This is a genomic window from Brevundimonas vesicularis (assembly GCF_014204545.1).
In the GTDB taxonomy this organism is placed as follows: Bacteria; Pseudomonadota; Alphaproteobacteria; order Caulobacterales; family Caulobacteraceae; genus Brevundimonas; species Brevundimonas vesicularis_B.
On record NZ_JACHLJ010000005.1, the window covers coordinates 1 to 51021 of the forward strand.

50 protein-coding genes, 2 tRNA genes and 1 pseudogene are annotated in these 51021 nt (G+C 66.0%); 26 read left to right on the plus strand and 27 right to left on the minus strand.

The annotated features are described in order from the left end of the window. Positions 1-84: 84 nt before the first annotated feature. The 3 genes and pseudogenes from HNP47_RS15195 to HNP47_RS15205 form a co-directional block, all read left to right on the plus strand. Positions 85-1068 (plus strand): annotated as a pseudogene (locus HNP47_RS15195) (ATP-binding protein); the annotation flags it as partial. A 70-nt stretch (positions 1069-1138) separates the two neighbouring features. After that, a complete protein-coding gene (locus tag HNP47_RS15200; protein ID WP_184280221.1) occupies positions 1139-2677 on the plus strand; it encodes a response regulator in 1539 nt (512 codons plus the stop codon). Between the two features lie 43 nt (positions 2678-2720). Continuing rightward, positions 2721-4487, plus strand: a complete 1767-nt coding sequence (locus tag HNP47_RS15205; RefSeq protein ID WP_184280222.1) for an AmpG family muropeptide MFS transporter — start codon at positions 2721-2723, stop codon at positions 4485-4487. 4 nt (positions 4488-4491) lie between these two features. On the opposite strand, the gene HNP47_RS15210 is transcribed toward HNP47_RS15205, so the two are convergent. Both HNP47_RS15210 and HNP47_RS15215 read right to left on the minus strand, forming a co-directional pair. After that, on the minus strand, positions 4492-4923 hold the full coding sequence (locus HNP47_RS15210) for a YidB family protein (RefSeq protein ID WP_260394918.1): 432 nt from the start codon (positions 4921-4923) through the stop codon (positions 4492-4494). 67 nt (positions 4924-4990) lie between these two features. Beyond that, entirely contained in the window at positions 4991-5128 is a 138-nt protein-coding gene (locus tag HNP47_RS15215; RefSeq protein WP_017505021.1) for an entericidin A/B family lipoprotein, read from the minus strand. Positions 5129-5318: 190 nt separating this feature from the next. On the opposite strand from HNP47_RS15215, the gene HNP47_RS15220 reads away from it, so the two are divergent. The 3 genes from HNP47_RS15220 to rplS are packed head-to-tail and all read left to right on the plus strand — an operon-like array spanning position 5319 to position 8348. Then, positions 5319-7154 (plus strand): DUF885 family protein, encoded by a 1836-nt coding sequence (locus HNP47_RS15220; RefSeq protein WP_184280223.1) that lies wholly within the window; start codon positions 5319-5321, stop codon positions 7152-7154. A 44-nt stretch (positions 7155-7198) separates the two neighbouring features. Further along, positions 7199-7924 (plus strand): tRNA (guanosine(37)-N1)-methyltransferase TrmD, encoded by a 726-nt coding sequence (trmD, locus tag HNP47_RS15225; protein WP_045811825.1) that lies wholly within the window; start codon positions 7199-7201, stop codon positions 7922-7924. A gap of 1 nt (position 7925) precedes the next feature. Further along, positions 7926-8348 (plus strand): 50S ribosomal protein L19, encoded by a 423-nt coding sequence (gene rplS / locus HNP47_RS15230; protein ID WP_017505017.1) that lies wholly within the window; start codon positions 7926-7928, stop codon positions 8346-8348. Positions 8349-8424: 76 nt separating this feature from the next. Here the strand turns inward: rplS and HNP47_RS15235 are convergent, their stop codons facing one another. The 12 genes from HNP47_RS15235 to trmB form a co-directional block, all read right to left on the minus strand. Further along, positions 8425-8910: a PA2169 family four-helix-bundle protein gene (locus tag HNP47_RS15235; protein WP_184280224.1), complete on the minus strand. Its 486-nt coding sequence runs from the start codon at positions 8908-8910 to the stop codon at positions 8425-8427. A gap of 73 nt (positions 8911-8983) precedes the next feature. Then, positions 8984-9781, minus strand: a complete 798-nt coding sequence (locus HNP47_RS15240) for a tryptophan 2,3-dioxygenase (protein ID WP_184280225.1) — start codon at positions 9779-9781, stop codon at positions 8984-8986. A gap of 36 nt (positions 9782-9817) precedes the next feature. Continuing rightward, positions 9818-10348 carry a CHAP domain-containing protein gene (locus HNP47_RS15245; protein WP_055809437.1) on the minus strand — a complete coding sequence of 177 codons (531 nt, stop codon included), beginning with the start codon at positions 10346-10348 and terminating at the stop codon, positions 9818-9820. Between the two features lie 36 nt (positions 10349-10384). Next, positions 10385-11539 (minus strand): acyltransferase, encoded by a 1155-nt coding sequence (locus HNP47_RS15250; protein WP_184280226.1) that lies wholly within the window; start codon positions 11537-11539, stop codon positions 10385-10387. A gap of 66 nt (positions 11540-11605) precedes the next feature. Beyond that, positions 11606-13084: a carotenoid oxygenase family protein gene (locus HNP47_RS15255; protein ID WP_184280227.1), complete on the minus strand. Its 1479-nt coding sequence runs from the start codon at positions 13082-13084 to the stop codon at positions 11606-11608. 23 nt (positions 13085-13107) lie between these two features. Beyond that, on the minus strand, positions 13108-13533 hold the full coding sequence (locus HNP47_RS15260) for a DUF2141 domain-containing protein (protein ID WP_184280228.1): 426 nt from the start codon (positions 13531-13533) through the stop codon (positions 13108-13110). Positions 13534-13775: 242 nt separating this feature from the next. Then, entirely contained in the window at positions 13776-16808 is a 3033-nt protein-coding gene (infB, locus tag HNP47_RS15265; RefSeq protein ID WP_184280229.1) for a translation initiation factor IF-2, read from the minus strand. Between the two features lie 108 nt (positions 16809-16916). Beyond that, positions 16917-17576: an RNA-binding protein gene (locus HNP47_RS15270; RefSeq protein WP_174085392.1), complete on the minus strand. Its 660-nt coding sequence runs from the start codon at positions 17574-17576 to the stop codon at positions 16917-16919. 18 nt (positions 17577-17594) lie between these two features. Beyond that, entirely contained in the window at positions 17595-19328 is a 1734-nt protein-coding gene (gene nusA / locus HNP47_RS15275) for a transcription termination factor NusA (RefSeq protein ID WP_165114583.1), read from the minus strand. Further along, positions 19328-19927 (minus strand): ribosome maturation factor RimP, encoded by a 600-nt coding sequence (rimP, locus tag HNP47_RS15280; RefSeq protein ID WP_066555243.1) that lies wholly within the window; start codon positions 19925-19927, stop codon positions 19328-19330. The genes nusA and rimP overlap by 1 nt, the downstream gene beginning before the upstream one ends. Before the next feature lie 139 nt (positions 19928-20066). Then, positions 20067-20561 carry a DUF1993 family protein gene (locus tag HNP47_RS15285; RefSeq protein ID WP_184280230.1) on the minus strand — a complete coding sequence of 165 codons (495 nt, stop codon included), beginning with the start codon at positions 20559-20561 and terminating at the stop codon, positions 20067-20069. Between the two features lie 36 nt (positions 20562-20597). Next, positions 20598-21314, minus strand: coding sequence for a tRNA (guanosine(46)-N7)-methyltransferase TrmB (gene trmB / locus HNP47_RS15290; RefSeq protein ID WP_184280231.1), 717 nt, complete (start codon positions 21312-21314; stop codon positions 20598-20600). A 136-nt stretch (positions 21315-21450) separates the two neighbouring features. Between trmB and HNP47_RS15295 the strand changes: the two genes are divergently transcribed. The 4 genes from HNP47_RS15295 (at position 21451) to arfB (ending at position 25212) form a co-directional block, all read left to right on the plus strand. After that, the gene (locus HNP47_RS15295; protein WP_184280232.1) at positions 21451-22929 is read left to right on the plus strand and encodes an amidohydrolase; all 1479 of its coding nucleotides are present in this window, start codon (positions 21451-21453) and stop codon (positions 22927-22929) included. Next, positions 22929-24269, plus strand: coding sequence for an amidohydrolase family protein (locus HNP47_RS15300; RefSeq protein WP_184280233.1), 1341 nt, complete (start codon positions 22929-22931; stop codon positions 24267-24269). The genes HNP47_RS15295 and HNP47_RS15300 overlap by 1 nt, the downstream gene beginning before the upstream one ends. Before the next feature lie 83 nt (positions 24270-24352). After that, the gene (locus HNP47_RS15305) at positions 24353-24811 is read left to right on the plus strand and encodes a YaiI/YqxD family protein (RefSeq protein WP_055809473.1); all 459 of its coding nucleotides are present in this window, start codon (positions 24353-24355) and stop codon (positions 24809-24811) included. Continuing rightward, a complete protein-coding gene (gene arfB, locus HNP47_RS15310; protein ID WP_184280234.1) occupies positions 24808-25212 on the plus strand; it encodes an alternative ribosome rescue aminoacyl-tRNA hydrolase ArfB in 405 nt (134 codons plus the stop codon). Before HNP47_RS15305 ends, arfB begins: the two co-directional genes overlap by 4 nt. 3 nt (positions 25213-25215) lie before the next feature. On the opposite strand, the gene HNP47_RS15315 is transcribed toward arfB, so the two are convergent. From HNP47_RS15315 to HNP47_RS15330, 4 genes are read right to left on the minus strand one after another with little or no spacing between them, the layout of a single operon-like run. Then, positions 25216-25689, minus strand: a complete 474-nt coding sequence (locus HNP47_RS15315; RefSeq protein ID WP_184280235.1) for a hypothetical protein — start codon at positions 25687-25689, stop codon at positions 25216-25218. A 14-nt stretch (positions 25690-25703) separates the two neighbouring features. Beyond that, complete coding sequence (ubiB, locus tag HNP47_RS15320; protein WP_184280236.1) at positions 25704-27284, minus strand: 2-polyprenylphenol 6-hydroxylase; 1581 nt, start codon at positions 27282-27284, stop codon at positions 25704-25706. Beyond that, complete coding sequence (locus HNP47_RS15325) at positions 27272-28060, minus strand: class I SAM-dependent methyltransferase (protein WP_184280237.1); 789 nt, start codon at positions 28058-28060, stop codon at positions 27272-27274. Before HNP47_RS15325 ends, ubiB begins: the two co-directional genes overlap by 13 nt. Before the next feature lie 51 nt (positions 28061-28111). After that, entirely contained in the window at positions 28112-28813 is a 702-nt protein-coding gene (locus HNP47_RS15330) for a Crp/Fnr family transcriptional regulator (protein WP_184280238.1), read from the minus strand. 156 nt (positions 28814-28969) lie between these two features. Here HNP47_RS15330 and HNP47_RS15335 point away from each other — a divergent pair, with 156 nt between their 5' ends. The 5 genes from HNP47_RS15335 to HNP47_RS15355 all read left to right on the plus strand — a co-directional run bounded on the left by HNP47_RS15335 (position 28970) and on the right by HNP47_RS15355 (position 33096). Beyond that, complete coding sequence (locus HNP47_RS15335; protein WP_184280239.1) at positions 28970-29275, plus strand: 4a-hydroxytetrahydrobiopterin dehydratase; 306 nt, start codon at positions 28970-28972, stop codon at positions 29273-29275. Then, complete coding sequence (locus HNP47_RS15340; protein WP_184280240.1) at positions 29272-30069, plus strand: SDR family oxidoreductase; 798 nt, start codon at positions 29272-29274, stop codon at positions 30067-30069. The genes HNP47_RS15335 and HNP47_RS15340 overlap by 4 nt, the downstream gene beginning before the upstream one ends. Positions 30070-30236: 167 nt before the next feature. Further along, a tRNA-Arg gene (locus HNP47_RS15345) sits at positions 30237-30313 on the plus strand. Positions 30314-30466: 153 nt separating this feature from the next. Continuing rightward, on the plus strand, positions 30467-32500 hold the full coding sequence (locus tag HNP47_RS15350) for a TonB-dependent receptor (protein WP_221415170.1): 2034 nt from the start codon (positions 30467-30469) through the stop codon (positions 32498-32500). Between the two features lie 395 nt (positions 32501-32895). Continuing rightward, positions 32896-33096: a helix-hairpin-helix domain-containing protein gene (locus HNP47_RS15355; RefSeq protein WP_184280241.1), complete on the plus strand. Its 201-nt coding sequence runs from the start codon at positions 32896-32898 to the stop codon at positions 33094-33096. Positions 33097-33481: 385 nt separating this feature from the next. On the opposite strand, the gene HNP47_RS15360 is transcribed toward HNP47_RS15355, so the two are convergent. Together HNP47_RS15360 and HNP47_RS15365 are read right to left on the minus strand one after the other, a co-directional pair. Further along, entirely contained in the window at positions 33482-34270 is a 789-nt protein-coding gene (locus tag HNP47_RS15360; protein WP_184280242.1) for an SDR family oxidoreductase, read from the minus strand. Further along, on the minus strand, positions 34267-34596 hold the full coding sequence (locus HNP47_RS15365) for a nuclear transport factor 2 family protein (RefSeq protein ID WP_184280243.1): 330 nt from the start codon (positions 34594-34596) through the stop codon (positions 34267-34269). Before HNP47_RS15365 ends, HNP47_RS15360 begins: the two co-directional genes overlap by 4 nt. A 127-nt stretch (positions 34597-34723) precedes the next feature. Between HNP47_RS15365 and HNP47_RS15370 the strand changes: the two genes are divergently transcribed. From HNP47_RS15370 to HNP47_RS15385, 4 genes are all read left to right on the plus strand, one after another. Then, a complete protein-coding gene (locus HNP47_RS15370) occupies positions 34724-35644 on the plus strand; it encodes a LysR family transcriptional regulator (protein WP_184280244.1) in 921 nt (306 codons plus the stop codon). 249 nt (positions 35645-35893) lie between these two features. Beyond that, positions 35894-36904, plus strand: a complete 1011-nt coding sequence (locus HNP47_RS15375; protein ID WP_260394922.1) for an AraC family transcriptional regulator — start codon at positions 35894-35896, stop codon at positions 36902-36904. An 80-nt stretch (positions 36905-36984) separates the two neighbouring features. Continuing rightward, positions 36985-37293: a hypothetical protein gene (locus HNP47_RS15380; RefSeq protein WP_184280245.1), complete on the plus strand. Its 309-nt coding sequence runs from the start codon at positions 36985-36987 to the stop codon at positions 37291-37293. Positions 37294-37363: 70 nt separating this feature from the next. Further along, on the plus strand, positions 37364-38839 hold the full coding sequence (locus HNP47_RS15385) for a S41 family peptidase (protein WP_184280246.1): 1476 nt from the start codon (positions 37364-37366) through the stop codon (positions 38837-38839). A gap of 97 nt (positions 38840-38936) precedes the next feature. On the opposite strand, the gene HNP47_RS15390 is transcribed toward HNP47_RS15385, so the two are convergent. The 4 genes from HNP47_RS15390 to HNP47_RS16615 all read right to left on the minus strand — a co-directional run bounded on the left by HNP47_RS15390 (position 38937) and on the right by HNP47_RS16615 (position 45303). Next, positions 38937-40160: a ComEC/Rec2 family competence protein gene (locus tag HNP47_RS15390; RefSeq protein ID WP_221415172.1), complete on the minus strand. Its 1224-nt coding sequence runs from the start codon at positions 40158-40160 to the stop codon at positions 38937-38939. Between the two features lie 123 nt (positions 40161-40283). Then, positions 40284-43634, minus strand: coding sequence for a TonB-dependent receptor domain-containing protein (locus HNP47_RS15395; protein ID WP_184280247.1), 3351 nt, complete (start codon positions 43632-43634; stop codon positions 40284-40286). Positions 43635-43721: 87 nt separating this feature from the next. Then, positions 43722-44732 (minus strand): FecR domain-containing protein, encoded by a 1011-nt coding sequence (locus HNP47_RS15400; protein WP_184280248.1) that lies wholly within the window; start codon positions 44730-44732, stop codon positions 43722-43724. Then, positions 44701-45303 carry a sigma-70 family RNA polymerase sigma factor gene (locus tag HNP47_RS16615; protein WP_184280249.1) on the minus strand — a complete coding sequence of 201 codons (603 nt, stop codon included), beginning with the start codon at positions 45301-45303 and terminating at the stop codon, positions 44701-44703. The genes HNP47_RS15400 and HNP47_RS16615 overlap by 32 nt, the downstream gene beginning before the upstream one ends. A gap of 321 nt (positions 45304-45624) precedes the next feature. Between HNP47_RS16615 and HNP47_RS15410 the strand changes: the two genes are divergently transcribed. From HNP47_RS15410 to HNP47_RS15420, 3 genes are read left to right on the plus strand one after another with little or no spacing between them, the layout of a single operon-like run. Continuing rightward, positions 45625-45861 (plus strand): hypothetical protein, encoded by a 237-nt coding sequence (locus HNP47_RS15410; RefSeq protein WP_184280250.1) that lies wholly within the window; start codon positions 45625-45627, stop codon positions 45859-45861. 1 nt (position 45862) lies between these two features. Beyond that, positions 45863-46273, plus strand: coding sequence for a hypothetical protein (locus tag HNP47_RS15415; RefSeq protein WP_184280251.1), 411 nt, complete (start codon positions 45863-45865; stop codon positions 46271-46273). 36 nt (positions 46274-46309) lie between these two features. Continuing rightward, a complete protein-coding gene (locus tag HNP47_RS15420) occupies positions 46310-47017 on the plus strand; it encodes an SOS response-associated peptidase (protein ID WP_184280252.1) in 708 nt (235 codons plus the stop codon). Positions 47018-47043: 26 nt separating this feature from the next. Here HNP47_RS15420 and HNP47_RS15425 read toward each other — a convergent pair whose 3' ends face one another. Both HNP47_RS15425 and HNP47_RS15430 read right to left on the minus strand, forming a co-directional pair. Beyond that, on the minus strand, positions 47044-47484 hold the full coding sequence (locus HNP47_RS15425; RefSeq protein WP_184280253.1) for a DUF1810 domain-containing protein: 441 nt from the start codon (positions 47482-47484) through the stop codon (positions 47044-47046). Further along, positions 47481-47708, minus strand: coding sequence for a hypothetical protein (locus tag HNP47_RS15430; RefSeq protein WP_260394924.1), 228 nt, complete (start codon positions 47706-47708; stop codon positions 47481-47483). The genes HNP47_RS15425 and HNP47_RS15430 overlap by 4 nt, the downstream gene beginning before the upstream one ends. Positions 47709-47958: 250 nt before the next feature. On the opposite strand from HNP47_RS15430, the gene HNP47_RS15435 reads away from it, so the two are divergent. The 4 genes from HNP47_RS15435 (at position 47959) to HNP47_RS16625 (ending at position 50665) form a co-directional block, all read left to right on the plus strand. Continuing rightward, positions 47959-48717: an ImuA family protein gene (locus HNP47_RS15435; RefSeq protein WP_184280255.1), complete on the plus strand. Its 759-nt coding sequence runs from the start codon at positions 47959-47961 to the stop codon at positions 48715-48717. A 7-nt stretch (positions 48718-48724) separates the two neighbouring features. Further along, complete coding sequence (locus tag HNP47_RS15440) at positions 48725-49585, plus strand: DNA polymerase Y family protein (RefSeq protein WP_221415173.1); 861 nt, start codon at positions 48725-48727, stop codon at positions 49583-49585. A 279-nt stretch (positions 49586-49864) separates the two neighbouring features. Then, positions 49865-50191 carry a recombinase family protein gene (locus tag HNP47_RS16620; protein WP_409360166.1) on the plus strand — a complete coding sequence of 109 codons (327 nt, stop codon included), beginning with the start codon at positions 49865-49867 and terminating at the stop codon, positions 50189-50191. Positions 50192-50257: 66 nt separating this feature from the next. Continuing rightward, on the plus strand, positions 50258-50665 hold the full coding sequence (locus HNP47_RS16625) for a zinc ribbon domain-containing protein (RefSeq protein WP_184280257.1): 408 nt from the start codon (positions 50258-50260) through the stop codon (positions 50663-50665). Between the two features lie 262 nt (positions 50666-50927). Here HNP47_RS16625 and HNP47_RS15455 read toward each other — a convergent pair. Continuing rightward, positions 50928-51004, minus strand: a tRNA-Met gene (locus tag HNP47_RS15455). Positions 51005-51021 lie beyond the last annotated feature (17 nt).

Genomic DNA, 51021 nt, shown 5'->3' on the forward strand with positions numbered 1-51021 from the left:
AGAAATGGAAGATCGTCAGGAACGGCACGCGCCTGACGTAAGAAACGGTCGTGAATATCCGTTCGCCAGACGGATTCAATCGACTACACCTTGCTGTTCATCGGCCCGCCGGGGTCGGGCAAGTCGATGATGGCGCAGCGCCTGCCCGGCCTCTTGCCGCCCCTGACACCGCAGGAGTTGCTGGAGACCTCGATGGTCTGGTCGGTCGCCGGCCTGATCGAACGCGGCGCCCTGACCCGCGATCGCCCGTTCCGCAGCCCGCACCATTCCGCCTCGATGGCGGCCCTGACCGGCGGCGGCCTTCGCGCCAAGCCGGGCGAGGCCTCGCTGGCACACAACGGCGTGCTGTTCCTGGACGAACTGCCGGAATATTCGGCCCAGGCCCTGGACTCGCTGCGGGCGCCGCTGGAGACCGGCGAGATCGTCGTCGCCCGCGCCAACGCCCACATCCGCTATCCCGCGCGGTTCCAGCTCGTCGCGGCGATGAACCCGTGCCGCTGCGGTATGGGCGGCGCCGGACGCGGGGCGTGTGGCAAGGCTCCGCGTTGCCAGCGCGACTATCAGAACCGCGTCTCGGGTCCGATGTTCGACCGCATCGACCTGACGGTGGAGACGCCGCCGGTCACCGCCGCCGACATGGCCCTGCCCCCGCCCGCCGAAGGCACGGCCGAGGCCCGGGCGCGCGTCGCAACCGCCCGCGCCATGCAGGAGGACCGGGTGCGCGAGGAGGGGCTGGACGCCGCCCAAGGCCTGAACGCCCGCGCCTCCGGCGCCACGTTGGATCGGTTCGCCACGCCGGACGAGGCGGGCCGGATGCTGCTGATGCGGGCGGGCGAGGCCGGCGGCCTGACCGCGCGCGGCTGGACCCGCACCCTGCGCCTGGCGCGCACCATCGCCGACCTCGACGGCAGCACCGGCGTTCTGCGTCGCCACATCGCCGAGGCCCTGATCTACCGCCGCACCACCATCGGGGCCGAGGCCGACTTCGACCGCCGCGTGGCGCAGCGCCATGAAGGCTTCGGTCTGCGCGAGGACGACGACGAGCAGACGCCCTTCCTGCACGCGTGACGCGCCCGCGTTATGGTGGAGACATCCTTAACCGTCGACCTTTAGGCTCCGTCTCGTTGGGGAGACGGCCATGACGCGACGGACGGCGACGAAGCGGATCGAGGAGCGGACGAGCGCGCCTGTTGACCCCGCCCAGCAGTTCCTGCGGCTGATGAGCCACGAGATGCGCACGCCGCTGAACGGCGTCATCGGCATGATCAACCTGTTGCAGCGGACCCGGCTGGACGGCGCCCAGCGCGCCTATGCCGAGAACGCGCGTCAATCGGCCGAACATCTGCTGGGTCTGGTCAACGACCTGCTGGATTACGCGCGGCTGGAGGCCGGCGCGCTGGAGTTCGACCTGGCGCCCGTCGATCTGGAAGGTCTGGTGCGCGGCGTCGCCGAATTGCTGAGCCCGCGCGCCCACGACAAGGGGCTGGAGATCGTCTGGTCGGTCGCCGCCGACGCGCCCGACGTGCTGGCGGACGAAGGCCGGCTGCGTCAGGTGCTGTTCAACCTGGCGGGCAACGCCGTGAAGTTCACCGAAACCGGCGGCGTGCGCATTTCGGTCGAGCGCGTCGGCGGCAGCACGGCGCGTCCGCGCCTGGCCTTCCTGGTCGACGACACCGGCCCCGGCGTCGCGCCCGAGGCGCGCACACGCATCTTCGAGGAATTCGGCCACGCCGACAGTTCCGACGCGGTCCGCCAGGACGGCGCCGGCCTTGGTCTGGCGGTCGTGCGTAAACTGGCCGCCGCCATGGACGGCTCGGTGAAGGTCGAAAGCCGGCCCGACGGCGCCGCAACCGGCGGGGGCGCCCGCTTCCGCTTCGAGGCCGCCTTCGCCGCCGTCGCGGTGGCGCGCGACAAGCCGTTGCGCGGCCAGACGGTCGCGGTGCGCGCCGTCGATCCGTTTGTCCTGTCAGCGGCTCGCGCCCAGATCGAGGCCTCGGGCGGCGTCGTGGCGGATGCGGCCCCGGTGACCCTGGTCGATCACGCCGACGCCCCGGCGGGCGCGCTGGCGGCCCTGCCTTCCAGCGGTCGCGGCATCGTCCTGCTGAAACCTGCCGAACGCGATCTGATCGCCCGCTATCGCGCCGTCGGCTTCCACGGCTACCTGATCAAGCCCTTGCGTCGCGCGTCCTTGGCCGAGCGCGTCCTGGCCGCCATCGGCGCGGAGGCGCCGGACAACTCCAGCGCCCACTGCGCCGCCCCGATCGAAGACGACCGCGTCGCCCCCGTCCAGTTCGCCGGGATCCGCGTCCTGCTAGCCGAGGACAATCCCGTCGGCGCGCTTCTGGCCCGCACCCTGTTGCGCCGCGAGGGCTGCACCGTCGAGACGGCCGCCACCGGCGACGAAGCCGTCGCAGCGCTGAAACGCGCGCGATACGACGTGGTCTTCATGGACATGCGGATGCCCGGCATGGACGGCCCCGCCGCCGCCCGCGCCATCCGAGCGGCGGGCGACACGACGCCGATCCTGGCCCTGACCGCCAACGCCTTCGCCGAGAACCGCCGCGCCTGTCTTGAGGCCGGCATGGACGACCATATCGTCAAGCCGCTGGACGCCGAGGCCCTGCGCGCCGCCCTCGCCCGCTGGACGAAGCGCGACATCCGCGCCAAGGTCAGCTGAGTTACAGGCGCCCGCGTTACCGGCCGCCGCGCCGGAGCCGTGCATGACCGACCAAGCCCACCCCCCCGTCAACGGCAAGCCCGCCGGCCGTTTCGGCGGCCTCGCCGTCTATGGCGAGCGGCGCGTCTTCATCATGCTGCTGCTGGGCTTTTCGGCAGGCCTGCCGAACCTGCTGATCTTCGACACGCTGACCACCTGGTTGCGAGAGAGCGGCCTGACGCTGGAAGTGATCGGCTTCTTCGCCTTGGCCACACTCAGCTACTCGTTGAAATTCGTCTGGGCGCCGCTGATCGACCGAACCGCCGTGCCGCTTCTGACGCCTCTGCTTGGTCATCGACGCGCATGGATGCTGGTCACGCAAGGCGTAATCATCTTCGGTCTATGGTCGATTTCGACCCTGAACCCCTCCAACGCCCTGATCGCCGTGGCCGGATTCGCCGCCCTCGTCGGCTTCTTCGGCGCGACCCAAGACATCGTCATCGACGCCTGGCGGATCGAGGCGGCCGACGACAGCCGCCATGGCGCCATGGCCGCCGCTTATCAGCTGGGCTACCGCGTCGCCATGATCGTGGCTGGGGCTGTGCCGCTGGTGCTGGCCGATCTCTACAGCTGGAACCTCTCATACGCCGTGATGGCTGCACTCATGGGCATCGGCATCGCCGGGGTGCTGTTTGCGCCGCGGGAGAAGGCGCACTCGATCCGAGCCATTCCGGTTGGAGACGTTCCCTCGCGACCAAAGCTGGAAATCTTCGAGTGGATCGCTCGTCTGACGGTCATCGGCGTCGCCGCCATGTTCCTGGGTTCGGGCCTGACGGGACAGTCGGCGCCTTTGAACGCCCTTTTCAGTCTCTTCGGCCTCGGCCCGGACGGCAAGGCGGCGGTCGCAGCAGCGCTGGCGGCGAAGCCGGAGGGCGTCTATCTGCAGTTCGCTCTGGTGCTCATGGGCCTGGCTGTCATGGTCATGGCCTGCTGGCCTCTGCCAGGAACGAAGACGCGGCCGGGCGCCTATCTCGCCGGATCGTTCGGCCAGCCCCTAGCCGATTTCTACAGGCGCTTTTCAGGCGTGGCGACGCTGATCCTGGCGCTGATCTGCGTCTATCGCCTGGCAGATTTCGTGCTGAACATCATGCCGCCCTTCTACATCGACCTCGGCTTTTCCAAGACGGAGCTGGCCGAGGTGCGCAAGGTGTTTGGCGTGGTCATGACCAGTCTGGGCGTGATCATCGGCGGCTGGTCTGTCGCCAAGCTCGGCCTGATCCGCACCATGGTCATCGGCGCGTTCATGAGCCCTGTGTCCAACCTGATCTTCGCCTGGCTGGCGACCCAGGGTCACAGCCTGTCGGCCCTGACCGTCGCCATCGGCGTGGACAACGTCTCAAGCGGATACGCCGGCACCGCCCTGATCGCCTATATGTCCAGCCTGACGTCGATCGGCTTTACCGCGACCCAGTATGCCCTGTTCACGTCGCTGTACGCTCTTCCCGGCAAGCTGATCGCGACGCAGTCGGGACGGATCGTCGAGGCGTCAGCCCGAGCTGCCGAAGGGACCGGGCCTTTCGCTGGCCTGCGAGCGCTGTTCGCCAATCTGCAACCCGGCGTGTTGACCACCGGCGCGGCGACCAGCGGCGTGACCCCAGCGGCGTTGGGCGCGGGCTACGTGGCCTTCTTCCTCTATTCAGCGATTATCGGTGTGTTCGGGATCGTCCTGGCCTTCATCGTGGCCAGCAAGCAGACCGCCCTGCAGGCGCGCCAGAAGGCCGCGATCGAAGAAGAGGCTGTGATCGCCGCGACCGAGGGCCAGCCGTCCTGACGCTTCAGCGCTTCAGGAAACCGCCGATCATGTCGCCCAGTCCACCCGGCAGTTTGGCAAGCAGGTCGTCGGCGCCGTCGATCTGACCACCGGGGGTCAGGCGGTCGATGGCTTCGGGCAGAAGACCGGCCAGGGTCTCGCCGGCCTGTTCGGGGGTCACGCCCATCTTGGCGGCGATGTCGGCGATGGGGCCGTGGCCCAGGACGGCCGTGATCTGCTCAGCCGAGATGTTGGCGTTCGGCCCCGTGCCGACCCAGGAGCCGATCACATCGCCCAAGCCCGCCTGACCGAACTTCTCGGCCAGTCCGCCGACGCCGCCCTGCCCCTTGAGCAGGTCGCTCAGACCGCCTGCGGCGTCGTCGCCGAGACCCTTCACCACATTGTCCAGAAAGCCCATCACCGTCTCCTGAATGATGGCGCACCGTAACACCGTCATGCGACGGATACGAGAAAGGCCCGCCGTGATCCGACGGGCCTTTCCAACATCGGCTTTTGAGAAAGCCTTAGTTCTTTGCTTCGTTCGCGCCTTGCGTGACGGCCGAACCGGCGGCCGAGACGTCGCGGCCGGCGCCGGCGATGGTGTTGCAGGCCGACACGGCCAGAGCGGCGGCGACGATGGACAGGGTGATGATCTTGCGCATGGTGTGAACCCTTGTTGGTATGGTCAAGTTTCGTCGAAACGCCGACCCTGAACTTGGGTTGCATCAAGCGACGCCGTATCGAAAATTTTGCTTTCGGCGTGTCGGATCGCCGCAACGGCGGCGGCATTGATCGCTTGCGCCGCGCGCACGCGGCCCCGAAGGTGCGCCCCTGTTTCACGAGGGGTTGTTCATGCGTCGTCTTCTGATCTCGTCCGCCGCCGTGATGGCGGTGCTGTCCGCCGCGCCCGCGCTGGCGCAAACCTCCGCCCCCGCCCAAACAGCCGCGGCCGAAAGCGAGGACACGCGGCTGAACGCCTTCTTCGAACAGGCCTTCCAGGCGCGGATCGCGCTGAGCCCGCAGCAGATGACATCGCTGGGCATCAAGACCGACTACGACAAGCTGGACGACGTGTCGGACGCGGCGACCGACCGGGCCCTCGCGCTTCAGGAGGCGCAGCTGGCGCAGATGAAGGCCCAGTTCGATCCGCAGAAGCTGGGGCCGCAGGCGGCGCTGTCGTGGCGGATGTTCGAATATGGCGTCCAGCAGGCGCGACTGTCGAACCAGTGGCGCGACTGGGGCTTTCAGTTCGCCGCCAACGGCAATCCGACCACCAGCCTGCCGGTCTTTCTGATCAACAACCACCGGGTCTCCAGCGTGGCCGACGCCGAGGCCTATGTCGCGCGGATCAAGGCCGCCGAGACGCAGATGGATCAGGTGGCCGAGGAACTGCGTCAGCGCGCGGCGGCGGGCGTCGTCTCGCCGCGCTTCGTCTTCGCGCCGTCCATCGCCAACACCCGCAACGTCATCACCGGCGCGCCGTTCGACGATGGCGCGGACAATCCGGTCTGGGCCGACTTCAACAAGAAGGTCGCGGCGCTGGAGACGGATCAGGCGACGAAGGACCGGCTGCTGGCGGAAGGCCGTGCGGCCCTGACCGGACCCTACAAAGCCGGGTTCGAGACCGTTCTGACGGCGCTGGCCGAGGTGCAGCCCAAGGCTGACAGCGACGCGGGCGTGTGGCGCCTGCCGCAGGGCGAGGCCTATTACAACGCCCGGCTCCAGCTCTCGACGACCACTGACCTGACCGCCGACCAGATCCATGAGATCGGTCTGGCCGAGGTTGCCCGCATCCAGGCCGAGATGGAGACCATCAAGACCCAGGTCGGCTTTACCGGCTCGCTGCAGGCGTTCTTCACCGTCCTGAAGACGGATCCACGGTTCCAGTATCCGAATACGCCCGAGGGCAAGGAGCAGTATCTGACCGACGCGCGCGGCTTCATCGCCCAGGTGATGGCGGCGGCGCCGCAATGGTTCTCGACCCTGCCCAAGGCGGCGCTGGAGGTGCGGGCGGTGGAGCCGTTCCGCGAGGCGACGGCTTCGATCGCCTTCTACAACTCGCCGGCGCCGGACGGATCGCGGCCGGGCATCTACTACGTCAATCTGTCGGACATGACCCAGGTGCTGAAGCCCCAGATCGAGGGCATCAGCTATCACGAGGGCGCGCCGGGCCACCATTTCCAGATCGCCTATGCGCAGGAGATTGAGGGCCTGCCGCGCTTCCGCCGGTTCGGTGGCTATGGAGCCTATGCGGAAGGGTGGGGGCTGTACGCCGAGCAGCTGGGCAAGGAGATGGGCTTCTATCAGGACCCCTATTCCGACTTCGGCCGCCTCTCGACCGAGCTATGGCGCGCGGTGCGTCTGGTGACCGACACCGGCCTGCACGCCAAGCGCTGGAGCCGCGAGCAGGCGATGGACTATTTCCGCCAGAACTCCCTGCTGTCCGAGCGCGACATCGAAAAGGAAGTCGAGCGCTACATCACCAACCCCGGCCAAGCGACCAGCTACAAGATTGGCGAGCTGAAGATCGAGGAACTGCGCGACCGGGCCAAGACGGCGTTGGGCGACCGGTTCGACATCAAGGACTTCCATGCAGTCGTGCTGGGCTCCGGCTCGGTGCCGCTGGACGTGCTGGAGGATCAGGTGGACAGCTGGATCGCAGCGGGCGGCGGGGCGCCGACGACCTGACCCGGCTCGCCTTTCCGGTCACGGAGCGGTAAAGGGCGCGCGCCATGCCCTTTACCGCGACCGTCCTGACCATGTTTCCCGAGGCCTTTCCGGGTCCGCTCGGGGTGTCTCTGATCGGCACGGCTTGGCGCGAGAAGGGCTTGTGGAGCCTGGAAACGGTTGACATTCGCGCCTTTTCCACAGATACGCGCGGCTTCCTGGACGACACCCCTGCGGGTGGCGGCCCGGGAGCTGTGCTGAAGGCGGACGTGGTGGCTCGGGCGGTGGATAGCCTGCCGGGACCGAAACGGCCGCTTTTGTACATGAGCGCCAGGGGTCGCCCCCTGACCCAGGCGCGCGTCAAGGAATGGGCGAAAGCCGACGGGATCGTCGTGCTGTGCGGCCGTTTCGAGGGGGTGGATCAGCGGGTGCTGGACGCACGCGGGTTCGAGGAGGTCTCGGTCGGAGACGCGGTTCTCGCCGGCGGCGAGGCGGCGGCGATGGTCGCGATCGAGGCGTGCGTAAGACTGATCCCCGGCGTGCTCGGCTCAGGCGACAGCCTGTCGTCCGAAAGCTTCGAGGATGGGCTTTTGGAACACCCGCAGTACACGCGACCGCGGACGTTCGAGGGGCTTGAGATACCCGAGGTGCTGCTGTCGGGCGATCACAAGAAGATCGCGGGATGGCGCGAGGCGCAGCGGGAGACGACTACGCGGGAGCGGCGGCCGGACCTCTGGCAGGCGCATCTCGCCAACTCACAGCTAAAGGGCGCAAAGCCCGAGGAGAAATGACATGAACATCGTTCAACAGCTGGACGCCGAAGAAAAAGCCCGCGTCCTGGGCGAACGCAAAATCCCGGAATTCCAGCCCGGCGACACCCTGCGCGTCAACGTGAAGATCAAGGAAGGCGAACGCGAGCGCGTTCAGGCCTTCGAAGGCGTCTGCATCGCCCGTGACGGCGGCGGCATCAGCGAAACCTTCACGGTCCGCAAGATCTCGTTCGGCGAAGGCGTCGAGCGCCGCTTCCCCATCCTGTCGCCGAACATCGAGTCGATCGAGGTGAAGCGCCGCGGCGTCGTGCGTCGCGCCAAGCTCTATTACCTGCGCGATCGTCGCGGCAAATCGGCCCGTATCGCCGAGCGCCAGACGGTTCGTCCCGCCAAGGGCGTCGTCGTTCCGGAAACCGGTTCGGCCGCCAAGACCGAAGAAGCCTAGTTTCAGGCTAAGTGATGAAATGACGAAGGCCCCGGCGGAGACGCCGGGGCCTTTTCTCAATTCCGTCAGTCCGGGATTACTGCGGGAACAAGGGATTGGCCGCGTCACGCTGGCCTTCAAGGCTGTGTTTCAGGGCTTCCATCTGCTCATGCTCAGTCTTCACCGCCGCATAAGCCCGCCGGATCGTCTCGCGCGTGGTGGCGGAAATGCCGGTGTCTTCCAGCGCCTTCTCATATTTGTTGGCGATGAACCCTTCGCCCGAGTTGATCGATCCGACGACGGAATCGTCGTTGCGCATCAGGGCGTGTTTGACGTCCAGAAACGCGCGGTGCGCCTTGGCCAGGATCGATCCATCGGATTCCGGATCGCCGCCCAGGCCCCGCACAGCGGCCGACAGGTCGTCGACGACCTGCTGGCGTTCGGCGCTGCGACGCTCGAACAGGGTGCGGTAGTGCGGGTCTTGCGTCTGTTCGGCGGCTTCGCGATAGCCGTCCGCGCTGTCCAGCGTCGTTTCGATCAGGCCGTTCAGAACCTTGATGTCGTGGGCGTTGGGGTTGCTCATCTCGTCCATTCCTTCCGCTGTTGCGGTCAAACGGCGAAATGGTCCGGCGCGGCGAAGGTTGCCGCCTGCGACATCAAAGTTTGGTGCGAAGCGACCACAGCTCGGGGAAGCAGCGCTTGGTCAGGGTCGAGGCCAGATAGGCGGCGCCTTCGGTTCCGCCCGTGCCGCGACGCCGACCGATGATGCGTTCGACCGTGACGACATGCTTGTGCCGCCAGGTCAGCAGGGCGTCGTCCAGATCGACCAGCTTCTCGGCCAGCTGATACAGAACCCACCACCGTTCCGTGTCGCGATAGACCTCCAGCCAGGCCGCCTCGACGGCTTCGGACGGCGCATAGGGTTGGGTCACGTCGCGGTTCAGCACCTCGGCGGGCACCGGCAGGCCGGCCTTGGCCAGTTGGGCCAGAGCGTCATCGTAAAGGCTGGGCGCGGCGATGGCGGCCTGCAGCGCAGCCAGGGCCTCGGGGCGGTCTTCGTGGAACTTCAGGAAGCTGGCGTCCTTCAGGCCCAGCATGGCTTCGAAACGTCGGAACTGGTCGCTCTGGAAGCCGGACGATGACCCCAACGACCCTCGGAACCGCAGATAGTCCGATGGCGTCATCGTCGACAGAATGTCCCAGCTGTGTGTCATCACCGCCTGGATGCGGGAGACCCGCGCCAGGCTCTTGTAGGCGGGGACCAGGTCGCCGGCGCGCACCATCGACTGGGCCAGGGCTGTCTCATGCAAGATCTGCTTGAGCCACAATTCCTTGGTCTGATGGATGACGACGAACAGCATTTCGTCGTGCTGGTCCGACAGCGGGTGCTGGGTCGAAAGCAGGTCGTCCAACGCCAGATAGCCGGCGTAGGTGATCTCGCTGGATTGGGTCATGCCCGCCTATCGCCCGCGATGGCGGGCAGTGCAAGCTTAGTGCTGGCCTTGGGCCGAGACGTTGGCCGCGATCTGACGGCCGGCGTCGAAGGCGTCGCGGGCGCCTTTGTAGATGAAGCCGTAGGTCGGATAGACCGTCGTGCCCAGATCGTTGATCGGATTGTACCAGACCTTGACCTGCGACCAGTCGTTGGAGGGCGAGACGTCGACGACGGTGACGTTCTCTTCGACCTTGCCGCGGCTGCCGCCCCAGTTGGCGTGGGTCACGCGCACGACGCGGTCGGTCAGGATGTCGGAGACGACGGCGACGTGGCCCCGGCTCATGCGGCCCTCGGGGCGGAAGACCAGAACCGAGCCGGTTTCCGGGGCCTTGCCGGTGCGGAAGTTGGCGGCGGCCTGACGCCACCAGGTCCAGGCGTCGCCGAAGATGTTGATGCCGGAGAACATGCGCGCGAAGGTCACGCACTGCCAGTAGGGCTCATCAGCCTTTGCGGTGGAGGGAACGGCGCCCAGCGCAAAAAAACCGAGGGTCGCCGCAACCGCGGCGGCTTTGAGCCGTTTTGACATGCTTGGGGTATCCCGACCCGCCTTTGGAAGCGCCCTTTAGGCCACGGGATCACGCCCTGTCGCAAGTTGTTTCGGCATATCGCCGTGCTTCATATTTCCTTCCGGAACCTTGGCGTGATGCTTGGCGCGCTTGTCGGCCATGTCCCTAAGAGCCTTGCGCGCCGGGCGTTCGACCAGATGATAGGAGGCGGCCGCGACAACCGGCAGAAGGGCCAGGATCGCCAACCACACGAAAATTTGAAGCTGCTTATCCGGCGCGTCGAACAGTTTGGCGGCCAGACCGACAGCCAGAAGCTTCCACGGCACACAGACCATATAGACCGAATAGCTGATCTCGCCGAGGTAGACGGCAGGTTTGGAGGCCAGCCATCCGGCGCGTTCGTTGGGCAGCGAGGCCAGCGACAGGATCAGGGCGCCAGCCAGCAGAACCGTGACGCCGTCCCATAGTCCGAGCGCGGCGCTGAGGACCATCAGGCCGAACGAGACGGCGGCGCACAGCCACGACGCCTTCAACGGGGCCTGGCGATAGACGAGATAGAGGGCGCAGCCCAAGGCGAAGCACGGCACGATCCTGAGCGCGCCCCAGCGGATCGTCGCCTCGGTCAGGGCGAAGCCGGCCAGTTGCTCGAACGCGAAATAGAGGATGACCAGGAAGGCTGCAGCCCCGACCACCGCCGCGATCGGCCGATGACGCAGACGCCAGAAGACGAAGGCGAACAGCGGGAAGCAGAGATAGGCGAACCACTCCGCAGAGATGGACCAGGACGGATGGTTCCAGCCCGCGACCGGCGCCAGCCCCCAGGCGTGAACCATGAAGAGGTTGGCGGGTAGCGACGTCCAACTCAGCACATTGGCGTCCACGCTCATGCCGGCGAACAGGGCGGCGGCCGCCAGCAGCCCCACGCCGATCAGGGTAGCGATATGCAGCGGATAGACGCGCGCGATCCGCGCCCACAGGAAGCCGCGATACGAGAACCGCTTCTCGCCCGCCGCCGCCAGGTAGACGTGGCTGAGGATGAAGCCGGACAGGACGAAGAACAGCTCGACCCCCAGGTAGCCCTTGGCGACCAGGCCCGACTGACCGGCGCCCGCCAGGTTCTCCCAGAAGCTGTAGACGGCGACCCACATGGCGGCGCCGAAGCGCAGTGCGGTGATGGGGCGAAGATCGGCGGGCGTCTGGACGGGGGTCATGGTCTCACCTTGGCACGTCAGCCTTTTCGAACCATGAAGGCCCGCAAAGGTTGTGCCCGGGCGGCCCTACCCTGCCCACACGCCGTGGAAGCCGGCCGGCAGGGCCACGTCCGCCTGCCAGGTCGCAACCGGGCCGACCTCGATCCGCGCCACGTCGAAGACGTGCAGTTCGGTGCGCCCATCCTTCAGATTGACCGACGGTCCGACCAGCCAGGCGTCCCGTTCCGCCGTCGCGCCGGGCTTGGGCACGAAGACCGCCTCCTCGACCACCTGATGCACGCCGAACTCGAAGGCGTGCGAGCGACCGCTGTCCCAGTCGTGGACCGCCAGTCCCGTCGGCAGCGGGCGGCCGCGAGTCTCGCCGGAGGTATGGGCGGTCAGGCTGCGCTTCAGCCCCGCACGACGCGGATCGGCTTTCGGAAATTCGCCGACGACATGGCTGTAGGTCATCTCGGCCCGGCCGTCTGGCCGCAGGGTGATCAGAGCCAGTTTCGCCGGATCGCCCGGAACGACCCCATGCCCGTCCACCAGAACCCGCGCGCCATCGACCGCGAAGCGCGGATCGCCGCTGGCGGCGACATCGAAGCGGATCGTGCCGTCGCGCTCAGCCCAGGCGTCACCCAAGTGGAAATGGAAGAAGCCCGGCAACTCATACAGGCGGCGCTTCGACAGGTCATCCTTGTCCAGCACGAGAACCTGCGTTCCCATCTCAGGTCGCCAGGCCAGGCCGGACGTCACGGGCATGGCGCGGGTTTCGAACATCCAGGGCTGAAGCACCAGGATCACGTGCCGGTCGGTGGCGGTGAAGTCGTGCATATAGCTGGCGCGCGGCAGGGGCACGACTTGGGCGTCGCTCAGGCTGCGATCCGGGCGCAGATGCCAGATGACGGCCTGACCGCCCGCCGACCCAACGTTCCAGATCGAGCCGTCGGGGGCGTAGCGCGGATGGGCCTGGAACGGCATGCCTTTCAAATCATCGCGCAGGGTGACGAAGTAGCGGGTCGACAGGTTCGACGCCGACAGGGCCAGCGGCGATCCCCCCTCCCACAGCGCCCAGACCTGATCGCCGGCGACCATGACGGCGGTGTTGGCGGCATTGGCGTCGTCGTTCGAGCCGATGCGGGCGCGGTCGTCGCCCTTGGTGCCGAAGCCCGGCGTAACCACGGCGCCCAATTCCGTTTCGGTGCGGCGCTTGGGCGTGTCAGCGAACCGTGCCTCCAGCGTCGCGTGGCCGTCCTGGATGCGGAAGGCGCGCATCATGCCGTCGCCGTCGAACCAGTGGGTCGCCGAGCCGCCGGGCCGCCGGAACTTGGCCGGTCCGTTGCGATACAGCGCGCCCTGCAGCCCCGCCGGCGCCCGGCCGTGGACCAAGCGCATCGTTTGGCGCGCGATGTCGCCTTCGACGTCCTGGGTCGCCAGCGCCCAGTCGGCCTTCGTCGCGGCGACGGCGTCCAGGGCGGCGGCGGCGCGCACCATCTCGGGCGTGGCCACGGCCGCCGAAAGGGCGGCGGCGCCCATCAGGAAGGAACGGCGTGAGGGGGTCATGATCCGGCTCCGGCTTTCGTCGCTTACTTCAGGTCGATCGACTGGGTCGTGGCGCCGGCGGCGGCGAACTTGGCGCGGTCCCACGAGGCCGGACCCATATTGCCGACGGCGTTGTTGGAGAAGGCGAAGGGCTCGACCGGCATGCCGAAGGGATTGGTGTTCATTTTCCCGTCGCCGTTTAGGTCGTGGAAGGCGCGCACCGCATAGTCGCCGTCGGGCAGGCCGTCGAAGGTGACGCTGGTCTGGCCGGCGTCGGCATTCAGCATGGCGACCTGGGCCGGCTGGCCCTCGCCGCCATAGTTGGCCTCGCTGTTGAAGACGGCGACCATGATCTGGCCCTGGGGCGCGGCGGCCGGAAAGGCGATGGTCAGGTCGGCGGCGAAGGCGGGCGCGGCTGTCAGGGCCGCGGCGAGAGCGAGAACGGGAGCGATGGCGGCGACGGTCTTCATGACGGTGGGTCCTGTGTCAGTGAGAGGACCGACGACCGGCCCCCGATGACCGGACCGTGCCGTCGTCCCCTGCCCTTCACCACCGCACTTGCGGCGATGAACGGCTGCCGTTCGCGAATGCACAGCCATGGGCGTTGGCGAAGCGCGAACGAACACTTCGAACGCATCGTGTCCGTGCCTCAAAAGAAAAGGCCCGGAACCTGAGTTCCGGGCCTTGGTCTCCTCGTGCTCGCGACGAGGAACTAGTCCAGCGTGCGCTTGATCTCTTCGACCGTGAAGCACTCGATGTAGTCGCCTTCCTTGATGTCCTGGAAGCCCTGGAACTGCATGCCGCATTCCTGGCCGGCCGTGACCTCGTTGACCTCGTCCTTGAAGCGCTTGAGCGTGTTGAGCGTGCCCAGCTCCAGCACCACGACGTCGTCGCGGATGATGCGGACGCGCGCGCCCTTGCGGACCACGCCTTCCGACACCCGGCAACCAGCGATCTTGCCGATCTTGGAGATGTCGAACACCTGAAGGACAGCCGCGTTGCCCAGGAAGGTTTCGCGTTGCAGCGGCGCCAGCATGCCGGACAGCACGCCTTTGATGTCGTCCAGCAGGTCGTAGATGATCGAATAGTAGCGGATCTCGACCCCTTCGCGCTCGGCCAGATCGCGCGCCTGTTTCGAAGCGCGGACGTTGAAGCCAAGGATCGGCGCGCCGGCCGACTTGGCCAGGTTGACGTCGCTCTCGGTGATGCCGCCGGCGCCGGAATAGACCGTGCGGGCGCGCACCTCGTCGGTGCTCATCTTATCCAGCGAACCCATGATGGCTTCGGCCGAACCCTGCACGTCCGCCTTGATGACGACCGGCAGTTCCGAGGCCTTCTTGGAGCCCAGCTTGGCCATCATGTCGACCAGCGAGACCGAGCCGCCCGAAACCTGGGCCTTTTCGCGCTTCACCCGCTGACGGTATTCGGTCAGCTCGCGGGCGCGGGCTTCGGATTCCACCACGGCGAAGACGTCGCCCGGCGAGGGCGCCTCGTCCAGGCCGAGGATCTCGACCGGGACCGACGGACCGGCTTCGGTCAGCTGCTCGTTGCGCTCGTTCAGCAGGGCGCGAACCTTGCCCCACGATCCGCCGGCGACGACGATGTCGCCGCGCTTCAGCGTGCCGCGCTTGACCAAGACGGTCCCGACCGGGCCGCGACCCTTGTCCAGCTTGGCCTCGATGACCACGCCCTCAGCCGAGCGATCGGCGTTGGCGCGCAGGTCCATGACCTCGGCCTGGATCAGGATGGCTTCCAGCAGGCCGTCGAGGTTCATCCGCTCTTTGGCCGAAACCTCGATGATCTGGGTCTCGCCGCCCAGGCTTTCAGCGATGACTTCGTACTGCAGCAGCTCGTTGACGACCTTCTGCGACGTGGCGCCGGGCTTATCCATCTTGTTGACCGCCACGATCAGGGGCGCGTTGGCCGCCTTGGCGTGTTGGATGGCTTCGATGGTCTGCGGCATGACGCCGTCGTCGGCGGCGACGACCAGGACCACGATGTCGGTCACGTTGGCGCCGCGCGCCCGCATAGCCGAGAAGGCGGCGTGGCCCGGGGTGTCCAGGAAGGTGACCTTCTGGTCGTCCGGCAGGCGAACCTGATAGGCGCCGATATGCTGGGTGATGCCGCCGGCTTCGCCGCCTGCGACGTCGGTCGTGCGCAGGGCGTCAAGCAGCGAGGTCTTGCCGTGATCGACGTGGCCCATGATGGCCACGACCGGCGCGCGGGTGTCGGAGGCGTCCGCATCGTCGGCCTCGCCCAGGAAGCCCGTTTCGATGTCGGATTCCGAAACGCGCTTGACGGCCATGCCAAACTCTTCGGCCACCAGTTCGGCGGTGTCGGAATCGATCACGTCGTTGATCTTCATCATCAGGCCCTGCTTCATCAGGAACTTGATGATGTCGACGCCGCGCACGGCCATCCGGTTGGACAGCTCCTGCACGGTGATGACGTCGGGAATGACGACTTCGCGCGGACGGTTGGGCGCATCGGTCGAGCCGCCCTTGCGCTTTTCCTTCTCGCGTTCGCGAGCACGGCGGACCGAGGCCAGCGAGCGCATCCGCTCGGCGGCGTCGCCGTCGCCGACCACGGACTGGATGGTCATGCGGCCTTCGCGGCGCTTGGGCTCGCCGCGCGTGCGGCTGACGGCCTTGCCGGCGTCGGAGAAACGCTTCTCGCGATCGTCGTCACGACCGGCCGGACGACCGAAGCCGGCGCCGGGCGCACGGGCCGGACGCAGAACATTGGCCTCGGCCGGCGGGGCGTTCGGGGTCGGACGACCGCCAGGGCCGGTGCGCGCGCCGCCGGGACGGGCGGCGCCCGGCGCCGGACGCGGATTCAGGGCCGAATAGCGGACGGGCTCGGCCGGCTTGGCGCCTTGCGGACGCTGACCGCCAGGTCCGGGACGGGCGCCCTGCGGACGGTCGCCTTGCGGGCGATCGCTCTGCGGGCGGTCCGAATAGGCGCGATCGCCGCCGCCCATCGCCTGCTCGCGGGCCGAACGGCCGCCGAAGGCCGGACGCTCGGGCGCGGCGCGTTGGGGATTGCCGGGCTTGGGCACACGTTGGCCGAAGTTGACCACCGGGCGGGCCGGAGCGGCCGGACGGGCGGGCGTAGCCGGGGCCGGAGTCGCAGGCGCCGGGGTCGGCGCGACAGGCGCAGGCGCGGCGGCGACGGGCGCGGCCGGCTTGGGCGCGGGCTTGGCCGGCGCGACAGGCGCAGCCGCCGTCAGCTTGGCGGCTTCGGCGCGTGCGGCTTCTGCGGCGGCCTTGGCGGCGGCGGCTTCGTCACGGGCCGCCTGGGCGGCGCGCTCGGTGGCGGCGGCCTGCTCGCGGGCGGCGGCGTCTGCAGCGGCCTTGGCGGCGGCTTCGGCGGCGGCCTTGGCGGCGTTCGCCTGGGTGGCCAGGGCGATGGCGCGGCGGCGCGCTTCCTGCTCCTCGGCCGACAGGGCGCCGCCGGCGGGTTGCGACGGACGCGGACCTTGCGGACGCGGGGCCTGCGCAGCCTGTTGAGGACGCGCAACATCGAAGCCCTGCGGGCGTTGCGGCCCGCCGGAGCCGGCGCGGCGCTTGGTCTCGACCACCACCGTCTTGGATCGGCCATGGCTGAAGCTCTGCTTCACGGTGCCGGTCGGCACCGATCCCACAACGCGCGGCTTCAGGCTCAGCGGAGCGCGCGGCCCCGTCTGGGACGGCGTGCCGCCCGTGTTGCCCTGGCCTTGGTTGGTCTTGTCGTTTTCGTCGCTCATCCGGTCGCTTTACTCGGGGCGGAAAGGCCCGCCGTCCTCATCTAATACCCATGAACGGCCGTGAGCCCGTCTCCGCCCTTGGAGACAGGCCCTCGGCCGCTAAAATCCTCAGCTCGCCCCTGTCGGGGGTGCTCCCGCCGATCCGTCCTCGACACTGGAAACGTGCCAGTGAGGGGGGCGAAGCGGCCGAAATCCAGCCAGTCGTTCGACCTCGATGGTCCACCGATCGGCGCGTCCGCCCGCAAGCAGGACGGCGTGTATCGCATTTTCCAGCCCAAGGGCCAAACTCAAATCGTCCGCCGTGAACGCGCCGCAGATCTTGGCGGTCTGATGACGGGCCAGGGCGAGGATCTTTCCGCGCCCGTCGGCCGAGCCATCGGCGGCTTCCAGAACCCAGGCGGCCTTGCCGGCGCGCAGGCTCGCCGCGGTTTTTTCGAAGCCGGATATAAGAACGCCTTCGCGTCGGGCAAGACCCAGCTGGTCGAGACAGCGCCTTGCCAGCAGCCGTTCGACGACATCGGCCAGGTCGGCCGGGGCGGTCAATTTGGTCTTGGCCGCGCGGGTGAAGCCGTTCTTCTTGACCGCCGCCTCGACCGAAGCGCGGCTGGCTTCGACCCACAGGCCGCGTCCGGGCAGTTTCCTGCCCAGGTCGGGGACCACCTGGCCATCGGGCCCGGCGACGAAACGGATCAGGCGAGATTCATCCATGACCTCGTGAGAGACGAGGTCCCGGCGTTCCCTATCGATCGTTGCGTCGCGCAAGCTCATATGTGGCCAGGTCTCCCATCACGCGTTCGACGGTTCGGCGTCGGACTCTTCGCCCTCGGCCGCGTCGTCTTCGGCAGGCGCGTCGCCGAACACCTGGTCCGGATCGTATTCGCCCTCGGCGTAATCGCCCTCTTCTTCGTACTCTTCCGGCTCGGGCTGCGGCAGTTCCGAAGCGTCGATCCAGCCGGCGGCGACGCGCGCCTGCAGGATCAGCAGCTCGGCGTCTTCCTGCGCCAGGTTGAAGCTTTCCAGAACGCCGGGGACCTTCACCCGCTCGCCGTTCTTCACTTCGTAGCCGCCGCGGATTTCGTCGGTGGCCAGGTCGGCCAGATCCTCGACCGTCTTCACGCCGCCTTCGCCCAGGGCGACGGCCATGGGCAGGGTCACGCCCGGCACCTGAAGCACGCCGTCCTCGACGCCCAGTTCGACGCGCTTGGCGTCCAGCTCGGCGGCCTTCTTGTCCAGATATTCGCGGGCGCGGGCCTGAAGCTCTTCAGCGGTCTCTTCGTCGAAGCCTTCGATCTCGGAGACTTCGTACGGATCGACATAGGCCAGGTCTTCGACCGTGGCGAAGCCTTCAGTGACCAGCAGCTGGGCGATGACTTCGTCGACGTCCAGGGCTTCCTGGAACAGGCCGGTGCGCTCGGCGAATTCACGCTGACGACGCTCGGAGTCCTGAGCTTCGGTGATGATGTCGATCTGCCAGCCGGTCAGTTGCGAGGCCAGGCGGACGTTCTGGCCGCGACGGCCGATGGCCAGCGACAGCTGCTCGTCCGGCACGACCACTTCGACGCGACCCGCTTCTTCGTCCAGCACGACCTTGGAGACTTCGGCCGGGGCAAGGGCGTTGACGATGAAGGTCGGCTCATCCGGATTCCACTGGATGATGTCGATCTTCTCGCCCTGCAGTTCGGCGACGACCGCCTGAACGCGCGAGCCGCGCATGCCGACGCAGGCGCCGACGGGATCGATGGAGCTGTCGTTCGACAGAACGGCCATCTTGGCGCGCGAGCCCGAGTCACGGGCGGCGGCGCGGATCTCGATCACGCCGTCATAAACTTCCGGCACTTCCTGAGCGAACAGCTTGGCCATGAAGCCGGGATGGGCGCGCGACAGCATGACCTGCGGGCCCTTGGCCTCGGGGCGGACGTCGTAGATGTAGGTGCGGATGCGGTCGCCGATGTTGAACACTTCGCGCGGGATCGACTGGTCGCGGCGCATGACGCCCTCGCCCCGGCCCAGGTCGACGATGGTGTTGCCGTATTCGACGCGCTTGACCGTACCGTTGACGATCTCGCCGACGCGGTCCTTGAACTCTTCGTACTGGTTGGCGCGCTCGGCCTCGCGGACCTTTCCGGTCACGACCTGGCGGGCCATCTGGGTCTGAACCCGACCGAACTCGAACGGCGGCAGGTTCTCGACGTACTCCTTGCCGACCACCGCCTCCGGATCGCGCTTGGAGGCGTCCTTCAGGCGCACCATGGCGCTGTCGTTGAACTCTTCCAGCTCGTCTTCCGGCATCCAGTCGTCCTCGACGATGGTGACGTGGCGGGTCAGCGACAGTTCGCCGGTCTTGTGGTCGATCTTGGCGCGGATGTCGTGGTGCGCGCCGTAGCGCGACTTGGCGCCCTTCTGGATCGCTTCTTCGATCGCCTCGATGACGATTTCGCGCTCGATGTTCTTCTCGCGGGCGACAGCCTCGGCGATCTGCAGCAGTTCGAGGCGGTTGGCGGAAATACCGGTGACGGCCATCAGGCGTTGTCCTCAGAAGGGGTCGTGGTGTCGGTTGTCAGGTCGGAGGCTTCCCCTTCGGGAAGGCCGTCGTCTTCGGGCTCGCCGCGTGCGGCGCGAATGGCGGCGCCCCGTTTCATCAGGGCGTCGGTCAGGACCAGCTTCGCGTCGCTCAGCCAGTCGAAGGGGATCAGGGCGGTGTCGTCCTCGCCGTCCAGGTCGATCAGGACGTTGCCGTCTTCATAGCCGGCCAGCACGCCCTTGAACCGCTTGCGGCCCTCGATCATCCGGTCGGTTTCCAGACGCGCCTCCTCGCCCTCGAACAGGTCGAAGTCGATGGGACGGGTCAGGGGCCGGTCGATGCCGGGCGACGAAACCTCCAGCATATATTCGCCAGGGATGGGGTCTGCGGCGTCGAACACTTCCGACACCGCGCGGCTCAGCTTGGCGCATTGTTCGACCGAGATGTCGTGGTCGGACGGCCGCTCGGCCATGATCTGGAGGCGCTGGCGCTTGGAGCCGGTCATCAGGCGCACGCGAACGACATCCAGACCCAACGACTCCGCGATGGGGTCGATCAGGTCCAGCAGCTGGCGATCCTGGGCGGTTCTTGCGCGCAAGCGACGAATATCCAAAACAAAAGCGGCGGTCCGTCCGGGCCGCCGCTTGGAACGACGCCGTTGGACGCCGGTCTAACGATGTGAGCGCCATATAGGCCAACCGGAAAGGGTTGTCAGCCCCCCGCGATCAAACGCGCCGTCAGCGCGGCCCCAGATAGTCGCGCTTGCCGATCTCGACGCCCGCCGCACGCAACAGGGCGTAGGTCATGGTGACGTGGAAAAAGAAGTTCGGCAGCGCAAACCCGGTCAGATAATCGACGCCGTTGAACTCGTGCTGCCCGCCAGGGAATTTCAGCACCACTTCGCGCGTCTCGGCGCCCTCGAATGCATTGCGGGGCACGCTTTCGATATAGGCGATGGACAGAGCGATGGTGGCTTTCAGCTCGGCGAACGACGCTTCGGTATCGTCGGTCTTGGGCCAGTCCTGTCCGACCAGCCGGGCGACGCAGGCCCGCGCCGAAAACGCCGCCGTGCGCACCTGGGCTGGGAATGGGTTCATGTCCGGGGCGAGACGCGCCTCCATCAGGGCCGCCTCATCGAACCCCTGAGCAAGCGCCTTGTCGAGCAAGGCCGACAGATTGTTCAGCGTGCGCAAAAAGACGGGCGCCGAGGCGTCGTAGATCGAAAAGGCCATGGAGGTCAGGTCCGGTTTGAACGACCCCCTTAGCTGCTAATCAACGCGCCGATATTCAAGGAAGACCGGGGTGGTATCGCCGAGCTTCTTTTCTTCGTAGCGGGTCACGACGTGATCGGAGGGCGCGACGAACCAGTCCTGATCCGCGGAGCCGATCCGCTCCAGTCCCGGCGTGCGGTTCAGCCGCTCGAGCGCCCATTCGGCGTAGTCCAGCCAATCGGTGACGAAGCGCAGCGTGCCGCTGGGCTTCAAGATGCGGGCGAAGGCCTGGGCCGTCTCGTCCTGCAGCAGGCGGCGCTTGTTGTGGCGCGCCTTGTGCCAGGGGTCGGGGAACAGGATCAGCACCCGGTCGACCGAGGCGTCCGGCAGGGCGTCGACCAGATCGCGTGCGTCGTCGGCATGGATGCGGACGTTCTTCAGTCCGCCCTCTTCCACGTGACGCAGGGCCGAGGCGACCCCGTTCAGGAAGGGCTCGCAGCCGATCACCAGGGCGTCGGGCCGCGTCGCCGCCTGGGCGGCCATATGCTCGCCGCCGCCGAAGCCGATCTCCAGCCAGACCTCGGTCGCCTCGGGCATCATCGTCTTGGGGTCCAGCGGCCCGGCCTTCGGATCGGGCACGGCGATTTCGGGCAGCAGGGTCTCCATCAGCGCCGCCTGGCGGGGCTTGATGGGACGGGCCTTGATGCGGCCGAACGATCGCAGCGGGCGGTCGAGATGCGGGTTTTCGTCCTCGGGACGGTCATCGGCGTTCATGCGCCTGCCGTTAGCCGTCGCGGGTGCAGGCGTCCAGAAGACGAACGCCGAAACCTTTTGACGGTCGCGGCCGAACGCCCTTCTATGCCGGTCACAAGCGGCGTCGGGGCTGACGCATCGCGGGAGAGGGATTTCGATGATCGGACATCATCTGCGGGGTGCCAGCCTCGCGGCCATTACATGCGCAGTGCTGGGCCTGTCGGCCTGCGCCACCACCGGCTCGACCCCTGACGATACGGCCGCGAAACCGTCGAAGGAGCGGACCTTGGCCGCCGGTTTGGATCCGGCGACGACGCTGGATCCCTATCCCTCGACCTATCAGCCCTTGCCGCGCGAGAACTTCGCCGTGGTCGGCGCCACCGTCCTGACCGGCACGGATCGCAAGATCGAGAACGGCGTGGTCGTGGTCACGGACGGCAAGATCGCCGCCGTCGGCGACGCCTCGACCCCCGTCCCTTCCGGCTATCGCGTCGTCGAAGCGCGCGGCCGCTATGTCACCCCCGGCGTCATCGACGTGCACAGCCACCTGGGCGTCTATCCGTCGCCCGGCGTCAGCGGCATGAGCGACGGCAACGAGGCGACCAGCCCGAACACCGCCCAGGTCTGGGCCGAACACTCGCTGTGGCCCCAAGACCCCGGTTTCAACACCGCCCGCGCCGGCGGCGTGACCACGCTTCACATCCTGCCCGGCTCGGCCAATCTGTTCGGCGGCCGGGGCGTCACGATCCGCAACGTGCCCTCGATCACCATGCAAGGCCTGAAGTTCCCCGCCGCCCCCTATACGGTCAAGATGGCCTGCGGCGAGAACCCGTCGCGCGTCTATGGCGGGCGCAACCAGAGCCCAGCGACGGGCATGGGCAATATGGCCGGCTATCGCGCCGCCTTCATCGCCGCACGCGATTACAAAGCCAAATGGGACAAGTGGCGCGAGGACGGCGAAGGCGCCGCCCCGACCCGCAACCTGCAGAACGAGACCCTGATGGGTGTTCTGGACGGATCGATCCTGATCCAGAACCACTGCTACCGCGCCGACGAGATGGCCCTGATGATGGATATGGCCAAGGAGTTCGGCTACCGCATCTCCACCTTCCACCACGCGACCGAGGCCTACAAGCTGGCGCCGCAACTGGCCGCCAACGGCATCTGCGCGGCCATGTGGACCGGCTGGTGGGGTTTCAAGATGGAGGCCCTGGACGCCATCGAGGAGAACGCCGCCCTGGTGGACGCCCAGCAGGGATCGTGCGCCGTCATCCACTCCGACGACGCCGAACTGACCCAGCGGTTGAACCAGGAAGCCGCCGCCGCCCTTTCGGCCGGTCGCCGCGCCGGTCTGAACATTTCCGAAGAACACGCCATCGGCTGGATCACTTCCAACGCCGCCAAGGCCATCGGCATCGCCGACCAGACCGGATCGCTGGAGCCCGGCAAGCGCGCCGACGTGGTGATCTGGAGCGCCGATCCCTTCTCGATCTACGCCCGCGCCGATCAGGTCTTCATCGACGGCGCCCTGACCTTTGATCGCAGCAACTCCGCCTATCAGCCGACCAGCGACTTCGAACTGGGTCAGCCGGGCTATGGCCTGACCGCCGCCAACGTCACGGAAGGAGCCCGCTGATGCGCCTGTCTCACATCCTCGCGGGCGCCGTCGCGGCCCTGTCTCTCGCCGTCCCTGCCTTGGCGCAGGAAACCGTCGCCATCGTCGGCGGACGCATCCTGACCGGAAACTCCGTGATCGAGAACGGCACGGTCGTTATCCGCGACGGCAAGATCGTCTCGGTGGGCTCAGGCGGCGCGCCGTCCGGCGCCCGCGTCGTTGACGCGACGGGCAAGACAGTCGCCCCCGGCTTCGTCGCCGTAGATTCCGGCCTGGCCGGGACCGAGGTCAGTTCGGTCAGCGGCACCAACGAACTGCGCAACAGCGCCAATACGCTCAGCGCCGCCTTCGACATCTCGTACGGCCTTGATCCCTGGTCCTTCACACTGCCGGTCGCGCGGTTGGGCGGCATCACCCGCGCCATCGTCGTGCCCCAGCATCCGGGCTCGTCCGGCGGCCATGTGCATGAGGACGAGACGGCCGGCGCCGGCGACGGCGGCTATCAGACGCCCGGCCTGTTCGCGGGTCAGGCGGCGATCATCAATTTGGGCCAAGGCTCGAACATCCTGGTCAAGCCGCGCGTGGCCATGGTCGCCCCCTTCGGCGAAGCGGGCGCAGGCATCGCCGGCGGTGCGCGCGGGGCGCAGTTCGTCCTGTTCAAGGAGACGCTGTCGGAGGTCCGCCTCTATGCCCGCAACAAGTCGGCCTATGAGCGGGCGGGCCTGCGCGATCTCAGCCTGTCGCGCGCCGATCTCGAGGCGCTGATTCCCGTCGCCAACGGGACGATGCCGCTGATCGTCACCGTCCACCGCGCCTCGGACATTCAGCAGGTGCTGCGCCTGGCCCGCGAGGAAGGGATCAAACTGATCCTCGACGGCGCCGAGGAAGGCTGGCTGGTCGCCGGCGACATCGCTTCGGCCGGCGTGCCGGTGCTACTGAACCCCATCTCCAACCTGCCCAGCGATTTCGAGATGCGGGCGGCGCGGGCGGAGAATGCGGCGGCCCTGAATGCGGCGGGTGTCGTCATCGCCATCAAGGGCAACGAGGGTTCGACCCATCGCGCCCGCGAGGCTCGCTACAACGCCGGCAACGCCGTCTCGCACGGCCTGCCCTACGGCGCCGCCATCGCCGCCCTGACGGTCAATCCGGCCCAGATCTTCGGCATGGCCGGTCAGTTCGGCCAGATCGCACCGGGCGCAGCAGGCGATGTCGTGGTCTGGTCCGGCGATCCGCTAGAGCCGCTCAACCAGCCGTCGGCCGTCTTCGTCAATGGCGTCGAACAGCCCCTGACCAGCCGCCCGCTGATGCTGCGCGACCGCTATCGCCAGCAGACGCCGATGCCGCCGGCCTATCGCAACTGAGGACCGCTTCGGTCTGACCGGAAAGGGCGGGGCCGCATGGTCCCGCCCTTTTTCATTGGCTGCGTCCGCGCTAGGTCAGGCCCATGCCCACCGTGCTCTACATCGACGCCGACGCCTGCCCCGTGAAGGAAGAGGTGTATCGCGTCGCTCGCCGCTATGGGCTGAAGACCTATGTCGTCTCCAACACCTGGATGCAGGTTCCGCGCGAGCCGCTGATCGAACAGGTGGTGGTGGACGCCGGCCCCGACATCGCCGACGACTGGATCGCTGAGCGGGCGGGCGTAGGCGACGTGGTCATCACCGCCGATATCCCCCTGGCGGACCGCTGTCTGAAGTCGGGCGCACAGGCGCTGAAGTCGAACGGCCAGCCCTTCACCCCGGACTCCATCGGATCGGCCCTGGCGGGACGGATGGTGGGCGAGCATCTGCGGTCGATGGGCGTGGCGACATCCGGCCCGCCGCCGTTCTCGGCCGCCGACCGTTCGCGTTTCTTACAGGCGTTGGATCAGGCCGTGGTCAAGGCGCGCAAGGCGGCGACATGACCACCGTCATCCCCGAAGACGAGCTGGAGTTTCACTTCTACCGCGCGGGCGGTCCAGGCGGGCAGAACGTCAACAAGGTCTCGACCGCCGTCCAGATGCGGTTCGATGTGAAGAACTCGCCGTCGCTGACCGATCCGGTCAAGGCGCGGCTGATGAAGCTGGCCGGCAGTCGGCTGACGCTGGAAGGCGTGATCCTGATCACCGCCGTGCGTCACCGCACCCAGGAGCGCAATCGCGCCGACGCCATCGAAAGGCTTCAGGCCATGGTGGCCGAGGCCTCGATCCGCCCCGTCTATCGCGTGCCGACCCGGCCGACCAAAGCGTCCAAGGAACGCCGCCTCAAGGCCAAGACGACCCGCGCCTCGATCAAGTCGGGGCGCGGCAAGCCTTCGCTGGACTGACGCTCAGCTCTCGGCCGGGCGGAACAGCAGGGCGGCGATCTTGTCCTCGGCGTCAAAGCCGATCAGCCATTCGGTGACCTGATTGTCGAAGGTGACCCTGAACATCTGGGCCTCGCCTTCCTGCTTGACGTATTCGACGGTCTTAACGGCGCCGAAGCCCTTGATCAGCGGAACGACCTGGGCCTCCTGCTGACGGATCTGAGTTCCGAGACCGGTCGTGAAATCCGAATAGTCGAAGCCGGTCCCCTGGGCGCTGGCGATCACGGCGCGCAGCGCCTCTTCCGAACGGGCGATGTCGGGAGCCTGGGCGGCGGACGCCGTTGCGGGCGCGGCGGCGGGTTGGGCTTGAGGCGCCGAGGCTTGAGCCCGACGGTCGAAGGCGTTCGGCACGGCGCCGGCGGCGGCCTGAGCCAAGGCGGGCACAGGCGCCAGCAGCACGGCGGCTGCGATAGCGGTCTTCATCAAGGTCGGCTTCATAGCGAAAGCTCCGGTCAGGTCAGATAGGGCCAGAGCGAAAGGCCCAGGGCCGCCAGGGCCGCGATGACCGCGACCGTGACTGAAGCCGCCACCCAAGCCGGAGTTCCCGACTTTTCGATGACCACGGCCGCGGGGCGCGGCGGCTCCTGAACCAGGCGCGAGATGGCGCGGGCGGCGGCGATCATTTCGTTGATCGCATCACGCGCCTGAGCCTGCGGTCCCAGTTCGCGGCGGATCCAGCGTTCGACCACCGGCTGGGCGGCCTTCCACAGATCGTGATCGGGTTGCAGCCGGCGCGCCACGCCCTCGACCGAGACCATGGTCTTTTGCAGCAGGATCAGTTCGGGCCGCAGCCGCATGTCGAACAGGGCGGTGATCTCGAACAACTGGCCTAGGAGCCGGCCCATCGACACCTGGCTGGCGGCGCGGCCGATCACCGGCTCGCCGACCGCGCGCAGAGCCTGGGCGAAGGTCTCCACCGAGTGGTGCGGCGGGACGTAGCCGGCCTCGAAATGCACACGCGAAATCCGGTCGTAGTCGCGGCTGATGAAGCCCCACAGGATCTCGGCCAGATAGCGCCGCTCGGCCGGTCCCAAGCGTCCGACGATGCCGAAGTCGATGGCGGTCAGATGCGCCGGCGCGCTGGCGAACAGATTGCCCTCATGCAGGTCAGCGTGGAACACCCCGTGATCCAACGCCTGGACAAGGAAGGCGCGCACCACATTGTCGGCCAGCTGATCCTTGTCCAATCCCGGCAGGTCCGTAAGCGCCGGATCCGTCATGGGCACGCCTTGCGCCCACTCCAGCGTCAGCACGCGCTTGCCCACCCCGTCCCAGATCACGGCCGGCGCGGACATATATCCGTCCTTTGCCAACACCTCGGCCATCTCGCTGGCGGCGGCGGCCTCAAGCCGCATATCCAGCTCCAGATCCAGTGAGTTGGCGATGGTCTCGACGAAGGCGGACGGCTCCAGCCGCCGCGCCATCGGCACGAGCCGCCAGACGAGCCGCGCGGCCAGCCGCATCGAATCCAGGCCATTGGCGACCCGCCGCTCGACCCCCGGCCGCAGCACCTTGACCGCGACGGCCCGCCCATCGGCCAGGGTCGCGCGGTGCGCCTGGGCCAGGGAGGCGGCGGCGACCGGCGGGCTGAGGTCGATGAACAGGCTTTCGGCCGGACGACCCAGCGATTTCTCGATCTCGCGACGCGCCTCTTCCAGAGAGAACGGCGGCAGGGCGTCCTTCAACCGGCCAAGATCGCGCGCGAATTCCAGCCCGAAGATATCGGCGCGCGTCGCCAGGACCTGACCCAGCTTGATCGCCACGGGGCCCAGATGCTCGAACGCCTTGCCCAGCCTCTGGCCCGGCCGCCCCTGACGCCCGGCCCGACCTGAGAACAGTTGCACGAACCGGGCGAACGGCCGCGTCCAGGCCGGCAGCAGATGGGTCACCTCGCGCGGGATCAGGGCGTCATGACGCGCCAGGACCCACAGCCAGCCCAGCAGGCGCAGGAAGGACGCAACCGGGTTCTGGACCGCGACCGTCGCGGGCGGCGGCGGGGCCGTGCGATAGATCCGGCTGGTCAGATCGCCCACCCATGATGGATGGCGGCGATCCCGCCCGACAGGTTGGTCACGGACACGCGGCGGAAGCCGGCGTCCTCGATCATGCCCTTGAACGTATCCTGATCGGGGAAGCGACGGATGCTCTCGACCAGATACTGATAGCTGTAGCGATCCTTGGCGACCCAGCCGCCGATGCGCGGAATGGCGTGGAAGGACCAGGCGTCATAGACCTTGCGGATCGGCGTGGTCGTGGGGCGCGAAAACTCCAGGCACAGGAACCGACCGCCCGGCTTCAGCACCCGGCGCGCCTCGGCCAAAGCCTTGTCGATATGGGCCACGTTGCGAATGCCGAAACTGATCGAATAGGCGTCGACCGAGGCGTCAGGCAGCGGCAGGTTCATGGCGTCGCCGACGCTCCACTGCATCTCCGGTTCGCCGCCCTTGTGGACGCCCGCCAGGATCATCTCGGCGTTGTAGTCCAGCACGATGACATTGGCGTCCTCGCCGCCGCGCCGCTCCTGGGCTGCGCGCGCCATCTTGGAATAGCGACGCGCCATGTCGCCGGTGCCGCCCGCGACGTCCAGAATGGTCTCGCCCGGACGCGGGTTCAGCTTGGCGGCGGCGATGTCCTTCCAGATGCGGTGGACGCCGACGCTCATCAGGTCGTTCATCACATCGTAGTTGGAGGCGACGGAATCGAAGACCCCGCGCACCATCTTCACCTTCTCGCGCGCATCCACGTCGCGAAAGCCGAAGGAAGAACGATCACCCGACGAATGCGGGCCGTGGGAGGAGGCGTCGGTCATAGTCGTCGTCTAGCGCGTCGCAGCGTCCCCGTCATCCGATGAGACACCCGATCAGGCCGCTTCGGGCTGCGGCAGTTTCAAATCCTTCATCACGTCGCGCATCAGGCCGTAACAGCCGCACGACGCCGCCTCCAGACCGTCGCGATCCAGCACCCTGACCCAGCCGCGTCCCCGCTGGATCAGCGACTTGCGCTCCAGCACAGTGCCGACCTCCGACACCGTGGCGCGACGCACGCCCAGCATGCCGGCGATATCAGCCTGCGTCAGATCGATCCGGTCATCCTCGGCTCGGTCGTGGAGCATCAGCAGCCAGCGCGCCAACCGTTCGTCCAGCCGGTGCTGGGCATTGCAGGCGGCCGCCTGCTGCACCTGCGCCATCAAGCCTTCGGTGAAGCGCGACAGGGCCGAGCGCAGCGTCTCGCTGTCTTCCAGCGCCTCGCCGAATACTTCGGCCGAGCAATAAGCCGCGACGCCGTCGCGTTGAGAAATGGCCCGACTGGCGGCGCGCGCATTGAAGGGTCCGCAAGTGACGCCGATCAGGCCTTCGCGCCCGATGGCGGCCGTCTCCACCATCTTGTCATCCGGCAGGATGGTCATCAGCGACACCACGCCCTTGATCGGAAACCACACCTGATCGACCGCCTCGCCAGCGTCATAAAGCATCTGGCCGCGTGTAATCTCGCGCTCTTTCAAATGCGGTTCGATCCGCTTGCGGTCGGCCGCATCCAGGGCGGCGATCCAGAGATTTTCCATCCTAACCCCGCTGGCGACCGATGACGCCGGAGAGCGACGATCATTGCTCGATCAATGCACAAGCTTGACCATGGGTTCCCTGGACGGAATCCGCACGGCTTCGCCGCTTGCCGCCATCCTTCAGGCGCCCTACGCCAAAGAAAAAGAGGAAACGCGATGACCGACACACGGCTTGACGTAGCGGAAACGCTGAAGGATTTGTCCGCCTGGCGCGCGCATGACGGCGATCGCCCGGCCATCACGCGGACGCTGAAGTTCGCGGATTTCAACGCCGCCTTCGGCTTCATGACCCGCGTCGCCCTGATGGCCGACAAGATGGACCACCATCCCGAATGGTCGAATGTCTATGACCGCGTCGAAATCCTGCTCACCACCCACGACGCCGATGGCGTGACGGACAAGGACGTGACCCTGGCCCGCTTCATTGACGACGTCGCCGCCGGTATGGGGGTGAAGTCGTGAGCGGCTCCGCGCGTCCCGGCCGCGTCGCCGGCAAGACGGCCCTGATCACTGGCGCGGCGGGCGGCCTGGGCGAGGCCATGGCCTTCATGCTGGCTCGCGAAGGCGCCCGCGTCGCCGTGACCGACATCGACGCCGCTCGCGCCCAGGCCCTGGCGAGCCGGATCAATGCGGAAATCCCGGACGCCGCCTTCGCCTATGCCCACGACGTGGCCAGCGAGACCGAATGGGAAGGCGTGATCGCCGCCGCCGTCGCCGATCTCGGCGGCCTGTCGGTGTTGGTCAACAACGCCGGCGTCGGCGGCCCGCTGGCCTTCGTCGAACAGGACACGATCGAGAACTGGCAGCGTCAGTACGAGATCAATCTACGCTCCATCATGCTGGGGGCCAAACACGCCATGCCGCATCTGCGCGCCTCGGCGCCGGCCTCGATCATCAACATCTCCTCGATCGCAGGGCTCGCGGCCGCCCCAGGCATGGGCGCCTATAACGCCACCAAGGCGGCGGTGTGGATGTACACCAAGACCCTGGCGCTGGAGGCCGCCAAGGCCGAATGGAACGTACGCTGCAACTCGGTCCATCCCGTCTTCATCAAGACGCCGATCCTGGATCCCTTCATCGCCATGGCCGGCGGGGACGAGGACAAGGCGCACGAGCGCCTCGCGCGGGGCATTCCCTTGAAGCGGATCGGCGAACCCGACGACGTCGCCTACTGCGTCCTCTATCTGGCGTCCGACGAATCCAAGTTCGTCACGGGATCCGAGTTCAAGATCGACGGCGGCATGACGGCGCAATAGGGCGCGAGCGCCCTATTGCTTTGCCTTTGGGGCCTATCGCGCTCCGCGCTGCTTGAGGCCGTTGTACGCAGTGTTCGGCGCCGTCATCATGCTTGTGTCGCGCATTCGGGATTGAGGCCGCTTACGCCATGCTGTAAGCGGCCTGCTCCGGCGTCGCGCCGGCCGACGCACCCGTAGCTCAGCTGGATAGAGTGCTGCCCTCCGAAGGCAGAGGTCACAGGTTCGAATCCTGTCGGGTGCGCCATTTTCCTTCACAATATTCCACGACGTCGTCTCCGGCGCGCGATGCTCGCGAAGACACGTCCAACACAAAATCGTCGTCGGGTTCTTGATTACGCAAAGTCTATGTGACGTTATCTCGTAACAAGTCACTTCCTCACCAGGCTGAGAGTTTTCCATGCGTCCCTCAAGCGTCTCGCGATCCCTGCTCATGGCGGCCGCAGGCTCCACGATTCTGGCCGGCGCCGCCGCCGCGCAGTCGGCACCGCAAGCCCCGGCGGAGTTGGGCGACGTCATCGTGACGGGCGCGCCCTATGGCATCAGCCAGCGAGCCTCGGTAATCGCGACGGACGTGGTGGACGAACAGACCCTGGCCACGGCGCCGGCGGCCTCGCTGGGCGACATGCTCAGCGGACGTCCGGGCATCCGTTCGACCGACTTCGCGCCCGGCGCCAGCCGACCCGTCATTCGCGGCCTCAGCGGCCCACGCGTCCAGGTGCTGACCAACGGCATCGGCCTGATCGACGCGAGCTCTGTTTCGCCGGATCACGCCGTGGCCACCGATCCGGCCGAGGCCAATCGTATCGAGATCATTCGCGGGCCCGCGACGCTGGTCTATGGCGGCTCGGCCATCGGCGGCGTGGTCAATGTTCTGGATGATCGCATTCCCACCGAAATCCCCGAGGGCGGCGTGTCCGGCGTGGTCTCCACCCAGGCGTCCAGCGTGGACGACGGCCGCAGCGCCTTCGGACGCGTAACCGTCGGCAGTGGAAACTTCGCCTTCAACGTCGATGGCGTGAAGCGCAAGACCGACGACTACGACATCCCGGCCCCGGCCATTTCCGCCAGGCGCGCCGCCGCCGAAGGCCTCGCGCGCGAGGACACCAGAACTCAGCCCAACAGCTACACCGACCTGGAAGCCTGGGGCGTCGGCGGTTCCTACATCGGCGACAAGGGCTTCGCCGGCGTTTCCTACAAGAACACCGACAGCGAATACGGCACAGTCGCCGAGGAGTCGGTCTTCATCAAGCTGAACCAGAAGCGCTGGGACGCGCGTGGCGAATACCGTTTCGACAGCGGGCCCTTCTCGGCCCTGCGCGGCTCCTACGGCCATGCCGACTATACTCACACCGAGTTCGAGGCCGTGGGCGAACCAGGCACCATCTTCAACTCCGACGGCTGGGAAGGCCGTGCTGACCTGGTCCAGCGCGAACGCAACGGCTGGAACGGCGCCGTCGGGGTTCAGGCCCTGTCGCGCAACTTCGAGGCCATCGGCGAGGAGGCCTTCGTGCCCAGCATCAAGATCGACGAACTGGGCCTTTATACGGTGCAGCGTCTGGACCTCGGCAACCATGGTTTCGAAGGCGGCCTGCGCTATGACCGTCGCGAACTCAGCGGCACGCCCATCGGCGGCGCCAGCGAAGTCACGCGCGAGTTCGACAACTGGTCGGCGTCCGCCGCCGCCTTCATCCGCCCGACCGCCGGCCTGTTCCTGGGCCTCAGCCTGGCCCACAACGAGCGCGCGCCCAGCGAGGTCGAGCTGTTCGCCGATGGCGTCCACATCGCCACCGCCGCCTACGAGACCGGCGACCTGACGCTGAACTCCGAGAAGGTGACGACGCTGGAGGGCACCGCCCACTATGATCGCGGCCGGTTCACCGGCGATCTGCACGTTTATCACTCCTGGTATAACGGCTTCATCGACGAACGGCCGACGGGCGACCAGTTCTATTTCGAGGAAGAGGACGAGTTCTTCCCCATCTATCGGTTCGTCCAGACCGACGCCAAATTCTATGGCTTCGAGCTGGAAGGCGCCCATGCGCTTTGGCAGGACGGCGATCGCAAACTCTCGCTGGAAGGCGCGGCCGACTATGTCCACGCCCAGACAGACTTCGGCCCTGCCGCGCGGATCCCGCCCTACTCCGTCACCGGACGCCTTGCCTGGACATCGACCAGGTTCGATGCCAGCGCGGAGGTTCGCCACGTCGGCGAACAGGACCGGGTCGCCAACACATTCGAACTGCCGACCGACGACTACACCCTGGTCAACGCCTCGGTCGCGGTCCGTCCCTTCGCCCAGCAGAACGTCACCCTGTTCGCCGAGGCGCGGAACCTGACGGACGAGGAAGCCCGCGAACACGTGTCCTTCCTCAAGGACATCGCCCCTCTGCCCGGCCGCAATCTTCGGGTCGGCGTCGCCTACCGCTTCTGACGAACCCTGAGCCTTCGGCGCAGCCTTGGTTGCGCCGAAGGTTTACACGCGTCGGCGAACGCGAACCGCCTCCGTGCGTTGATCGCCCATGACCGAAAAAGAACCCCGCAAAGTCCCGATCGGCTACGAAGACCGGCCCGATAGGCCGACAAGAGGCGCCTTTCGCATCACGGCCCTCGCCATAGCGGCCGCAGCCGTCGTCTTCCTGACGCTGATCGCGGTTGTCGTCATGCGAAGCGGCGGGATTTAGGGGCTCAGGGCCTTCCGACCTGTGTCAGGGCGCGGCTTGCTGCACGTCCTTCCCAAGCGCTTGAAAAATTCACCAGCCGGCGAGGTCGCCAGCCCGCGCAACGCTGCGGCCACCGGCCGCGAGGCTCTACTACGGACCGCGAGAGATGATTGACTTAAACACCGCCACTGCGGCCGAACTCGATGGCGTCGAACTCTTGCGTGACCATGGGTTTGAGATTGTCCGCTATCGCGAGGAACGCGGTCTGTTCACCAGCCTTCGCCAGCTCGACGAAGTGCCGGGTCTGGCCCAAAAAACGGATGGCGTCGAAGCGCACCTTTACGTCAAACCTGCCGACGCCACCTAGCCGCTATCTTTATCAAAGCGGCGGCTATAACCAGGGTATTGTGACGCCGTGAGAGATGCCGCGATATGAACCCTTGGGATTGGCTGGGCTGACGATTTGGTTAAATCGCCAGGCACCCCTCAACCCGACAGCAGAAAGCCCCACGGCTTTTGGCGGTGGGGCTTTTTGGTGTTTTGCGTGCGGGAGCACGCACTGGCCACAGCAGTATATTCGGCGTTGTCGATATTCCGGCCTGACCACAAGTCGCCACGCGCCGCCATTCCGGCAGTTACAAATGCGCCAGTAGCGGAGTTTAGGCTTTCTCCGGAAATCGATATGGAAGCCTTGGAATCCCCGACACCTGCCAAGGGTTAATGGATTGGTCCAAGCGTCGGCGGGCTATTGGTCAGACGGTCGGCACGGTTCCGCCGTCGACGACGAGCTCCGAACCATGAATGGAGGACGCCCGATCCGAAGCGAGGAAGGCGATGGCTTCGGCGACTTCCCAAGGCTCGGCGCCGCGTCCGATCGCAATGCCGCCGAGTCCTGCAAGGACGTGCTGGCGCGCGTCTTCCAGGGCGCCGCCGTTGGCCGCCTGTATGCGTTTCAGGAACACGTCCGTGCCCCCGGTCATGATCCAGCCTGGCGAGACGGTGTTGACCCGCACGCCCTTGGGACCAAGCTCCTTGGAGATGGACTTGCTATAGGTCCTCAGCGCGGCCTTGGCGGCGGCATAGGCCGTGGTCGCGTCCGGCAGGGGCAAAACCGGCTGGATGGAGGTGACGTGCACCACTGCGCCCGCGCCCCGCTCGATCATCTGCGGGATCAGCAGCCGGTCCAGCCGAACCGCCGCCAGAAGGTTCAGGTTCAGTTCGGAAAGCCAGTGCTCGTCCGTGAGTGCGACGAAACCGCCGCCGGGCGCGGCGGACCCGCCCAGCACATGGGCGACGATGTCGATGCCGCCCAGCCGCTCGAGCGCCGCACGGGCCAAGGCTTCCCCGCCCTTGGCTGTCGTTAAGTTAACTTCGACGAACTCGACCCCGTCGAGGGGGTCAGGGTTCGAGCGCGCCGAGGTGATCACCCGGGCGCCGCCCGCCAGGAAACGCTCGACGGCGGCCCGGCCAAGCCCTTTGGTGCCGCCGGTGATGAGGACCCGCTTGCCCGCAAACTCCATGGGATCAGCGAGGACGGTCATGCCGAGACCTCCATGGCCTTGATGACGTCGCCGTCGAGCTCGACGCGATAGGTGAAGCGGATCGGGCTGCCCGGGAAATCGCCATGGGCCGGACCTTCCATCACGACCGCAGGCCCCTCATGACGAACGGCGTCGGGGGTGAAGATCGCCTTCAGATCGATGACCATCGTCTTGAGCAGGGCGCGGATTTCGGCATGCCCCTTAAAGCGTTTGCCGTTGTCTAGAAGGACCGCCTCGGCGGCGAAGGTCTTGACCATGCCGTCGAGGTCGAGCCGGGCGTTGGCCTCAACATAGTCGGCGATGGGGGAAGGAAGCTCTGGCGGCATTGGTCTGTCCTGCTGGCTGTGGTCACGGCGCTGTGGCCGCATCGTCGATGACGCTAAGGTAGAGATGGACAGGTCGCGCGATAATCGGGACAAATCGGCGCCAGTCGTCACGAAAGGCGGGACAATAATGAAGAGCAGCCTGACCGAACTGGACGCGGTTCTGGTCGTCGCCCGCTGCGGAAAGTTCCGTACTGCCGCAATCGAACTCGGCGTCTCGACAACTGCGCTCAGCAATGCGATCGGAAAGCTGGAGCGCACGCTCGGCGTAAGGTTATTCAATCGGACGACCCGAAGCGTGTCCCTGACCGAGGCGGGTCAGCAATTCGTTTCACAGGTCGCTTCGGCCCTGAGAGACATCCATGAGGCCATGGACGGCGTGCGTTCCCGACAGTCCACGCCGTCGGGCACGCTGCGCATTAACGCCTTTCCGACGGCCGCGCGGGAAATCTTCTCTTCCCTCATCCTGCCGTTCATCGACGTCCACCCCCAGGTCCACGTCGACGTGGTCACCGAGGGTCGAATGGTGGACATCGTCGCGGGCGGCTTCGATTTCGGCGTCCGCGCCGCAGATCGGGTGCCAGTCGACATGATCGCCCTCCCGCTCGGGCTCGCCCGGCGCAATGTGGTGGTGGCGTCACACGCATATCTGGAAAAGCGGGGCACGCCGATGGTCCCACAAGACCTGGCCACGTACGCTTGTCTCCGCGTCCGCCTTCCCAATGGTGCGATCTATCGCTGGCCGTTCGAGAAGAAGGGGCAGTCGGTCCATATCGACGCGGAGGGCGCCCTCACCCTTGATGAGGCCGGCCTCGCCCGCACCGCGGCACTCGCGGGGGTCGGGCTGACACTGGCCATGGAATCCGACGTGCGCGAAGACATCGAGGCCGGTCGACTGGTGCAGGTCCTTGAGGACTGGACGCCGAACCAGGCGCTGTTGAGCCTCTACTACCCCAGCCGACGGAACCCGACGGCGGCGTTCAGGGCGTTCGTTGAATTTGCGCGGAAGCAAAGCGAGGCGTCCGGCGGCTCGAGGCGCTCTCAGGACTGAGCGACAGAAGCAGACAGAGCAGCGCCATCCAAAATCCGACTATAGCCTCCAGGGCGGACTAACCGTCGTGGCCCGATCAGCCCATGCGGAGACGCTGACAAAGACCGCCGTTCGCGGCATGCTGAGGGGATGATCGACGGGCTGGTGTTTGGATGGAGGACCGCGGTGCTGACCGTCGCGGCGGCCGTTGTCCTCCCCATCGCATTCGGACTTTGGACCGCCTTCCATGGTCGGACGGCCGCGCGGACCATGGCGATGCTGCTACTGGTGCTTGTGGGGGTGTTTACGCCCTGGCTGATCGGGTTCGCCGGAGCCTATGACAAATGGCGGTGGCTGACGTTTCTGCCCGTGGCCAACCCGTTGTGGGCCCCGCCGCTGCTGTATCTATATGTGCATGCCCTGACCCGGGGACGGTGGCCGGTGCGGGGCTGGCGGCATCTTATCCCTGGCGGACTGCAGTTTGCGTGGCAGGCGGGGAGTTTCCTGTTACCGATGGGCGCGAAGGACAGATGGGCCGATGTCTCCCTGCCGGTAACAGGGCCGCTGTTCACCGTCGCCCTGACGGCCAGTTTCGTGATTTATGGCCTGGCGACAGTGCGGCTGACGGGTGGCTATCGGCGCGCTCTGGCTCAACAGCGCAGCGATGATACGCGGTTCGCGCTGGGCTGGCTGAGCCGCGCCATGGTGGCGACCAGTGTGCTGGCGGGGCTGTGGACGGTCTATGGACTGTGGGACGTGATCTCGCCGCTGGGGTATCGGGGGCTGATGGGCCTATATGCGGGGCTGGCCGCCATCGCTGTCTATCTGGCCGTCGAAGGCTGGCGTCAGACGCGGGTCGCCTATCCGACGCTGGAGGCGCTGACGGCGGTTGCGCCTTCGACGGTCAGTCCCGCACGCGACTGGGGCGCGCAGGGCCGCGCCTGGGCCGACACCGTTCGGCGCGAAGGCTGGGCCGCCGAACCGGAGCTGAGCCTGACCACGCTGGCCGCGAGGCTGGGCACCAACACCGGCTATCTGTCACGGGCGATCAACGAGGGGTTGGGCGTGAACTTCTCGACCTTCGTCAACGACCTGCGTAGCGAGGCGGTGGCGCAACGGATGGACCAGGGCGCGACGGCCTCCGTGCTGACGCTCGCGCTGGAGGCGGGATTCAGCTCCAAGGCCAGCTTCAACCGCGCTTTCCGCAACCGCTTCGGCCAGACGCCGCAGGCCTATCGCGCCGATGCGGCTCGAACACCGCAGGTGTCAGATCATGAATAAATCACCGCAGCCATGATTTGGGACGCCAAAGTCCAGGCGATGGGGTCAGGGTGGGCAACTTCACAAAAGGAGCCTCGACCATGCTGATCCTTGCCCTGACATCCGCCCTGCTGCTGACGCCAGAGCCGACGGACCCGCGCGAAGTCGCACTGGAGGTGCGCACCGACCGCTTTGAGCAGATCTTGGATGCCACAGTGGAGGCCATCGAGGCCGACATCGCCCTGCCCGTCCGGCTTGAGATGCGGCGTCAGGCAATCGCCCGGCGCATCGCCATCCTGAAGCCTGAGATCGACGCCTATGCTCGCGACATGACCGCCGGCTTCGCCGTCTTGGGCGAAGGCGAAACAGCCGAGCACGCGGCTGAACTGCGCCAGTATGGCGAGGGCTGACCCGGTATCTGGACGGACTGGCAGGCGAGCTGATGCGTGGAGCTGAGCTCGAACTGGCGGGTGGTCGTCAATGATCGGGACCGCCCTCTCTCGCCGTCATCTGCTGGGCGCAGGCGTAGCGACACTGGCGGCCAGCGCCCTGCCTCGACCGGTCAGGGCCCTGGCCCAGGCTGAGACGCTGTCACCAGCGGCCATGCGCCAGGATCTGCGCCTTCTGCGTCGCGCCTATGAGGCCCTGCATCCAGGCCTGTTGCGCTACAACACGCCGCAACAGATCGCCGCCGGGTTTGAACGGCTGGAGGCGGACAGCGCGACGCCCCAGCCGCTGGAGGCCTTCTATCTGCGGCTATCGCGATTTCTGGCGGCGCTGCGGTGTGGGCATTCCTACGCCAACTTCTACAACCAGTCGCGGGCGGTGCAGACTCGGCTGTTCGAAACCCCTGACCGGCTGCCATTCCAGTTCCTTTGGCTGGGCGACCGCATGATCGTCACGGCCGATCCGACCGGCACGGAAATGGCGCCGGGTAGCGAGATCGTCCGGCTGAACGGACGTCCCGTAGGCGAGGTTCTGGCCGGGCTGATGGCCGTGGCCCGCGCCGACGGCGGCAATGACGGCAAGCGGCGTCAGCTGATGTCGGTCCAGGGGCAGGACGGCTATGAGAGTTTCGACGTCTTTTATCCCCTGATGTTCGGCTCGCGTGCCCGCCATGCGCTGGAGGTGGTCGGACCAGACGGTCGCACGCGACGAACTGAGATGGAGGCCATCTCCTTGGAGGCGAGACGGGCCCAGCGGCCGCCGGTGATCGAGGCCGCCGACGACACCTCCGCCTGGACGATGGAGCGACGAGGTCCGACGGCGGTGCTGACCATGCCGGGCTGGGGCCTGTACAACAGCGACTGGGATTGGGCGGGCTGGCTGAATGCCCGGATGGACGCCCTGGTGGCCGATGGGGTGCAGCGCCTGGTCGTCGATATTCGGGCCAATGAGGGCGGGCTGGACTGCGGCGACGTGCTGGCGGCGCGATTGATCGACCGGCCCAATCTGCCGGACACGGCGCGGAGGCTGGTGCGCTATCGCCGCATCCCTGACGACCTGCGTCCCGCGCTGGACACCTGGGATCGCAGCTTCGACGACTGGGGCGACGACGCCCAGCCCTATGATGATCGCTTTCTGTCCCTGGCCCGGAGCGCCGACGAGGGCGGTGTGATCGAGCCCAGGGGCCCACGTTTCACTGGCGAGGTCCGCGTCTTGATCGGGCCGCAAAACAGCTCGGCCACCTTCAGCTTCGCGCAAATGGTCCAGCGCGAGCGGCTGGGCGCGCTGGTGGGCGAGACCACAGGCGGCAATCGGCGCGGCATAAACGGCGGCGCCTTCTACTTCCTGCGGCTACCTGCCACCGGCCTTGAAGTCGACCTGCCGCTGATCGGTACATTCCCGCAACAGCTCCAGCCGGACACAGGCATTCAGCCGGACATCACCATCCCGCGCACGGCCGAGGCGATCGCAGGAGGGCGCGATCCGGTGATGGAAGCGGCGCTAACCTAATCAAGCCGACCGGTTCGCGCCATGCTGGCCTTGGAAAATGGGGGGGGGACTTGCCTCCGACTTGGCGTCATCTGACGGGAATGACCGAGCCGCTCGATCACCCGCTCCGATAGGGACCAAAAACGGCCTTCACCGTCATATCTTCAGTGGCGTCGTCCAGCACGAAGACGCGAAAGCTGTCGCCGCCCTCATTGACGCGGATGACCACGTGCCCCTGTGTGCTCTTGGCTGTCTCCGCTATGCCATAGGTCGTTGTGGCGGTCGCCGGCGAGACATTGGTGACGAAGATGTCGCGTTGTCCTGGCCAGACCCGTTGCGAGGTCATTCGTTTCCAGGTGTTCACCGACGGATGCCCATCGGCCCGAGACCCGATGACGATCACCTGGGGACGAAGCGCCGCCAGAAATGGAATACTGTTGGAATCCCAGCTGCCATGATGGTTCGCCTTCATGGCGTCGACCGGCCCAGTAGCCTGGCCGACCAAGGGCTCCACGTCCCCCCAGGCAGGCGGGGTGGCTGCTGTCTCTTCATTGATCGAAGACAGGTCGCCGCCAGTGAAATAGTCGAACGGACCGTAGCTGACGCGAAACGCGATGCTGAACTTGTTCTCGTCCGGCTGATCGTCTTCAGGCCAGGTCTCAGAGGCAGGGAACAAAGCGCGCGTTGCCGCGCCTTGTCCGGTCCAGAGCACCCCGTTTGCGTATAGGTTCTGGATCTGGAATTGGGGATAGGTGTCGGCGTCGTGCACCAGGATCAGTTGATCAGCGCGCCCGGGCTGGAATCGCTCCACCTGAAGATGATTGTGTTCGGCTTGCCACGCCAGGAAGGTGCGGTAGTTGGTCATCGTGCGGTCCGAAATCGGCCTCGGATAGTCGTAGTCGGGCCAAGCGCGGTCGATCACCTTTGCGATCGGCAGATGCTCCGCGACTTCCGTGATGCCGCTCAGCCGATAGGCGCCATTGGCCGCCCACGGCGAACTATCCACGATCGCGCCCATGTGATCGCCGTGGAAGTGGCTGATCAATGCATAATCGATTCCCGGTGCGGACGGGGGCAGAACGCGCTGCAGATAGCGCGCCACCCATTCACCCGGAGCGCGCGAACTGTCAGGACGTGTCGGCAGCGAGAAGGGCGGCCGTTCCACGGTCTTGCCACTCATGTCGACGAGTAGGCTCGTGCCATCGGGCAGGATCAGCAGCTGGGCCTCCCCTCGTCCCGTATTGATGTGGTGAATGTCCATCTCGCCCTTCCGCCATGGGCGCAGCGGTGCGCCGATAGCGGGATCGACGGCTTGCGCCCAGGCGGGGACGGCGAAGCCCACGACAAGAGCGGCGACGGCTAAAACGGGTCTAAGTGTCATCTTGGCCTCGAAGGTCGCTTTATCGCGCCTTGTTGCGGAGAATTGGGATTGGGGCGTCGACGCCCGCACGACCGGCGGTCGAGATCAGAAGCGAGCGCGAAAACCGACGGTGGCCTTCTGTCCGCTGTAGATATCGATTTGGCTGTGGTGACCCTTTGATCCCGGCCAAATCTCGCTGTTGTCATACCAAGTACCGCGATGGTTGCCGAAGATGTTGTTGGCGCTGAAATAGGCCTCCAACCCCATAAAATTGCCACGGGTCTTTTTGATCAGCGTGTAGCTGCCCGAGATATTCACCTCGAGATAGGGAATGAAGGGTTGGGACTGGGTGATGACGCCTTGCGGCGTAGCGATGTTGCCGGTCTGGCCGCGATCCTTCTCATTGGACCATACACTGTTCAGATTCAGCCGTGCCGGCCCCTGGCGCCAGCTCAAACCAAATTGTCGAACTTGGGTGGAGACGCGCTCCTGGACGACGTCCGGGTCGCTGTAGAGCCACGACCCACGCACCGACAGACCCCGCAGCGCTCCAGGCAGATAGTCCATGGCGTGGTTGAACTCGAGTTCATAGCCATTGATGCCGATCTCTTGATCAGACCGGTTAGTGTAGGACTCGAATGTGGCGTCGGCGTATTCCGTCCCCTCGTAGCCGAACTCTTGGGCTGTAAAGCTGCGCGATATGATCCCGTTCTTGATGCGGTTGCGATAGTAGTTGACCCCGATCAGACCTACCGGTTCGAAATATTTAACCAGTCGAACCGAGACATTGTCCGAATATTCAGGCTTCAGCTCTGGGTTCGGGGCCGTAACTACGACGCCCTCTTCGGTCAGAGCCGTCGACCAAACACCCGCGAGCAAGCTGACGTCAGGTCTTTGGATGGTCCGGCTGTAACCGACGATGAAGTCGATGTTGCTGTCGAACCGGTAGCGGACCGATGCGCTTGGAAAAACGTCCGTATACCGCCCTTCTCGTTCAACTTTAGGACGCGTCAGGTACTGATACTCCAGGCCGGTGATCGTGGTGGCCCGGCCAGTCGCGGCATTGACCGCATAGCCGGCGCTGATGACCTCTTGCGCACTCAAAGGATCGAAATCGGCGCTTCGACCCGTCGTTTCTTCAGCTCTCAAACCCGCCCGTAGCGTCAGGCGGTCCGTAAGTTCGGCCGTCGCCATCAGATAGGCGGCGCCGATGTCTTCCTGATATTCGCGGGTGTTGACGATGTTGGCGTTGTACCAGTTGCTTGCTGTGACCGCATTGGTCCACTGACCTGGGTTCGCCTGCATCATGTCGTAGATCTTCGTCAGGCTCGGCATATAGAGGCCGTTCCCAGACAGGGTTCTGACCCTTATGCCGCTGTTGGCGAACGAGGCCTGATTGCTGCTTTGCACAGCCCGGAGAAACTCGGTGTTGGTCAGCGGGCCACCGTAAATCCACTGAAGGGCTTCGCTGTTGTTGGCGTAATCGTAGGTGTTGCGGGCCAGTTTGACGCCCGTTTTCCAGGTCACAGGCAGTCGGCCGAACGTCGTATCGAACTCAAGGTTGAGCCCTCCGCCCAGCATCTCGGCCTGGATTGAGGATCCCGAGGTGGTCCGGATTTGCGGTCGGTTGGAGCCATTGACCGTGCTGAGCGTGAAGCTGGCAGGATCGGCCCAGTCGGTCCCGCTGACCTGTTGGATTTTCCAATCCTGATCGAGAAGGTTGCTGCGCGCCGCGCTGAAGTTGCCACGCGCTTCCACAGCGTTCAACAAAGTCGAAACCTGACCCCGAGCCGCTGAATCATACCGGCTGCTGGAGTCCGAATAGGCCGCATAGCCGTCCACGCGGAAGCGAGCGCCCGACCATTCGAAACTGGGAATGACGCTGGTGGTCTCGCCGACCTTGTAGGTGAAGGTGTTGGCCAGAGACAAAGTGGTCGATGTCGCGGCAGCATTGGTGGTGAAGTCGAGCGCGGGGTCGCCGCCGCCGACGACACCCCGGGTGCGAGCCAGCGTCGTGAAGGTCGGCGTAAAGGTGCTGGGCTCGATGTCGCCGCGGTTGTAGGTGCTGATCAGCGATAGGATCAGATTGTCAGCGGCCTTGAAGTCCAGTCCAAAAGTCGCGGACTTGCGATTGTATTCTCGGTCATAAAAGGCGCTGCCGATCGATGTCACGGCATAAGGCTGGGGACTGACAGCGGTAGGTATGTAGTTTCGGCCCGCCGTGGTCTGGACATGTTCGATCAGCGTCGTGGAGTCGCTGAGACCCGCCGTCACGCCCAAACGCCCGCCCAGAAAAACGTCGGCGTAGGTGATCTGAGCCATGGGGAGAAACTTGCGGTCGCCATAGCCGCCTTCCTGCCAACCCGTTTGGTAATCATCCCAAAGGCCGGTGTGGGTCGAGGCGCCCAGCTGCACAGTGACGCTGCGCCCACGGCGATCAAAGGCCTTGCGCGTTCGAATGTCGATTGTTCCAGCAGGCGCGTTGGCGTCCATGTCAGCGCTGGTCGTCTTGGAGACGCTGATGGTGTCGATCCCCGTCAGCGCCAGCTGCTCGAAACTGTACTGACGCGACGTTGGCGACGTTGTGCTTGTATTCGCATCAGCGCCTCCGGCCAACGACCGGCCATTGACGGTGATACCGGTGTACCGAGACGGCAGGCCTCTCAGGGAGATGTTGCGGGGCACATCGTCAGCCACGACGTCAAAATCCACGCCGGGCATATACTTCAGGAATTCGGCGGGGTTGCCGTCGCCGATTTCGCCAAAGCTGTCTGCCGACAATGTGTTGACGATATTCATGGAGGCGCGCTGCTCCATGATGGCGCGCGCGTCGCCCTCACGTGCTCCGACGACGACGACTTCGGCGACCTCGGTAGCGGATAGATCGGAGGCCGCCGAAAGGGAACTGCGCAATTCGACGTCGCTCCGCGCCATCCCTCCGGCAGGCACACGGACTACTGTGCGAGCGGGGACGTAACCTGTGTACTCAATCGTCAACTCCACATCCCCTGCGGGAACGCCAACGACCCTGTATTCGCCACGTTCACCCGAGATGGCGACCTGGCGGCCGTCAATCTTCACGACTGCGTTGCGCAAATAGTCACGGGTGGAGGGATCCGAGACTGTCCCGGTCACCACGCCCACCGCCGATGCTCTGACCGAGCGCAAGGTGATGAGTGAGCCTGTATCGGCCGCAATCCGCAAAGGGGAGCCTGCGATAAGTCGCTGCATCGCATCACGCACGTTCAGTTCGCCTATGATGGCGGGTGTGCGCACGCCTTCCAAATCGCGCGCGGACGCGACAACCTGAATCCGCGCCTGCCGGGCGAACTCAGGAATGGCCGTCACGGCCGGTTGTGCGGGAATGCTGAAGTCGCGGGTTTGCGCTTGTGCCTGCTCAAACGCGCAGACGACAAATACGGCTGAGCCGCAGGCGAGAAGAGCCTTGTGAGACATTATGATCTTTCCCCGAGCCGCTGAGAGGCGGCCTATGATCGGGGAGAGGTTTGGGCGGATGGGCTTCCGCCATCCGTCATGAAACTTTTATGCGCCAGCCTGCGGCAGGCCGACCACCACGCGAGTTCGCTCCACCCTTATCGGGGTGCCAAAGAGATCGGCGACGGCTCGGCTGAAACCAACCGGATCATTCGCGGAAAAAAGGCCTGACACGGGTTCGCGCGCCAGCGTCGGATCGGCAATCAATATCCGCACGTTGCTGTAGCGCTGAAAAGCTGAAGCCGCCTGTGCCAGACTTTCGCCCTCGAATGCGATCTTGCCCTCGCGCCAAGCCAACTCTCTGTTGATTACGGTCGGAGAGACATGACGCGGCAAGGAGTCTCGGCGCCCGTCTCTTCCGCTCCCGAGGGTGATCTGCGTGTCCGACCGTAACACACCGCGTCGGCCGATCTGGTCGTCGCCGATCTGGACAACACCCTGATGAACCAACAAGTCGATCGGCTCTCGTCCAAGCTTACGAACCCGAAAACCACCGCCCTCTGCTGTTTCAATCTGGCGATGGCCGACTTCAACGACAAAAGGCCAACCCTGATCGCCTAGGACAGTGAAGTCCGCCTCCCCTTCAAACAACCGCACCAGACGCCTTGTCTTGCTATAGCTAACGGTTACGCGAGACGCCGTGTTCAAGACAACGGTGGACCCATCGGGCAGCGGAACTAGACGCATCTGTCCGCGCTCGGTCGCGTAGGCCGTTGGCGCTGTGAGGGTAAATCCCACAGCCGCGACTGTGGCAACGCAGGCCGCCGCTCCGGCGCTCCATGCCATCAACTGGCGACGCGATAGGCTCGTTGGCACATGCCGACGCTGTATGGAGCTTTTGAATCGCCTCGGATCAAAATCCCGGCCGAGAGCCGAGGCCGCCTGGCTGCTCAAGCCTATGGCGCGAGCCCGCAGCAGGGCGCCGGCATGGCGGGGATCCGCATGCAGCCACACGTCCAGCGCAGCTTGGTCTGCGTTCGACAGCTGCCCCCGATCCTCCCGCGCGACCCAAGCCGCTGCGGCGTCGTCAATGGCCTGACTTGTGTCTCTTGCGACCATGGGGGACGCGTTTCTCCATCTTCAAATCTTTAGAGCGTTGGGACGCGCCTTTTCCGCCATCCGCGTACCAATCAATCAGAAAACGAACGCCTCGCGCGATGTGTTTTTCTACCGTGCTTTCCGACAGTCGCATCTGATGCGCGATCTCGCGTTGGGTATGACCATGTACCCGGCGAAGGATGAAGGCCCGGCGCGTTTGGCCGGGCATGGCGGCGATCGCTTCAGCCAATCGCCGCAACTCGTCACGATCTATGAGCGACTGTTCAAGCGAAGCCGCCCCATCGATCGGATCGAACCCGTCCATTTCCTCGATCGCCTGAATCGATACGACCTTGGCTCTTCGAAGGTGGCGCACGACGATCGAATGAGCGACTTGGAAAATGTAAGCGCGGGGGTTCTGTATGTCGCCCACGTGTTCGCGCGCGGCCAAAACGGTATAGGTTTCCTGGATTACGTCGTCTACATCGACGCCCGCGTAGCGTTTTCGCGCGAGCCAGCTCCGCAATCCGGGCTCGTGAGGCAAAACATGGCGGCAAAACCACCGCGTCTTCTCTTCGGTGAAAACGAACATTGCAGCCGAGCCCCTGAAGCGGGATCGGTAGACGACGGTTTTTACGACGGCGTGACGGACGCGTGACGTCTTGCACAGCGGCACCGCGACAGTGAGCTAACAGACGATTGCGAAAAGCTCTGGGGCTTCTGGAACACCTCAGCCTCGTCGAGCCGACGCTGGTCACCATCACTGTCTGCGGCCGCAATGCGCCAAAACCAGGCGTTTTTAGAGCGTTGACACCTCAACTCGTTGGTAATGGCGCTCGAACGCGGTCTTTGCACGGTCGCGACTCCACATTCGCTGGCCTGCGTGTCAGGCTTCGGCCATGAGGACCGACTGATGGCGACACGCAAGACTCTGATCAAATCGCGCGCTGGCGTTCGCCTTCAACGCATCGATCATTTGGCTCGGCAGCAGGTGGTACAATCGTCCTGGCGGCTGTCGACACTGCGCCAGAACCCGCCGCGCTCATTTGCCGATCAGACGGAAGCGGAGGACGCCTTCGACATGGAGGTTATCGCTTCGCTGACCGATCCCGTGACCATAGACATGCAGCGTCGCGGACTGATCGACTGAGATGGCGGCCAAGCTGAAGGTCTTCACCTGGTCCGACGGTTTCCATGCCTTTACCGTCGCCACAAGCTCGCGACCCAAGGCGTTGGAGGCCTGGGGCTCAAAGCAGGATTTGTTCGCAACCGGCCTAGCTAGCCAGCTTTCCGGCGGACCGGATTACGAGGCCGCCCTGGCCTCTCCTGGCGAGGTCATCGAGCGGGGCCTCGCGATCGATGTCGGCAAGATCGGCAAGGCCAAGCCCGCCAAACCTCCGGGACCGTCCAAGGCAAAGGCCGCCAGGATCAAAAAGCTGAATACGGCGCTGGCCGATCTGGACGAGCGCCGTGAGGCCGAGGTGACGGATTTCGAGCACCAACAGACTACGCTGAACAAGGCGCGTCAGGAGGCGGAGGCGACCTATGAAGGCGGACCGTAAATCTCTGGCTGCGGATCTGAAAAAGGCCAGAGCCTGATGTGCAACCTGTACCGCCAGCGCTCCGGCCCCCAGGCCATACTGGACGCGGCTAACGCCATGCGGTCGACCGTCGGAAACCTTGCGCCGGGCGACCTCTATCCCGATTATCCCGCGCCGATCGTGCGCTGGGAGGGCGCAGAGCGCATCCTCGCTTCGGCGCGCTGGGGCATGCCGTCGTCCAAGAAGATGATCTTCGACAATGCGACGAAGCGCGCCGACAAGCTGCGCGCCAAAGGCGGAGAGGCCGATTTTCAGAGCATCCTCGAGTTCGAACCCGACAGCGGAACGACCAACGTCCGCAACACCCGCTCCAGCCATTGGCGCCCACATCTGTCGCTGGCATCTCGATGCCTGGTGCCTTTCACGGCCTTTAGCGAACCAGGGCGGGACGTCGCCGGCAAATACCGCCCCGTCTGGTTCAGACTGGCCGGGGACGCCCTGGAACCCCTCGCCTTCTTCGCCGGCATCCATCTCCAAGCCCACACCAGCGTGCGCAAAATCAAGACCGGCATGGAGACAATCGACGTCTTCGCTTTTCTGACAACCGAACCCAACGCGGAGGTCGGCGCGGTTCACCCCAAGGCCATGCCGGTGATCCTGACACAGCCCGACGAGATCGAGGCCTGGATGACCGCGCCGTGGGAAACGGCCAAGGCGCTTCAGCGCCCGCTTCCCGACGGCGCTCTGTCAGTTATCGACGCCTGAACCGCGTAAAAGCCTCCGATCGTTGTTTAAAGACGATCCGGTCCCGTCCTGGCGGTCGACACAAGGTCTGCGGTCAACGGATCAGCCGACAGCCCCCAACGGGTCAGAGCCGCTTCGAACACGGTCGGATCGGCCGCCACGGCGGCGAACAGGGTCATCGACGAGCGGAATTTGAGATCGTCGGGCGATCCGAACAGCTGATGCAATGAGGCCGCCGGCGCCGTGGTCGCGGTGTGGGTGGCGCGAGCGAGCCGCGCCCCTAATACCGTATGAGCCAAGTAAGCCTGGGCCTCCTCGAGCGACCAAATGCCATAGAAGGCGGCCGTCGAAGAGCGTCCCAGAGACCGGGCTTGGGGAAAGACGAACCACATCCAGTGGCTCGTCTTGCGACCCGCCACGAGCTCGGCCATCGCCGTCTCGAACACGGGGTCTTGAGCCGCGACGAAACGGTCGAGTGTTGTCGTCATTCGCTCGTCTCGCCCAGACTGGCGAACCAGTCTGCATAGGGGGTGTTTCGCGCCATGTGTCGATTGAGATCGGGCGAGCCGTCGGTCCACCAAACCGGGCCCCGCTCCCCCAGTCCCACCTTGGCCTTATCGACGCTCCGCCGCGCTACGGCCAAAGCGTCCGTATCCTCAGTCGCCAGGGCCTTCCGCACCGCCCGGCGCGCCGACATCAGATCATGCACCATTTTGTCTCTCGCCTCAGCCGACAGAGCGGGATCGGAGCACCGCCACAGCCGGCCTCGCACCACGAAATAGCGGCCGTCTGGAGTCGTGGGGTGTCGGGAAGACCGCGCCATCGTCGAGCTAACGCGCGGTGGGCCGGATGGGCGCCGCCCATAGGGCGATCCACAGCGCCGTTGCGATCCGGCTTGACTCTCGCACGCTCGAACAAGAACAAATGAGGAACATTAAACCCGCATTTGGTTTCAGGAGATCATGTCCGCCGCCTCTTCATCCTTTCAGGCGCTCCGCACGGAGATCGCGCGCATCGAGGCGGGTCGACGTCCGCCCGGCGGCGTGCTGCCGTTCGGCCTGGCCGCGCTCGATCGCCGGCTGCCCGCCGGAGGACTGGCGCTCGGCGCACTGCATGAGGTGGCCGGCGGCGGCGACGGGGCCATCGACGGCGCCGTCGCGGCTCTGTTTGCGGCCGGTGTCGCGGCGCGCACCCAAGGGCCGGTCCTCTGGTGCGTGACCCGCCCGGATCTGTTTGCGCCGGCGCTGGAGCAGGCGGGGCTGTCCTCGAACCGGGTCATCTATGTGGAGGCCGGTGACGAGGCCGGCTTGCTGGCCGCCTTCGAGGATGGTCTGCGTCACGGCGGCTTCGGCGCCGTCGTGGGCGAAGTCGCCCGCCTGTCCATGACGGCGTCGAGGCGGCTGCAACTGGTCGCCGAGGACACCGGCTCGCTGGGTCTGGCGGTGCGACGATGGCGTCGTCAGGCTGAGGCGGCGGACTTCGGCCAGCCGACCGCCGCCGCCACCACCCGCTGGCGCGTCACCGCCCTGCCCTCCGCCCCCCTGCCCGTGCCCGGCGTTGGCCGCCCGCGCTGGTTCGTCGAACTGATCCGTTGCCGCGCCGGAGCCTGCGCGGATTTCGAACTGGAAGCCTGCGATGAGACGGGTCGTCTCGCTCTACCTCCCCACTTGGCCGACCGATCGGCTGCGACGCCGGCTTGGACCCGACGCGCCGTCGCCTGACACGCCGATGGTCCTGATCGGGCGCCAAGGTCGCAAACGCGTGGTGCTGGCCGCCGACCCCGCCGCCCGCGCCCATCGTCTGCGTCCCGGCATGGCCGCGACCCAGGCCCGGGCCCTGGTCGCCGATCTCGTCGTCCATCCCTTCGACCCCGCCGGGGATGCGGCCGCCCTGGACCAGCTCGCCCTCTGGGCGCTGCGCCGCTATGCGCCGATCGTGGCCGCCGACCCGCCGGACGGCCTGGTGCTAGACGTCACCGGGGCCGGTCACCGCTATGGCAGCGATGAGGGCCTGCTCGAGGATTTGATCGCCCAGACCGCCGCTGTCGGCCTGGGCGCCCACGCCGCTCTCGCCGACACTTGGGGCGCCGCTCATGCCTTGGCCCGCAACCTCGCCGAACCGACCATCGTCGTCGCGCGCGGGGGGCCTGCCATCTGTCGCCTGCCCTTGCGCGCCTTGCGCCTGCCCGCCGACATGGTCGATGGCTTGGGACGCCTGGGAATCGACGTCATAGGCGAACTGGAGGCCAAGCCCCGCGCGCCTCTGGCCCTGCGCTTCGGGCCGGAACTGATCCGTCGCCTGGATCAGGCCTACGGCCGCGTCCAGGAACCGATCACCCCGATCGACGCTCCGGAGCTGATCCAGGTCCGGCGGGTCTTCGCCGAGCCGATCGGCGCGCCCGAGACCCTGGCCCGCTACACGCTCAAACTGGTCGAAGCCCTGAGCGAGGCGCTCGAGGCTCAGGGGCTTGGCGCGTCGCGGCTCGACCTGCGGTTTGAACGGATCGACAACCGGACCGAGGCCATCCGCGTCGGCCTGGCGCGCCCCGTGCGCGATGTCGCGCGGCTCACACGCCGGGTGAAGCGGTAGATCGCCTCTCTATTTCACAGGCCGATGTCGCGGCCCCTCTTCGAGGACCTGCGGTTCCACGCGCCAAAATCCGCACGGTCTCCGAAGGCGATATATCTGAACTTCAGATCAGGCTGATGGGCACCATGAACGCCCGCAACTGCGCGAGACTGGCCGAAAGACAAGGCTCGGCCTTCAAGGCGTCGTCCGGTCCGGCGTCATACAGGCGGCCGTGTCTACGGCTACAAAATCAGGCGAGAAGTCGACACCATCGGCGAACCGATCCGGGGCCCTCGCGATATCTATCCTGATGAAGCAGAAGTCGTCCGCGAAATCTTTCGGCGATACGCCGCCGGTCAATCCCCTTGGACAATCGTGAGCGATTTGAATAGGCGTGGCATACCCGGCCCACGAGGGAGAGGTTGGAACGCATCGACGATCAACGGCAATGCCGAGCGTGGCAATGGGGTGATCCATAACGAGTTGTATCGGGGCGTCCTGGTTTTTGGTCGTCAAACCTGGGTTAAGGACAGGCGCACACGAAAGCGCCAGGCGCGAACGGCGGACCCTCAAGAAATTATTTGGACCGAGGCGCCGCATATTCGGATCCTTTTTGAGGAACTATAGGCGGAAGTTCAGGATCGCTACGCGGAAAACACCTTACCACTGCGGGCGCCCTCCCTTCGTGGAGCCGTGCGGCCCCGACACTTACTGAGCGGAAAACTGAGCTGCGGGGTCTGTGGCGGCCCGATGATCCGAAGCGGTGCCGACCAACGCTTCATGTGCTCCTGGAGACGAGGCCGCGGAAAACTGGCATGCACAAACGGTCGAGGGATGGAGAGCGCCGAGATCGAGGCGCGCGTCCTAGCCGCGATCAAGAACCGACTTCTAGCGCCGGAACGCGTGGCGCTCGCCGTCGAAGAGGCGAGGCTTGCAGCAGAGAACGACGCAAGTACGATCACACAGGCTCGATCGAAACTAAACACTGAACTTGGAGCGCCGTGCAGAACGCTTGGACGACCAGATCGCCCACGGAGTGCTTACCGGCGCTACAGTCAAGGATCGTCTAGACGGGCTGGAAGCGCGGAGAACACAGATTGAATTGGAGTTGACAAAAGCGCCCGCGGCACCCGTCGTCGCCCTGCACCCTCGCGTGGCAGAGCATTAAAGGACCGTCGTGGACTGGCTTGCCCGCTCCTTGGCTCGCAGCGACAGCGAGGGAGCGGCTGAGACACGGGACTTGGTGCGCAAGTTGATTGAAACGTAGTGGTTACGCCGTTTGAAGAACGAGGTAAGTCTGCCTTGGCCTTACAAGGCAAAATCGCCGCCCTGGTGAACCAAGACGGCGAAATTACTACGAAGCTGGGTGCGGGAGTAGGATTTGAACCTACGACCTTCAGGTTATGAGCCTGACGAGCTACCGGGCTGCTCCATCCCGCGGCAAACGGTAGAGTATC

Bases quoted from the DNA above. Each gene is read 5' to 3' on its own strand.
- HNP47_RS15300 (WP_184280233.1), top strand. From the start codon at position 22,929: ATGCGCCTGTCTCACATCCTCGCGGGCGCCGTCGCGGCCCTGTCTCTC.
- HNP47_RS15315 (WP_184280235.1), bottom strand. From the start codon at position 25,689: ATGAAGCCGACCTTGATGAAGACCGCTATCGCAGCCGCCGTGCTGCTG.
- HNP47_RS15270 (WP_174085392.1), bottom strand. From the start codon at position 17,576: ATGAGCTTGCGCGACGCAACGATCGATAGGGAACGCCGGGACCTCGTC.
- HNP47_RS15375 (WP_260394922.1), top strand. From the start codon at position 35,894: ATGGCGATGCTGCTACTGGTGCTTGTGGGGGTGTTTACGCCCTGGCTG.
- HNP47_RS15240 (WP_184280225.1), bottom strand. From the start codon at position 9,781: ATGACCCAATCCAGCGAGATCACCTACGCCGGCTATCTGGCGTTGGAC.
- HNP47_RS15385 (WP_184280246.1), top strand. From the start codon at position 37,364: ATGATCGGGACCGCCCTCTCTCGCCGTCATCTGCTGGGCGCAGGCGTA.
- HNP47_RS15380 (WP_184280245.1), top strand. From the start codon at position 36,985: ATGCTGATCCTTGCCCTGACATCCGCCCTGCTGCTGACGCCAGAGCCG.
- HNP47_RS15400 (WP_184280248.1), bottom strand. From the start codon at position 44,732: ATGGTCGCAAGAGACACAAGTCAGGCCATTGACGACGCCGCAGCGGCT.
- HNP47_RS15330 (WP_184280238.1), bottom strand. From the start codon at position 28,813: ATGGAAAATCTCTGGATCGCCGCCCTGGATGCGGCCGACCGCAAGCGG.
- HNP47_RS15220 (WP_184280223.1), top strand. From the start codon at position 5,319: ATGCGTCGTCTTCTGATCTCGTCCGCCGCCGTGATGGCGGTGCTGTCC.
- HNP47_RS15255 (WP_184280227.1), bottom strand. From the start codon at position 13,084: ATGACCCCCTCACGCCGTTCCTTCCTGATGGGCGCCGCCGCCCTTTCG.
- trmB (WP_184280231.1), bottom strand. From the start codon at position 21,314: ATGAACGCCGATGACCGTCCCGAGGACGAAAACCCGCATCTCGACCGC.
- HNP47_RS16615 (WP_184280249.1), bottom strand. From the start codon at position 45,303: ATGTTCGTTTTCACCGAAGAGAAGACGCGGTGGTTTTGCCGCCATGTT.
- HNP47_RS15440 (WP_221415173.1), top strand. From the start codon at position 48,725: ATGGTCCTGATCGGGCGCCAAGGTCGCAAACGCGTGGTGCTGGCCGCC.
- HNP47_RS15360 (WP_184280242.1), bottom strand. From the start codon at position 34,270: ATGACCGTCCTCGCTGATCCCATGGAGTTTGCGGGCAAGCGGGTCCTC.
- infB (WP_184280229.1), bottom strand. From the start codon at position 16,808: ATGAGCGACGAAAACGACAAGACCAACCAAGGCCAGGGCAACACGGGC.
- nusA (WP_165114583.1), bottom strand. From the start codon at position 19,328: ATGGCCGTCACCGGTATTTCCGCCAACCGCCTCGAACTGCTGCAGATC.
- HNP47_RS15430 (WP_260394924.1), bottom strand. From the start codon at position 47,708: ATGGTGCATGATCTGATGTCGGCGCGCCGGGCGGTGCGGAAGGCCCTG.
- HNP47_RS15210 (WP_260394918.1), bottom strand. From the start codon at position 4,923: ATGACGGTGTTACGGTGCGCCATCATTCAGGAGACGGTGATGGGCTTT.
- HNP47_RS15260 (WP_184280228.1), bottom strand. From the start codon at position 13,533: ATGAAGACCGTCGCCGCCATCGCTCCCGTTCTCGCTCTCGCCGCGGCC.
- trmD (WP_045811825.1), top strand. From the start codon at position 7,199: ATGCCCTTTACCGCGACCGTCCTGACCATGTTTCCCGAGGCCTTTCCG.
- HNP47_RS15295 (WP_184280232.1), top strand. From the start codon at position 21,451: ATGATCGGACATCATCTGCGGGGTGCCAGCCTCGCGGCCATTACATGC.
- HNP47_RS15235 (WP_184280224.1), bottom strand. From the start codon at position 8,910: ATGAGCAACCCCAACGCCCACGACATCAAGGTTCTGAACGGCCTGATC.
- rplS (WP_017505017.1), top strand. From the start codon at position 7,926: ATGAACATCGTTCAACAGCTGGACGCCGAAGAAAAAGCCCGCGTCCTG.
- HNP47_RS15415 (WP_184280251.1), top strand. From the start codon at position 45,863: ATGGCGGCCAAGCTGAAGGTCTTCACCTGGTCCGACGGTTTCCATGCC.
- HNP47_RS15250 (WP_184280226.1), bottom strand. From the start codon at position 11,539: ATGACCCCCGTCCAGACGCCCGCCGATCTTCGCCCCATCACCGCACTG.
- HNP47_RS15245 (WP_055809437.1), bottom strand. From the start codon at position 10,348: ATGTCAAAACGGCTCAAAGCCGCCGCGGTTGCGGCGACCCTCGGTTTT.
- HNP47_RS15215 (WP_017505021.1), bottom strand. From the start codon at position 5,128: ATGCGCAAGATCATCACCCTGTCCATCGTCGCCGCCGCTCTGGCCGTG.
- HNP47_RS15305 (WP_055809473.1), top strand. From the start codon at position 24,353: ATGCCCACCGTGCTCTACATCGACGCCGACGCCTGCCCCGTGAAGGAA.
- HNP47_RS15350 (WP_221415170.1), top strand. From the start codon at position 30,467: ATGCGTCCCTCAAGCGTCTCGCGATCCCTGCTCATGGCGGCCGCAGGC.
- HNP47_RS15425 (WP_184280253.1), bottom strand. From the start codon at position 47,484: ATGACGACAACACTCGACCGTTTCGTCGCGGCTCAAGACCCCGTGTTC.
- HNP47_RS15325 (WP_184280237.1), bottom strand. From the start codon at position 28,060: ATGACCGACGCCTCCTCCCACGGCCCGCATTCGTCGGGTGATCGTTCT.
- HNP47_RS15285 (WP_184280230.1), bottom strand. From the start codon at position 20,561: ATGGCCTTTTCGATCTACGACGCCTCGGCGCCCGTCTTTTTGCGCACG.
- HNP47_RS15355 (WP_184280241.1), top strand. From the start codon at position 32,896: ATGATTGACTTAAACACCGCCACTGCGGCCGAACTCGATGGCGTCGAA.
- HNP47_RS15420 (WP_184280252.1), top strand. From the start codon at position 46,310: ATGTGCAACCTGTACCGCCAGCGCTCCGGCCCCCAGGCCATACTGGAC.
- HNP47_RS15335 (WP_184280239.1), top strand. From the start codon at position 28,970: ATGACCGACACACGGCTTGACGTAGCGGAAACGCTGAAGGATTTGTCC.
- HNP47_RS15370 (WP_184280244.1), top strand. From the start codon at position 34,724: ATGAAGAGCAGCCTGACCGAACTGGACGCGGTTCTGGTCGTCGCCCGC.
- HNP47_RS15200 (WP_184280221.1), top strand. From the start codon at position 1,139: ATGACGCGACGGACGGCGACGAAGCGGATCGAGGAGCGGACGAGCGCG.
- HNP47_RS15205 (WP_184280222.1), top strand. From the start codon at position 2,721: ATGACCGACCAAGCCCACCCCCCCGTCAACGGCAAGCCCGCCGGCCGT.
- HNP47_RS15435 (WP_184280255.1), top strand. From the start codon at position 47,959: ATGTCCGCCGCCTCTTCATCCTTTCAGGCGCTCCGCACGGAGATCGCG.
- arfB (WP_184280234.1), top strand. From the start codon at position 24,808: ATGACCACCGTCATCCCCGAAGACGAGCTGGAGTTTCACTTCTACCGC.
- HNP47_RS15410 (WP_184280250.1), top strand. From the start codon at position 45,625: ATGGCGACACGCAAGACTCTGATCAAATCGCGCGCTGGCGTTCGCCTT.
- HNP47_RS15365 (WP_184280243.1), bottom strand. From the start codon at position 34,596: ATGCCGCCAGAGCTTCCTTCCCCCATCGCCGACTATGTTGAGGCCAAC.
- HNP47_RS15395 (WP_184280247.1), bottom strand. From the start codon at position 43,634: ATGTCTCACAAGGCTCTTCTCGCCTGCGGCTCAGCCGTATTTGTCGTC.